Source organism: Rhodococcus sp. NPDC056960, assembly GCF_042674125.1.
Lineage (GTDB): Bacteria > Actinomycetota > Actinomycetes > Mycobacteriales > Mycobacteriaceae > Rhodococcus_F.
On record NZ_JBHURF010000024.1, the window covers coordinates 57,672 to 111,747 of the forward strand.

Below are 54,076 nucleotides of genomic sequence, written 5' to 3' on the forward strand. Positions count from 1 at the left end.
GATTCGGTCGAAGGGGGTCGGTGTCTTCTTCTGCACGCAGTTGCCGACGGACGTCCCGAACGCGGTGCTGTCGCAACTCGGCGCCCGAATCCAGCACGCGCTGAGAGCATTCACGCCGGACGATCAGAAAGCGCTGACCAAAACGGTGCGAACGTACCCGAAAACCGGCAACTACGACCTCGAGAGCGCGCTCACCTCACTGGGCACCGGTGAGGCGATCGTGACCGTGCTGTCCGAGCGCGGTGCGCCGACGCCGGTCGCCTGGACGAGGATTCGACCACCGCGCTCGCTGATGGACACCATCGGCAACGACGCCATCAGGACCGCGGCGTCGTCGAGTGCGCTGTCGGCGAAATACGGGCAGACCGTCGACCGGGAATCGGCGTACGAGAAGCTCACGGCGAAGGTGGCCGGCGCGCCGGCCGCGGATCAGGGCCTCGACCTGCCGTCCCTGCCCGACCTGCCGCCACCGCCCGCGCAACCGGAGGGCCCCACGATGGCCGAGCAGATTCTCGGGAACTCCGCGGTGAAGAGTTTTCTCCGCTCGGCCGCGTCGGCCGCCGGCCGCGAGATCTCCCGCAGCATCTTCGGGACGGGCACACGCCGCAGGCGGTGAACGCGGGGTCTAACTGCCCAGCTTCTTGTAGAACGTCCCGACGATCGGTGCGACCACCGCCCGCGGGCTGTACTGCCCGGCAACGGACATCGCCTTGCTGATGATTCCGGGCACGACGCGCATCTTGTTGTCCGCCAGACCGTCGAGTGACACCTTGGCGGTGTATTCGCTGGAGATCCACAGGAAGTCGGGTACCAGCCTGTCCACGATCGACGCGTCCGCCGGATCGGGCTCCTCGGTGCGGACGGGCCCGGGTGCGAGCAGCGTGACGTTCACCCCCGTCCCCTTGAGTTCGCCGCGCAGCGACTCGGAAAACGTGTTGACGAACGCCTTGCTGGCCGCGTAGGTGGCGTTGTGGGGGATGGGCATGTTGCCTGCCGCGGAGCCGACCATGAGGATGGCACCGGACTTGCGGTCGATCATTCCGGGCAACACCGCGAGCGTGAGGTCGTGCACCGCAACGGCGTTGAGTTCCACCTGCGCCCGTTCGTACGCGGGGTCGAGTCCGGCGACCGGACCGAACGTGGCGATGCCGGCGTTGTTGCACAGGATGCTGATCTCACGGCCGGCCAGTTCGGTGACGAGGGCGGCCCGCGCGTCGCGATCCGACAGATCGCACGCACGCACGTCGACCTCGACGCCGTATTTGTCACGCAGGGTTGCGGCGAGTGACTCCATCACCTCGCCGCGGCGCGCGACGAGGACGAGGGAGTGGCCCCGGGAGGCGAGATCGGTGGCCAGCGCCTCGCCGATTCCGGACGAGGCACCGGTCACGACGGCGCGGGCACTGGGAGTGGGGTTCGGCAAGCTCACGGTCAGCAGCGTAATGCGTCAGATGCGGGCCGCGAGCCGGGTGCCCTGCTCGATGGCACGTTTGGCGTCGAGTTCGGCCGCGACGTCGGCGCCGCCGATGACGTGGGTGGTGACGCCGGCGACGGTCAGTTCGTCGACCAGATCACGCACCGATTCCTGACCCGCGCAGATCACGACGTTGTCGACGGCGAGGGTGCGGGCCTTCTCGCGCTTGGCGCCGAACGTGATGTGCAGGCCGTCGTCGTCGATGCGTTCGTAGTTGACCCCGGACAGTTCCTGCACGCCCTTGTTCTTCAGCGCGGCCCGGTGCACCCAGCCGGTGGTTTTCGCGAGCCCGGCACCGATGCGGCCGCTCTTGCGCTGCAGCAGGTACACCTCGCGCGCCGACGGCTCCGGAACAGGGGCGGTGAGCGCACCGGCCGCGGCCTCGGGTTCGGTGACACCCCACTCCTGCTTCCACTCCTTCAGGTCGAGGGTCGGGGAGTGCTCGTGGGTGAGGAATTCGCTGACGTCGACGCCGATCCCGCCGGCGCCGATCACCGCGACCGACCGACCGACGGGGGCGCCGCCCCGCACGACCTCCGGATAGGTGAGCACCTTCGGGTGGTCGATCCCGGGAATGGACGGAACTCGCGGCGTCACGCCGGTCGCGACGATCACCTCGTCGTACTCGCCGATGAGGTCGGTCGCGGTGACCCGGGTGTCGAGCCGGACGTCGACGCCGGCCAGCGGGAGTTGCCGGTTGTAGTACCGGATCGTCTCCGCGAACTCCTCCTTGCCGGGGATCTTGCGGGCGATGCCGAATTGGCCGCCGATCTCCGAGTCGGCCTCGAACAGTGTCACCGCGTGGCCGCGCTGCGCCAGGCCGAGCGCCGCGGACAGTCCCGCGGGGCCGGCGCCGACGACGGCGACGCGCTTGGTCGTCCGGGTGGGGGCGAGCGTCAGTTCCGTCTCCCGGCCGGCACGTGGGTTCAGCAGACACGACACGTGCTTGCGCACGAACGCGTGGTCGAGGCAGGCCTGGTTGCAGGCGATGCACGTGTTGATCTCGTCGGGGGTGCCTGCCTCGGCCTTCCGGACCCAGTCGGGGTCGGCGAGCATCGGGCGGGCCATCGAGATCAGCTGCGCGTCACCGCGGGTCAGGATCTCCTCGGCGACCTCCGGCATGTTGATCCGGTTGGACGCGGCGACGGGGATGCTCACGTGCTTCTCGAGCTTGCCGGTGATGTCGGCGAATGCGGCCCGCGGCACCGACGTCACGATCGTGGGAACACGGGATTCGTGCCAGCCGATGTCGGTGTTGATGACGGTCGCGCCCGCGGCTTCCACTTCCCGTGCCAGCGAAACGATTTCGTCCCACGTCTGACCGCCCTCGACGAGGTCGGCCATGGACAGACGGAAGATGATGATGAAGTCCGGGCCCACCGCCTCGCGGGTGCGGCGGACGATCTCGACGGCCATCCGACGGCGGTTCTCGGGGGTGCCGCCCCACTCGTCGGTGCGTTTGTTGGTGCGCTCGCACAGGAACTGGTTGATGAAGTAGCCCTCGCCGCCCATGATCTCGACGCCGTCGTAATTCGCCTGCTGCGCGAGCCGCGCGCAGCGCACGAAGTTGCGGATCTGCCAGCGCACTCCGCGGCCGGTGAGTGCGCGGGGCCGGAACGGGTTGATCGGCGCCTTGATCGACGAGGCGGAGACGCTCAGCGGCTGATAGCTGTACCGGCCGGCGTGCAGGATCTGCAGGGCGATCTTGCCGCCCTCGTCGTGCACCGCCTTCGTGATCGCGCGGTGCCTGCGGGCCTCGACCCGGTTGGTGAGCTTGGCGCCGAACGGCAGCAGCCAGCCCGTCCGGTTGGGCGCGTATCCGCCGGTGACGATCAGCGCGACACCTCCGCGTGCCCGCTCGGCGAAATATTCGGCCAGCCGGGGAACGTCCTTGGCGCGATCTTCGAGCCCGGTGTGGATGGACCCCATGATCACCCGGTTCTTCAGCGTCGTGAAACCGAGGTCGAGGGGGGCGAGGAGCTGTGGGAACTGTGTCATGGGCGGCGTGTCCTTACTGTGCGAGCGCGTCGAGTACTTCTTGGCACCAGTCGGCGAAACCCTCTTCGACGCGGATTCCGCCGCGCAGGACGAGGTACTGGTGCAGGGCCGCCCCGGAGAGCTGGTCCGGTGCGGGAAAGTCGCGTTTTTCGATCATGCGGTAGACCTCGAGCCGGGCGGCGTGGCCGTCGCGGTGGCGGGCTACCTCGGCGGTGAGTGCGGCGATGTCGCCGTGCCGAGCGGCGCGGATCTTCACTGCCAGCTCGTTGCGCAGGTGATTGGGCTCGGTCGGCTCGGCGATCCAGCGTTCGAGTTCCGCGCGCCCGTCGGCACTGACCCGGTACACCTTCTTGTCGGGTCTGCCGTCCTGCGCCACGACCTCGGCGTCGACCCAGCCGGACTCGTCCATGCGTTTGAGGACGCGGTAGATCTGCTGGTGGGTGGCGCTCTGGAAGAAGCCGATGGACTTGTCGAACCGGCGCGCCAATTCGTAGCCCGAGCCGGAGTGCTCGGTCAGGGAGACGAGGAGCGCATGTTCGAGTGCCATGAACAGCAGTATGTATGCAACGAGGTGAGTATGCAACTGAGTGCATACTTAACTTGCCGGCTGAACGGTCCGTTCGTCGCGTCAGACCGCACGAATGTGCCGTTCGCTCGCATAGGCTCGCGGGCATGAGCACCGACGTTCGTCCGCCGGCCGGGATCGGCGAGGCCGCGACGCGCAGACAGGTTGTCGCGTGGGGGTTGTGGGACTGGGGTTCGGCGGCCTTCAACGCCGTCATCCTCACGTTCGTCTTCTCCGTGTACCTGACGGACGCAGTGGGGGACGACCTGCCGGGATCGATCTCCGCGAGCACGTGGCTGGGATGGTCGCTCGGCATTGCCGGATTCCTCATCGCGGTACTCGCACCCGTCACCGGCCAGCGATTCGACGCCGCGGGCCGCCGCAAATGGGCGCTCGGCGTCCTCACCTTCGCGACCGTCGGCTGTATGGCGGCGATGTTCTTCGTCCGCGACTCGTACCAGTACCTCTGGCTCGGGCTGGTGCTGCTGGCCGCGGGTTCGGTGATCTTCGAGTTGGCCGGCGTCCCCTACAACGCGATGCTGAGGCAGGTGTCGACGCCGTCGAACATCGGCCGGGTGTCGGGGTTCGGGTGGGCGATGGGCTACTTCGGCGGGATCGTGCTCCTGCTGCTGTGCTACTTCGGGTTCATCGCCGGTGACGGCGACACCCGGGGGTTTCTCGGGCTCACCACCGACGGCGGACTGAACATCCGGATGGTGGCCGTGCTGGCGGCGGTGTGGTTCGCGGTATTCGCGATTCCGGTGCTGCAGAAGGTGCCGGAACTGCCCCGCACGAACGCCGATCCGGGGGCCGACAGGGCCGGTTTCGCCGAGTCGTACCGGGTGCTGTGGCGCGACCTGCGCGACCTCTGGTCCGCCGACCGGCGCACCGTGTACTTCCTGGTTGCGAGCGCGTTGTTCCGGGACGGGCTCGCCGGCGTCTTCACCTTCGGCGCCGTCCTGGCCGTCAACGTCTACGGCATCGGCGCGGGGGACGTGCTGCTGTTCGGAGTCGCGGCCAATGTCGTCTCCGCGCTGGGTGCGCTCACCGCGGGCCGGTTCGACGATCGGATCGGACCGAAGACCGTGATCGTGACCTCCCTGTCCGCGATGATCGTCGTCGGTGTCGTCCTGATGGCGGTCTCGGGCCCGGCCATGTTCTGGCTGTTCGGACTCCTGCTGTGCCTGTTCGTCGGTCCCGCGCAGTCCTCGGCGCGCACCTTCCTAGCCCGGATCACCCCGCCCGGCCGGGAAGGGCAGATGTTCGGCCTGTATGCGACCACGGGTCGCGCCGTGTCGTTCCTGGCGCCGACCCTGTTCGGGTTGTTCGCCTGGTGGTTCGCGGCAGACCGCGCCGGGATCCTCGGTCTGGTGATCGTCCTGGCGATCGGACTCGCCGCGCTGGCGGTGGTGAAGGCGCCCGAACGCGACTAACGCTTCGCGCGACGATCGTCGTCGATCCGAAGTTTCTCCGGGAACAGCCTCCGCTGGGTGAGCCAGCCCGCTGCCGCGACGACGACCCAGATCACCGAGGCGAAGAATTGCTGGGCGCCCTCGTTCGGATCCTCGAGGAACCGCAGGGGGCTGATGGCCAGGCCGAGTCCGGTCAGCATCATGCTGGCGCCGCCGAGGGCGGTGAGCCACAGCAACGCCCGCGCGCGGTACCGGTCGGCGATGAAACCGCAGGCGACCGCGAGCGCGACGATCACGATTGCGCTGAGGAGCCAATTGGCGTCGTCGGGTTGCAGCACACGACTGAGCTTCGCCCCGATCACGGCGCCGGCGATGATGCCGAGAAAGAATGCGGCGAACTTGAAGATCAGGGTGGTGGCCACCCACGCCACGACCGCACCGATCGCCGCGATCAGGAACGTGGTCCCGAGCGACAGCGACAGCAGATCGGCGAGGAGCCAGCCGAGGCCGAAACCCGAGGCGAGCACGGCGACGTGGAGTGAACCGACACCGGCGAAGCACAGAACCGCGCCGACCAGAAGGATTGCGATGCCACTCATGGTGCCCTCCCAGGGTGCACGGGACGCGTAGTGCCATCAAACCAGAACGATTGCCCGGTCGAGGGGAACAGCAGATTTCAGTCCGGTGCCGTTCCGGTGCGGGTCAGGATCGCCTCCGCGAGGGCGTCGGGCCGCTGCTCCGGGATCCAGTGCGTTGCGCCGTCGAGGACGACGAACTCGTAGGGCGCATCGACGAACTCGCCGCACCGCTCGGCGCCTGCACGCCCGAGCGCCGTGTCGCCGGTGCTCCAGACGTAGGTCGTGGGAACGGTGACGGCGGGGGTCGCCGCGAAATCGCTCGTCATCGCGCGGTACCAGTTCAGCGCGGCGTTCAGCGCTCCCGGTTGCCCGAGCAGCGCGACGTGCTCGTCGACGAGTGCCGGCGCGACGACGCCCCCGAACATCGCGCGTAGTGCCAGCGCGTCGTCGCGGAGCAGCACGTGCTCGGCCTTGCCTTCCATTCGCAGAAGGCGGATGTACGAGGAGCGTTCCTTCTGGTCGGCGTCCTCGCGCAGCGCCCAGCCGAACGCGGCGGGGTGGGGCACCGAGACGGTGGTGAGCGTCCGAATCCGGTCGGAGTGCCGTGCGGCCACGATCCATGCCACGGCAGCGCCCCAGTCGTGGCCGACCAGATGCGCGGTGTCGAGGCCGAGTGCGTCGAGGAGCCCGATGACGTCCGCGACGAGGTGGTCGATCCGGTACGAGTCCACACCGTCGGGCCGCGCACCGGGCGAATATCCGCGCTGGTTCGGCGCGTACGTCCGCAGACCGGACTCGTTCAGCAGGGCGCTGACCGGCAGCCAGGACGCGGCGCTCTCCGGAAACCCGTGCAGCAGAACGACGGGAGCGCCGTCGGCGGGACCGCTGATCGTGACGTCGAACGTGAGGTCGCCGAGAGCGATGTGCGTGTGGTCGGAGGGTGACGGCATGCCCCCACCGTACGGCGACGGTCCTAGTTCGTTGCGGAGTTCCACTCGCTCATGCCGAGCATGATCAGGCGCAGTTGCTTTTCCGCGCGGGCCACCACCTCGGCCTCGCTTCGGCTTCCGGGACGATCGGCCTCGAGCAGGTCGACGACGACGGCGAACATGGTGGACACGATCAGGTCGGCGGCCGTCTCCAGGTCGTCGTGGTCCCAGGACTGCAGGCCGTCGATGCGCGACAGGTCGACCGTGAGTTCGCTGACGAACAGCGTCATCTCGGTCGCGATCGCCCGACGGATCTCGGGGACGCCGCCGTAGCGTTCGCGGCTGAGGAATCGGAACTGCGCCTCGTGGGTGCGAACCTGCCGCACGAGGATGTCGAGGGAAGCGCCGGCGCTCTTGGTGCTCGGGGTGCGCCGGGCGTCGCGCAGCATCTGCCGCAGTATCCGCATGCCCTCCTCGACGAGCACCACCCCGAGTTCCTCGATGGACGCGAAGTGGCGGTAGAACGCGGTGGGGACGATCCCCGCGGTGCGGGCGATCTCGCGCAGGCTGACGCCGGCGAAACTGCGGTCTGCCATGAGTTCGAGCGTGCCGTCGAGAAGTGCCTTTCTCGTGCGCTCCTTGCGGGCTGCCCTGCTCTCGGGTCCGGCGCCGGTCGACTGACTCACGGCAGTGAGTGTAGGCGCGGTGACGGCCGCGTCCGTCGGGTCCGGGTACTCGTCGTCCGGCATGTGTATCCGATCCCTGCCTCGGGTGTGCGCGCTGTCACATTTCGATTGACAACTACCTGTCTCCCTCTGTCACACTATTGTCAGTGTACAACCGTGCACTCAAATGGAGGAGGCTGACGTGTCAGTTGCCCACACCAGTCGTCCGGCGGAGGGACGCAGGTTCTCGCTGCTGTCGTTGTTCGAGGCGATGGCCACTCCGCACCAACTCGACCGCTACCTCGAACTCGTCACGCCCATGGTCACCGTGCGCGATCTCCGCGCCGAGGTGGTCGCGGTCCGGCGGTCCACCGCCGACACCGTCACCCTCACGCTGCGTCCCACCCGCCAGTGGCGCGGATTCCGCGCCGGACAGTTCGTGCAGGTGGGCGTCGTGATCGACGGGGTGCGACACACCCGCTGCTACTCGCCCGCCAATGCGCAGGCGTCCACCGACGGGCACGTCGAGCTGACGGTCAAGGCGCATCCCGAGGGGATGGTCTCGCAGTACCTGCACGCCCACGCGAGCCCCGGCCTCGTGCTCGACCTGTCTCAGGCGGCGGGCGAATTCACCCTGCCGTCTCCTCGCCCGCGTCGCCTCCTGCTGGTCAGTGGAGGCAGCGGAATCACGCCGGTTCTGTCGATGCTGCGCACGCTCGTCGACGAGCAGCACTCCGGCAACATCACTTTTCTGCACTACGCGTACACCGAAAACGATGTCGCCTACCTCGACGAGTTGCGTGAGCTCGCCGACGCGAACGCCAACGTCTCACTGGTGCTCGCGTACACCGATCAGGACGCCGGCGGACACCTCCACGGCTTCTTCGGTCAGGAGCATCTCGACGCCGTCGCGCCCTGGTACGCCGACGCCGAGACCTACCTCTGCGGCCCGCCCGGACTGATGCGCGGTGTCCGCGAGGTGTACCGCGAACTCGGCATCGAGGACCGGCTGCACACCGAGGAGTTCGCGCCCGCCGCAGCCCCGGCGGACGGCGAGGCCGGCGGCGAGGTGACGTTCGCGGCCAGCGGTGTCACCGCCGGCAACACCGGAGCGACGCTGCTCGAACAGGCGGAGGCCGCCGGCCTCCATCCCGAATACGGGTGCCGGATGGGGATCTGCTTCTCCTGCACCACGACGAAGAAATCGGGATGCACCAAGAACGTCCGCACCGGCGACACCGACACCGATCCGGACAAGGCGATTCAGCTGTGCGTCTCGGTTCCGGTGGGCGACGTCGCCCTCGACATCTGACTTTCACTCGACATCAAGTCTGGAGACCGAACATGTTTGGACTCTCACTCTCGTTCCTCCCGTTCGTCGACGGTTCCGACGGCTCCCGCGCCGACGCCCCGGTGGTGCTCAGCCACGACCAGGTCGAAGAGATCGGCAGGCAACTGGACGCCCTCCGCGACCGGACGGTCGCGGATCTCGGCGCCGAGGACCGCGAATACATCTACAAGATCATCAAGGCGCAGAGGGGATTCGAGGTCGCCGGCCGCGGTTTGATGTACCTCGGGTTCTTCCCGCCGGCGTGGATCGCGGGCGTCGGGGCCCTCGGTGTGTCGAAAATCCTCGACAACATGGAGATCGGCCACAACGTCATGCACGGCCAGTACGACTGGATGCGGGAACCGGGCCTCAACTCCCGGGTGTTCGAATGGGACACCGTCTGCCCGGCCGATCAGTGGAAGCACTCGCACAACTACATGCACCACACGTACACCAACATTCTCGGCCGGGACCGGGACATCGGCTACGGCATCCTGCGGATCGACGAGGCGCAGAAGTGGAATCCCTACTACCTGGGGAACCCGGTCTACGCCTTCCTGCTGATGATGCTGTTCGAGTGGGGCGTCATGATGCACGACCTGGAGGCGGAGAACGTGATCCAGGGCAAGCGGAAGTGGCGCGACGTCAAACCGCTGCTGAAGGGCTGGTGGCGCAAGGCGGGTCGGCAGGTGCTCAAGGACTACGCGATCTTCCCCGCACTCACCGGGCCGCTGTTCGTGTCCACGCTGCTCGGCAACGTGACCGCCAACCTGATCCGCAACGTGTGGGCGTACTCCATCATCTTCTGCGGCCATTTCCCCACCGGCGTGCAGAGTTTCACCGAGGACGAGACCGCGGAGGAAACCCGCGGCGAGTGGTACGTCCGGCAGATGCTCGGCAGCGCGAACATCGAGGGCAGCCCGCTGTTCCACATCATGTCGGGCAACCTGTCGCACCAGATCGAGCACCACCTCTTCCCGGACCTGCCCGCCCATCGGTACCCGGAGATGGCACCCGTCGTGAAGGCGCTGTGTGAAAAGCACGGCCTGCCCTACAACACGGGTGGCTTCTTCAAGCAGATCGGCTCCGTATGGGCGAAGATCTTCAGGTTCGCATTGCCGCCCGGTCTCGTCTCGTCCGACACCCCTCCTGGTGTTATCGTCGAGCGGCAGAAGACTGCAGCCTGAGAGGCGAAACACATGGTGGGGAAGTTCGAGCGGCGCAAGGACACCGTGCAGGAACTGACGGAGTCCGCAGCCACACACGTCGGCCAGATCGCGACGATCATCGCCGGCGCCGTCCGGGACGTCACCCGGGAGATCGGCGACTGGGTGTCCGACGGCATCGAGATGCGTGAGGCCGCGAAGAAGGCCCGCGAAGATGCGGGCGAGGACGAACCCGTCGACTGAGGAACCTCGCCGAGGTGGGCCACGACCGTCACCGGTCGTGGCCCACCTTTCGTTCCGCTAGATGACGCCGAGCGAGATCATGGCGTCGGCGACCTTCACGAAACCGGCGATGTTCGCGCCGTGCACGTAGTCGCCGGGCATGCCGTATTCGGCGGCCGTGGCCACGGTGCGTTCGTGGATCCCGCGCATGATCGCGGCCAGGCGTTCGTCGGTGTAGCCGAATCCCCACGAGTCGCGGGATGCGTTCTGCTGCATCTCGAGTGCCGACGTGGCCACCCCACCGGCGTTGGCCGCCTTGCCCGGGGCGAACGCCACCGAGGCATCGCGGAACACCTGGACGCCCTGCGGGGTGGTGGGCATGTTCGCGCCCTCGGCCACCGCCTGCACCCCGTTCGAGACGAGGGACTTGGCAGCGGCGTCGTCGAGTTCGTTCTGGGTGGCGCAGGGGAGTGCCACGTCGCACGGCACGTCCCAGATGGAACCGTCCGGGACGAACCGGGCGTGCGGCACCGCGTCGACGTACTCGGTGATCCGTCCGCGGCGCACTTCCTTGATCTCCTTCAGGAGTTCGAGGTCGATGCCCTTCTCGTCGACGATGTATCCCGACGAATCGGAGCACGCAATCGCGATTCCGCCGAGTTGGTGCACCTTCTCGATCGCGTAGATCGCGACGTTGCCCGACCCGGAGACCACGACGGTCTTGCCGTCGAGCGAACTGTTCGCGGCCTTCAGCATTTCGGCGACGAAGTAGGCGACGCCGTACCCGGTGGCCTCGCGGCGTACCTGCGATCCGCCCCAGGTGAGGCCCTTGCCGGTGAGGACACCGGACTCGTAGGAGTTGGTGAGACGCTTGTATTGACCGAACAGGTAGCCGATCTCGCGGCCGCCGACGCCGATGTCGCCGGCCGGGACGTCGGTGTACTCACCGATGTGGCGGTGCAGTTCGGTCATGAACGACTGGCAGAACCGCATGACCTCCGCCTCCGAACGGCCCTTCGGGTCGAAGTCGGAGCCACCCTTGCCGCCGCCGATCGGGAGTCCGGTGAGCGCGTTCTTGAAGATCTGCTCGAAGCCGAGGAACTTCACGATTCCCAGATTCACGCTGGGGTGAAACCGCAGGCCGCCCTTGTAGGGGCCGAGCACGCTGTTGTACTGCACGCGGAAGCCGCGGTTGACGCGCACGTTGCCGGCGTCGTCGACCCACGGCACCCGGAAGATGATCTGGCGCTCGGGCTCGCACAGTCGTTCGATCAAACCGGAGTCGGCGTAATGGGGGTGGTGGTCGAGCACGACCTGGAGCGACTCGAAGACCTCCGCGGCCGCCTGGTGGAACTCGGGTTCTCCGGCGTTCCGCAGGCGGACCTGCTCGTAGATCTCTGCTACCTGGTCGCGCGTTGACACAGACCCACCTGCCTGACGTGTGAGGAATTCGTTACCTGACGTTTACCTTGAAAACTATAGACCGGATGCCAGGTGTCCTGTATCGCGCCGTGCGTGCGGGTCAGGGCTTCCGTAGGGGTGCGCGGGAATGCATTGCGACAGCGGTGTTCTCGACGGCCTCGCCGCAATGCGCGCACCGCTGCTCCAGTTCCAGTGAGTGTCCGCACTCGTGGACGAGGACGGACGGGGCCTCGTCGACCGCCCACTTGCTGCCCCATTGGAACAGCGACAGGAGCAGTGGCCGCAGGTCCTCGCCCGCCGGGGTCAGGTGGTACTCGAATCGGGGAGGGTGCTCGGAGTACTGCCTGCGCTCGATGACGCCGACCTCCTCGAGTTTGCGCAGGCGCGCGGTGAGGATGTCGCGGGACACGCCGATGTACCCGGCGATCCGGTCGAACCGGTGCACCCCGTAACTCAGTTCGCGGATCACCAGCATGGACCAGCGGTCGCCGATGAGTTCCATCGTGGCGGCGATGGCGCAGGGTCTCGGTGCCAGTGGCATGCGGTCCATCACGATCTCGGGGGTCGCTGGCTCGGTGTCGCCGGTGTTCATGCACTCCATCATAGAGGGTTGTGTTTTCCAACTAATAGGGGTTAGTGTCGGAATCGCAGTTAGTTGGAAAATCAGACTTACTAATTCGAAGGGGTCGTCATGACCACGATTCAAGATCGAACGGTGCTGGTCACCGGGGCCAATCGCGGGCTCGGACGTGCCTTCGTCGCCGAGGCGCTGGCGCGAGGAGCGCGAACGGTCTACGCATCGGCACGGGACGTCTCGACGATCGACGGGCACCCGCGGGTCGTACCCGTGCACCTGGACGTCACCAACCCCGAGTCGGTGTACGCCGCGGCGGAGATCGTCGGCGATCTCGGTGTGCTGATCAACAACGCCGGCATCTTCATCGGCGAGTCGCCATTGACGGGTGATCTCGACGGGATGCGCCGTGAACTGGAAACCAACCTCTACGGGCCTCTCAACGTGACCCGCACGCTCGCGCCGGTCATCGCGTCCAACGGGGGTGGTGCGATTCTCAACGTGCACTCCGTGTTGTCGTGGTTGGCCGTCGGCGGCTCCTACAGCGTCTCGAAGGCCGCCCTCTGGAGTGCCACCAACGCCATGCGCGCCGAACTCGCGGCGCAACATATTCAGATGGTCGGGCTGCATCTCGGGTACATGGACACCGACATGACGAGCGGACTCGACGTCGAGAAGATCTCTGCGGCCGAGGTCGCGCGACTGGCGTTCGACGGCATCGAGTCGGGTGCGGACGAGGTCCTCGCCGACGACACCACCCGCGCTGTCAAGGCGGCACTTTCGGGCGACCTCGACGTTCTCTATCCGCAGTCCGCGGAACGGGGGGCCGCATAGTGGATGTGTTCGGAAGCGGTGACGTGTCGACGATCGAGGGCGTGGCGGACGCGGAGTGGGGAGAGGTGCGGTCGAAGATCGTCGAGTGGCACGACCCGACCGGGCCGGCACGCAGGGCCCGGGAACTCGACGGCCTCACCTACCTGCGCGCGATCCTCGACGGACGCGTTCCGGCGCCCCCGATCGCCAGCCTCATGAACCTGCGATTCCTGGAGGCCGAACCCGGGAGGGTGGTCTTCGCGCTCGACCCCGACGAGTCGCAGTACAACCCCATCGGCGCGATCCACGGCGGTGCCGTCTGCACGCTGCTCGATTCGGTGGCCGGATGTGCGGTGCACTCGACGCTGCCGGCGGGGTGGGGTTACACGTCGGTCGAGATCAAGGTCAACTACATCCGCGGAGCCACCCGCGATTCGGGTGCGTTGACGGCCACCGGCGTCGTGAAGAAGTCGGGTCGCCGCATCGCGTTCGCGGAGGGGGAGGTCACCGACTCGCAGGGCCGCCTCGTCGCCACCGCCACCAGCACGCTGCTGGTGTTCGAGGTTCCTCGGGAGGTCTGATACCGGCCGGGAAACCCGCCACTCGCGGAGGGGAGTGGCGGGTCCCGATGCACCGTTGCCCCGTCGGGTTGGGGCGATGCGTGAACGAGACTAATCGGTCGGTTTGCTACGCGCGAGTACGCGACCCGCGGGGTCGTCGAAGCCGCCCGGCGAGGGGCCGGCATTTGATGTACTGAAGTGCGTCCTCATCAGCGTCATCCCCGGAGCGGTCAAGGAAGGCACACCCATGGGCACGATCACCACGCAGGACGGCACGGAGATCTTCTTCAAGGACTGGGGAACCGGTCAACCCATCGTGTTCAGTCACGGCTGGCCGCTGTCGGCGGACGACTGGGACACCCAGATGCTGTTCTTCCTCCAGCACGGCTACCGCGTCATCGCCCACGACCGGCGCGGCCACGGACGCTCCACCCAGACCGGCGACGGCCACGACATGGACCACTACGCCGACGACCTCGCCGCGCTGACATCGCACCTCGACCTCCGAGACGCGATCCACGTCGGCCATTCGACCGGTGGCGGCGAGGTGGTGCACTATCTCGCGCGGCACGGAGAGAGCCGAGTGTCGAAGGCTGCGCTGATCAGTGCGGTGCCCCCGCTGATGGTGAAGACGGAGGCGAACCCGGGCGGCCTTCCGAAGGACGTCTTCGACGACCTGCAGGCGCAACTCGCGGCCAACCGTTCCGTCTTCTACCGCGACCTGCCGTCGGGGCCGTTCTACGGCTTCAACCGGCCGGGCGTGGAATCGTCGGAGGCCGTCATCGAGAACTGGTGGCGCCAGGGAATGATGGGCGGGGCCAAGGCGCACTACGACGGCATCGTCGCCTTCTCGCAGACCGACTTCACCGAGGACCTGAAGAAGATCACGGTGCCGGTGCTCGTGATGCACAGCGAAGACGATCAGATCGTGCCCTACGCCGACGCGGGACCCCTGTCCGCGAAGCTTCTCGCGAACGGGACACTGAAGACGTACAAGGACTTCCCCCACGGCATGCCCACCACGCAGGCGGAGACGATCAACGCCGACCTGCTGGAGTTCCTGAAGGGCTGACGCCGAGCCCGCCCGATCGCCATGAGACCCGCGTCGCGCCTTGTTCGGAGCACCGTGTTCGTCGCGGCGCTCGGGTGCGTGGTGGTGTCCGGGTGCGGCACCGCGACGAACGGACCCGCGACCGAGACGACGGCTCGGTCAGCAGCAGCGGGCAGGTTCGTTCCCGGTCCGGGTGACCGTTCCGGGCTGGTCGACATCGGCGGTGGCCGCGACATGTATCTCGAGTGCCGCGGTTCCGGTTCCCCGACGGTCGTGCTCGTCTCCGGGGCGGGGGTCGCCGCGGACAATTGGAGCTACGCGGGCAACCCCGCAGATCAGGCGAACCCGCCCCAGCGCAGCGATTCCGCCGTCTTCCCCGAGATCGCGAAGTTCACCAGAGTATGCGCCTACGACCGTCCCGGGACCGAGCAGATGGACGGCGAGGCGAGCCGATCAACAGGCGTACCGCAACCGACCACGGCGCAGGCCGACGTGGCGGATCTGCATGCCCTCGTGACGGAGGCCGAGCTTGCGGGGCCCCGGGTGCTGGTCGGACATTCGTGGGGCGGAGTGATCGCGTCCGCGTACGCCAGGACCTACCCGGACGAGGTCTCCGGGCTGGTCCTCGTCGATCCCGGATCGCAATACCTGCAGTCGACATTGCCGCCCGCGGTGTGGGACCAGTGGATGCGGGACATCGAGACGAACGGTGGGAAGCATCCCGGCGCGGAGACCCCAGACTATCCCGCCACCCTCGCGGCGCTCGACTCCACGCCTCCGCCGCCCGCGATCCCCGCCGTCGTCCTCACCTCGGATGTTCCCTTCGACTACCTTGGGATCGGTGATGCCGACGCGTACTGGCCCCAGTGGCTCGACGCCGCCGCGCTCCTCTCGGCGGCGCTCGACGCCACCCACGTCACGCAGACCGGCAGCGGTCACTTCATCGAGAACGAGAATCCCGCTCTCGTGGTCGAGCAGGTCTGTTCGGTTCTCGCGCCGGCTGTGAGTTGTCCCGCGGCGTGAGTCCCGCGCTCGTGTGGGCGGGCCCCTGGTTCCCGACTGCACAGGTTTTCGCCGGACCGTGCCTCGTCGTATGAGTGCCCCCGGCAGGATTCGAACCTGCGACCAAGAGAGTCGCAGGTTCAAATCACTGTTCCTGCAGGTAAATACGGGCGCTAGGACCCTGTCGAACCGTCCACTCTCCGCTTACTCTCCACTTTGACCGCGGCATCGAGGATCGCCGCGACCTCCGGGCGGACCTTCCCCCGCGACATGTACTTGTCCATCGTCATCGACGGACTCGCGTGCCCGAGCTGGTCCGCCGTGATCCGCGGGCCCATCTTCGACTCGTCCAGCAGCGACGCCACCGTTCGCCGGAACGTGTGCGCCGTGACCCAGTCCAACCTGAGCGCCGCCCGAACCCGCCGCCACTGCACATTCAGGGCGTCCGCGTCCCTGATCGTCCCCGTAGAGGATGGGAACAGCACCTGATGGGTGTTCGGTGGCATCGCCAGCTTGCGGGCCCGCAGCATCGTCACCGCGAAGTCCGGCAATGCCAGCGTCCGGTTCGTGTTCTTCGGGTCGTCGTCGCGGCTGACCAACGTCAGGCCGACGCCGGGCACCCGGGTCGCCTTCTCCGACAGCGTGATCGTCTTCGCCTGCAGATCCAGGCCCGGCCACGTCATGCCGATCAGCTCCGACATGCGGACGCCGGTCGCCGCGAACATCGTGATGACGTCGATCAGGTCCACGCTCGCGCAGTACTCGGCGACTGTCGGCACGCGGTACTTCGACGGCAGTGGAACGCCGCCCTTGCCGACCGCGGGGCACGGAATCTTCGACTCGCGGAGGTCGACCAACAGCTTCGCGAGCTGTTCCGGTTCCAGCGACCGGGCAGGCTTCGTCGTCGACGTCGCCGGCCGGGTGTCGCGCACCGGGTTCACCTTCACCACGCCCAGCCGGGTCGCCATCGAGAACATCCCCGACAGCACCGACCGCGTCGACTTCGCGTTGCCGGCACCGTTCACCTCGGCGACCGAGCGGAGGAACGTCTCGAGGCGCTGCGTCGACACCTCCTGCAGTCTCAGGCCGCCGAGCTGTGCCGAGATGAACTTCGCGACGTCGTCGTACCTCCTGAGCGTGCGCGGCGCCTTGCCGGTCTCCACGAGATCCACCCGGTACGTCGTCCAGAGCTCGTCGATCGTCGTCGTCCCGTCGAGATCGCCGGTCGACTCGCACGCCGACTTCATCGCCTCGATCAGGATTCGCTCGGCCGCAGCTCCTTCGCGGTCGAAGACGCCCTCGGGGGAGTAGCGGCGCATCCGCCGGGTCCGCCCGTTCTGCGCGCGGTACCGGCCGTCGGCGTACCACCGACCCTTGTCGACCTTCGTGCGTTTGATGTGCCCCCAGGTGCCGAGAGGCATTGGCGGGCGGGCCATCAGGCCGCCGCCGTGTGATCGTCGTTGGTCACGACTACACTCCTTGCTGAAACTGTTCGGGTTTCGCCTCGCCCCCGCGCTCACCACCTATGAGCGCGGGGGTTTCTCGTCACTACAGTTCGCCGCAGCGGTGAAAGATCTGCGTGTTGTTGCGCTCCGACTTCTTCAGTTGGAAGTACTGAGGCGCATGGCCTTTCGTCAGCTGATCCAGGATGAACGGAAGAGCATGCACCAGAGTAGACGCAGGGCCAGCGACAACGTGGTAGCCCGATGCGTGGACCTGATGCACGCCGATCCAGTGCAGCCCCGCATCACGGCAAGCCTGCCGCTCCGCTGGCCGTTTGAGTTGTGCGAGATCGCCGGTTACGAAGACATCGCAGCTCTCGTCTGCGACATGGCGGAAAAGGTCGACGTCCTCCATGCCTTTCGAGCAGAGTTCGCGGACTCCAACGAACTCGTGAGCGCGGAAGATGGACGTGAGATGCCCCATCATTCCCTGATTCATATTTTCGTCGAGGAAGAATTTCACGCGGTACGTCCACTGCCGGCGACCTGGCTGACTTGCTCGTCGAAACTGACGGCGTCGCCGACGTCGACTGGAGCGACAGTCGGGAAGTATTCACCGACCGCGTCGGCAGGGATATCCCCGCCTCGCACTAGGTTTGCCACGGTGTCGTACGGCACGCGAGTGCCGCGAATCGTGGGCCAGCCACCCATGCGTGTTTCCCGGACCTCCAGGCGGGGCCGTGGGTGCAAGAAATCAACGACACCTTCACCCTTCCAGTTGGTGAAGGGCTTGAAGACGTCATCCAGCGAGGCGATTACACGCTGCCCCGGGGCAACGACCAGGTCTGTTGCCTCGTTTCCTTCAACAAGGAAGACCGAAGAGCCGTCCGTGACCAGTGTGTATCGCGAGGGGTGATCGGTGAGATCCATCTTCTGAAGCGACTGGAATGCGCGACGGATCCGTTGCAGGGGAACCTCCGCGCGCAGCTTGACCAGAGTCCGAAGCGCCACCACATCGCGGAACGAGTAAAGAACTCGTGGTCTGAGCGCCACTTCAGGGGCAACTAGCGGGTTTGGTGGCTTCCGCCAGTCGGAAAGCTGTCGCATGGATGCGCCAGTAAGGATTGATGTCAGCTCGACCGGGAACGACATTCACAAACACCTCCTCTCGATCGAATCCAGCCGATGTAATTTAGTCTCTCAGGTCACACTCGTTTGCGTAAGGGTATGTGTTGCGGCAAACGAGGTGTGAATCAGTCACGCCCTTCGTTCGAGCTCTTGGTCGATGTACCGGCGCTCGCCGTCCGTGAGATCCCGGACTCGGTGCTGCAGCGTCGGCAGGTCGACCCACAATTCTTCCGCCAGCTCGTCGTCGACTCGCAGCCGATTCCACACCAGGGCGTCGATGAGCGTCCGAGGCTGATCAGCCTACGCGCCGTGATGCATTCGACGACGCGTTCCTCCTTCACGGCGAGGTGTGGGTCGTTGGGGACCGGGCCGCGTTCGATGTGCACGATCTCGTGGGTGAGGGTGCAGCGACGTTCACGCTGGTTCGAGGTGCCGTCGATCTCGATGCCACCGGCGGTCCATTCACCCAGGCATCCGAACCGCAGGCAGTTCGGGAAGGTGACTTCGAGGTGCGGGTAGCACCGCTGAAGATGCCGCCATGGATGCCATCGGTGAACCATGCGCCCCGTCCAAACGTGTCGGTGTCCTGTGGTAGGTCCACAATCTACTCGAACAGACGTTCGAAAAGCGAGTTACTGGTCGGTAACTGTCGGGACGCAAGTCACCGCAAGGTTTCGTGAAAAGTGTTCCTACGCGCCGGTCTCCGGCCCCTCCGGATCGGCGTGATTCCACGGCTCGCCCTCAATGCGTCGCCGCCGACGCTCCTCGGTCTCACCCTCGCGGCGCGCCAACGCGTAATCGGACTGCTGTCCGGTGTCGTCCTCGACATCGGACTCTTTCGGCCTGGCGGAACCGGAATCAGCGGGCTCGTAACCCTCCCGGGCCGCGAGGTAGTCAGGCCTCAGGCGTTGATTGTTCGTAATCGAGTACTCATCCTGGACGTCGGTGACGTTCATGGGGGCTCCTGAGCTTTCCTTGCTGCCGCCTGCGCCGAGCTGCTTCGTGCTGCTCTCTTCCGTCCGCGGTTCCTGCTCTTTGTCATCTTCGCCCTTCTTGGCTCTGAGTAGTTCTCTCAATCCCTCTGCGCCCCGGCCGCCCTGGCGCACTGGCTGTTGTTCGCGCCACCAGCTCTCGCGCCAGGGCTCCTCGCCTTCGCCGTATTTGGAGGCTTGCCAGGGTGGCGTCCATGGACGCCCGTCCTTCATCTGGCCGGACATGTGCATCGCCTCGCGTAGCTCTTCGTCGGCGGTTGCTCCGTCGATACCGCGCATTCGCGCGTATTCGAAGGTCAGCAACATCGCCTTGCCCATGTGCTGCTGCCACTCCACGAAGACTTCCTCAAAGGTCCTCCTCGCCGGAGCCTGACTGCCGGCGATCATGAACGCTGTTTCTTCAGGCACGCCGGCGAGGTAGGCGATTGCCCGAATCGTGTTCTCGGTTGGTCGGCTTGAGTACTTGCCTTGCCGGATCCGGTTGAGCGTTGCGTGGGATACGTCGTGTCCGTCTGCGATCGCTATCTCTGCAAGGCGCCTCCCTGATGCCCCGTTGTGGCGGGCAGATGCGACCTTCAGAAGATCTGCCAGCGTTTCGACTTTGCTCATGGCCAGAAGACTTCCCTATTCGTCGTCGCTCGTGTCAGTTGCGCGAACAAATTCTCTGACAAGTGGAACATGCGTCACGCGACTTCAGCGTAGCTATTTTCCACTTGTCGTCTTGACGAGTAAATGCCTCATGCCTCATGATTCACTTGTCACCGTGAAGATTGGAGAGCAAGATGGCTACTCGTACGAAGAAGAACCGTCCACCGACCCGACGTAAGGAGGTCTGGATGCGAGTTAAAGACGGCGGGCAGATCCGCCGGTGGCGCAAGCAAAAGCACTTCAGTCAGCGCGAGTTGGCGTATCTGGTGCGTCGCACGCAGAGCACGATCTATCTCATCGAGACCGGGAAGTTGACATCGATCACCGAGGACCTCGGTGTCGCGATCGCAGCTCGACTGGATGTTCCCTGGGAGGACCTCTTCGATGCTCACGAAATCGAAGTCGTACCTCGAGTGGCACATGCCTCACGTTCCAGTAGTCACCCCATCAGCGCATAGAAAAAGCCCCCGCCTGCGGACACAGGACGAGGGCTACGACACAGATTGGAGAACCAATGTCTGACATGCACCCTACCGCGTCAGTCGAACTGTTCCGGTACGAGACTTCGGAGTTGCGATCGGTTGTGATCGACGGCGAGCCATGGTTTGTCGCTGTCGACGTCGCTCGCATCCTCGAGTACAGCGCTACCTCGGCGATGACGAGGCGCCTCGACGACGAGGACAAGGGTGTGCGAGATCTGCACACCCTTGGTGGAAACCAGAAGTTGATCGTCATCTCGGAGGCGGGGTTCTACGCCGCGATCCTCGGTAGCCAGTCAGCCAAGTCGAGAGTGATCAAGCGGTGGCTGACCCACGACGTGCTGCCGACGATCCGTAAGACAGGGCAGTACTCCACTGCGCCGACGCTCACCGGTCCCGAACTCATGGCGACGGCGCTACTCGAGGCGGCCGCGACCTTGAAGGCGAAGGACCAGCAGATCGCGGAGTTGGAGGCGCCGGCGCGGGCGTGGAACAACCTCGCCGACGCGAAGGGGAACTACAGCGTCGCCGAGGCCGCGAAGATCCTGTCGCAGGATTCGAACATCAGCATTGGCCGTGATCGACTGTTCGACTTCATGCACAGCAAGCGTTGGATCTTCCGCTCGCGGAATCCGCGTGGCGGCTGGGAGGCCAGGCAGGAGCAGGTCGACACCGGCCGACTGTATGAGCGACCAGCACGCCCATTCCTGAACTCCAAGTCCGGCGAGTACGAGCTGCCGGCGCCGACGCTCCGCGTCACAGTGAAGGGGATCGCGAAGTTGCACGAGCTCCTCGGCGGATCAGGTCAGCTGTCGCTGAGTGAGGCCGCATGAGTGACCGGTCCCTCAACATCCACAGCGAATCATCAGTCCAGGTCACCAAGCGTGCCGAGGGAGTGCTTCGGCTCGTGGACATGCTGCTGACCGAGTGCGGATTTCCACACCACCCGTTCGGTGAAAGTGTGGATGTGGGCGTTCAACGACGCCGCATGGTCGATTCCGTATGGGTCGGGAGTCCGCATACGGGCGCGGCGCTCACGGATCTCGCGGCGGAGTTCCTGGGCCGCTCGCGGCAGTTCGAACAGGAGTTGGCCTCCCCTCCCGGGTACAGAGTTTGCCCGAGACTCTGCCTGCTCCCCGTCTACAGTCACGACGGCACGTACATCGAACGCTTCATCGTCACCCATGTTCGTCAGGGCGTAGCGCCCAGGTGCTACCCAGTCGCCTTCCCAGTGGACATCGTGTCGTTCGGTCTCTCGAAGCTCGCCCCGCTTGGAGATCGTGTTCGCTTCTTCAGCGAGTTGACGCGCATCTACAGCGATGCTGTTCGACTCTCGGGCGAGGCCATTGGCCTCCGTGCCGAGTTGCTCGCCGCGCTGTGCGATATCGCGGGCATCCTCGGCGAGCTTGTTCGACGCCTTCGACTGTTTGAGCGCCAAGATCCCGAAGGTCAACCCCGCGCCGCCACCGAGAACCCCTCCGACCGCGCCGAGCCATGCCAGGACATCGTCCACGATTCTTCTCCTTCTGTTGTTGGTTGTGGCGATCACAGCGTAGGAGACGGCCAGGTCGCGGAGGGTGTTGACGCACCCTCCTCGACCGAGCATGGCGGTCCCTCATGAGCAAACCGTCCCTTAACATCCACCAGGTCTCCGACGTCACCGGTCATTCGCCGCAGACGATCCGGAAGATGCGCACTCAAAGCTGGATGGCCCAGCACGGCCCGCATCCCCTGTACTCCAAGGGTTTCAAGCCGGGGGAGGGCATCACCTCCGCGCTGCGCTGGCGGGCGTCCGACGTCGACGAGTTCATGAACACGGTGATGGCCGATGCTGCGAGGTGGTCCGCGTGAAGTTGTATGAGTGCAAAGACTGCGACTTCAGTATCGCGGGTAGCGAACCGAGCAACGCTGACGACGAGTTCGAGTTGCGCCAGGACATCGAGGCGCACGAGGAGTTCCACCGCGACAACGACGGAGTGGGTGAAAGTACTCCTGCCGCCGCCGTCGAGGCACTGAGATTGCTGGCGGAGCTAGGCATGGTCGTGCTGCCCGTCGAGGCGAAACCCCTCACGCGCGACGACGTGCGCGCCATAGTGCGTGAGGAGATCCGACGAATCCGATTACCAGACTCTTCCGCTCCGATCGTCGGCGTCGTCAGCGGATCCGTCACCGTCCTCGAGAACTTTGATTCGGTCCTCGGCCTCCGCGATCCGACTCTCAAGACGGATGACTGCCAGCATCAGCGGGGCAACCAGGCCCGCTGCGCTGAATGTCTCGCCTCCCGCCTGCTCGATGTTCTCGATGAATTCGTCCCTGATGGCCGACGAAACGGGGAACTCGTCCGGGATCGACAGAGCCTTCAGATGGGCGATGGTGCTCAAGAAGATTCTCCTTCTGTTGGTGGTAGTAGGCCCACAGTAGGAGACCGGCTGGTCTCTGACGTATCTACGGCATCGTCCGCGGATGCTGAGGACTCCGGGTCAGACCTCAAGATGCTCGCCCGAGGCGAGTCGCTCCTCAAGTTCATCGAGCCCCTTTGTCATAGCGTCGATCATCTCGGCGGCAGTGGCGGGTCGCGAGTTGTTCGACGCGAGGGTATGGAAGGCCTGGTAGATCGACTTCACCCCGGTGAGCGTTTCAGGGATCGCATCGATTCTGCGAGAGAGGTCGTCGAGTCGTGTGTCGGCAGCCATCCCGTTTTCCCTCCGAGTGTTGATTCTGGCGTCACCACCGTAGGCGATGACGGCAATCGCGGTGCCGACGCGTCCTCCGCGACCGTGCCATCGGTCGGCGGTGAGTCGTGATGACGACGCTGCGCGTGACGACAGTGCGCACGGCCACGCACATCGAGAAGGTTGCGCCGGCCCACGTGGGTTCCGGTGCTGCGTCGGCTGGGGTCGCGAACGCGTTGCGCAGTGGCGGCGGGATGTGGCGGGTGACGTTCCGCGACGGGACTACTGACGTGGTCTACGGCGACGAGATCATGGTGCGCTGGTGAGCGATCTCGATTCCACCCTCGCGAACGTCCCCCACACCGAGCGCGCCCGGGTCCTGGTCGACGCGCACTCCCGTGTCGCCGAGCGGTTCGTCGCGGAGTTCGAGGCAGGCCTCCTGACGCATGCCGAAGTCCGCGAACCGCGTAGCGCCCCGGCTGGTTCCGGCGCTGCGCCTGCGGAGCCGAGCACTACTAACACCATCCATCCACAGCTTGTGAATGAAACGAGACTGCGATGACAGCAACTTTCGACGCCCGCATTGACGGCGACGACCTGCATGACCAGTTCATGACCACACCGATCCACGACCAGGTCAAGAGGGACCTGCGTTCCGTGTGGATCCAGCAGCCGACCGTGACGGATGTCGAGTTCGACCGCGCCGTCTACGCCGCGATGAACCTCGCGAAGCCGCACCCGGCGACGCCCGACCTGTTCGACGACCTCGCCATCGCGATCGATGAGGCACCTGAGCCAAGCGGCTGGGACAAGCTCGAGGGTTGGCTGACATTTGAGTGGCGGTCCTGGATGGGCTGGGCTCTCTGCCTGATCCTCGGCGGCGTGTTCGGCCTCATCGGCTACGGATTGTTGGTGACCGCATGACCATCCGCGAGGAACTCACCAAACTTCTGAAGAACGCCGGGGACAACAAGTCGCTGTTCGTCCAGTTCAACGAGAAGTACTGGGGGCCGATCGCTGACGCCGTGCTCACCCGGTACGCAGTGGTGGAGCTCCCCGAGGAGCACTTCGCCGGCGACTACGCGGTCGCCCACATCGAGGCGGATGAGATCCAGATCGACGTCGTCTGGGTCGACAGCCCCGACGACGCGCGCAAGGTGGCCGCGGCGCTGCTCCGCGCAGCAGACCAGCTCGAGAAGCAGCTCGCAGAGGAGCGCGGGCCGGACGACGACGAGCCCGACTGGGGCGCGCGGGCCGACGCCGCGTGACGCCCAGGTCGACCGAGAGAACGAGGTCCTGTGATGAGCGATCCCAGAAGGATGCTTGCCCGCTATGTCGAGAACCATGAGATGACGGTGCTGAAGGACGACGGGCTGTACCGGCATATCCGGTTCCAATCTCCGGATACGTCGATCTTCTGGTTCGACCTGATCACGTGGCCGCACAACCTCGTGATCACCGGCGACGTGCACTCGTACCAGTTCGCCCGCATTGATGACATGTTCGAGTTCTTTTCGGTCCACACGGGTCTGCAGGGTGGCATCAACCCGGGCTACTGGGCAGAGAAGATCCGCGGCGACAACCCCGCCATCTCCTTCTCGGAGGAGAAGTTCAAACAGCAGGTCGTCCAGTACTTCATGGACAACCGCCACGCCTACACCGACAAGGTCGGGCTGTGGAAGTCGATCCGTGAAGACGTCCTCGACAGCGCGTACGCCTACAGCCTGGCTGACGCCCGGTACATCCTCAATGACTTCCGTTACCGGAACTACTTCCCCGACGAGGAGTTCGAGTTCGCCGACGTCTGGGAGTGGGACCTCACGGACTATGACCACCACTACCTGATGGCTTGCCATGCGATCGTGTGGGGCATCGCGAAGTACCGGGCGGAGGTGACCGCTCGTGCCGCATGACGATGAGCAGGCCGCGATCCTCGACGTTGCGGACCCTGACAGCGACGTTGCGCGGGCCATTGCGCAACGCGCCCGGCTCACCGTGTGCAACGCCGCAACGGACGTCGACGACGCCCGCAATCTGCTGGCGATGCTCGGGCTGATCGACGTCGACACCGAGGTCGCGCAGCGTTGCGCCGTCTGCAACCACCAGATGGTCACCCGCAGCGGGTCCGATCTCCGGCCCCGGCCGCCCGGTGTGAAAACCACTGGCGCGAAGGGGATGTGCAACACCTGCTACCAGATCACGTTGCGACCAGACCACCAAACGAAAGGCGGTGTTGCGTGAGTGATCTGCTCGCACCTGACCAGATCGGCGTCTACGCCGACATTCCCGACTACGTCTACCACGGCGACAAGACGTCGCTGTCGTCGTCCGGCGCCCGGGCCCTCCTGCCGCCGTCGACACCGGCCCAGTTCCGCTACGCGCAGGACAATCCGCGTGAATCGACGAAGGCATTCGACCTCGGTCACGCCGCACACACCCTCGTCCTCGGTGTCGGGGAAGAGATCGTAGAGGTCAAGGCCGACAACTGGACGACCAAGGCCGCGAAGGCGGAACGCGACGCGATATACGCCGAGGGCAAAACACCACTGCTCACCAAGGAAGTCGTGCAGGTCCACGCCATGGCCGCCGCGATCCGCCGCAACCGGCACGCCGCAGCACTCCTCGAGTCCGGCACCCCCGAGCTGTCGATGTACTGGGACGACCCAGCCACCGGTGCCCGCCTGAGGTGCCGGCCGGACTGGCTCCCGAACCTCACCATCGATGGCCGCGTCGTCATCGTCGACTACAAGTCGAGCACCTCCGCGAACCCCGACAAGTTCTCGAAGTCGGCCGCGGACTTCGGTTACGCCCAGCAGGATCCCTGGTACCGAGATGGTCTCATCGCACTCGGCATCGCCGACGACCCCGTGTTCCTGTTCGTAGTCCAAGACAAGAATCCGCCCTACCTCGTCTCGGTCATCGAGCTGCACTCCGACGACATCGAGGTCGGACGCCAGCTCAACCGCAAGGCCATCGACCTCTTCGCTGCCTGCATGGAGACCGGTCTGTGGCCGGACTACAGCGACGACGTCCACCTCGTCAGCCTCCCCGCATGGTGGCGGCGCCAGCACGAGAACTCACTCCCGTGGTAACCGCACCCCCATCTGAACGGAGTCACACATGACGAATAGCCCTGCCCGCTACCAGCCCGCGTTCCAGCCAGCCGGTGCACGAACACAGGTCAGCCAGGCCACCGCGATCGAGCAGTCCCGCGCCATCGCCGAGGTCCAGGCCGCCGTCCTCGTCGCCCAGCAGAACCGGCGCAGCAAGCCCATCGCCGTCGAAGAGATGCGCGACAGCACCGCACAGAAGTCCGTCGCCGATCGCGCGTTCTTCTCGTTCCCGCGCGGTGGTGAGACCGTGTCCGGCCCGTCGATCCACCTCGCCCGCGAGCTTGCCCGCTGCTGGGGCAACATCCAGTACGGCGTCGCCGAGCTCCGGCGCGACGACGACAAAGGCGAGTCGGAAATGCAGGCGTTCGCCTGGGATCTCGAAACAAATGCGCGCAACGCGATCACCTTCATCGTCCCGCACAAGCGCGACACCCGGCAGGGGACCCGCCAGCTCGCCGACATGCGGGACATCTACGAGAACAACGCCAACGCCGGCGCCCGCCGCGTCCGCGAGGCGATCTTCGCCGTCCTCCCGGCCTGGTTCGTCGAAGAAGCCTCCGACCGGTGCCACGCAACCCTGCAGGACGGCGGCGGAATCCCGCTCGCCACGCGCATCGCGAACAGCATCGGTCACTTCGACGGAATCGGAGTTTCCCGCAAGCAGCTCGAGTCCAAGATCGGTCGACCATCCGACGAATGGACCGAGCAGGACCTCGGAGAACTCGGCATCACCTTCAACTCGATCAAGAATCGGGAGATCTCGCGCGAGGAAGCGTTCCCGCCGAGCCGCGTCACCGCCGCTGACATCGAGAGTGGCCGACCAACCGAGGCTCCGCCGAAGGATGCGCCAGACGAGCGACCAGCCAAGGACCAGCCGAAGGACACGGAACGAGACGGGTCGCAGCCCGCGTCAGCCGAGGAACTGAAGGGCCTCACCGCTGCGCTCACCAAGGCCGGCATCAAGAACGCCGAGGAACGGAAGGCGTTCCTGTCCGCCCGCGAAGGTCGCGACATCACCGCCGTCAAGGATCTGACGTCAGCTGAGGTTGCCTCCACGATCCGCTTCCTCGAGAACGGCGAAGAGCAGGCCGGTGAACCCGCATGAGCGACACAACCAATGCGCCCATAGTCGGGCTGGCGTCGTACTTCCCCGACGCGCTGCCGGAATTCCGCGAGAAGTACGAGGGAACGCACATGGCCGTCGAGGTCATGGTCCCGATCGGGTGGGCTCCGGTGCTCACGCTCTCGTCAACGCTCGACGTCGTCACTCCCGACGGCATCCAGCTCGCACTCGGTGACCCCGCGTGACCCGCACCCTCGCGTCCCTCGCCCTCGCCGTCGCCCTCACGGCGGCGGGGGCGGGGATGGGCGCAGTCATCGCATTCGGCTGGCTCGCAAACGGATTCGACAAGAGACGGTTGGCGGTGGTGCAGCTGTGATTACAGTTCTCCGTTGCCGGGGTATCGGCGAACCAATGGGTGACGGCAACATGCTGGCCAATGTCACGAAGAGCCTCGACACCCAGCGGTTCCGAGTGGTCGAGCTGCCGTGGTCGGCTCAGTACGGGCCGGTGCCGGCGCCGCTCGGGTCGTCGTTCGACAACTCGCTCACCTCGGGTCGCACGATGCTGCTCGACTATATCCGGCGCGACCCCAACCCGGTCGTGCTCACCGGCTACTCGGGTGGGGGAGCGCTCGCGGGCAACGTCGCCGCCGAGATCGCACGCGGCGAGCACTCCGAACTGGACGTGCGCGGCGTCGGTCTCATCTCCGACCCGCTCCGTCCGGCGGATCCGTGGGGGTCGGAGGAGCCCTGGGGAATCGCAGGCTCACGGCCCATCGCCCGGGTCTGGTTCCCGGTCTGGCACTGCGCCGACCCTGCCGACGTCATCACGTGCTGTCCGCCCGACAGCCCGCTGCGCACGATCGCGGATCAGTCGTCGGCGTTCGCGCTCGGCGACCTCCGTTCGTGGGGCTGGGACCTCGTCAACCGCCTGCGAACCGGGCGCTGGCAGGCAACGATCCGCGACTGGCGCAACGGGCCTGCGGTGTGGAACGCCTACTCGCAGGCGATCGTCGGCGCCCGCGGCTACCTCACCGGTGACCACACCAGCTACAACCTCCGCTGCTACCCCGGCTGCTACCCCGGCAGCACTCGCACCTACACCGAGTGGCTTGCCGACCGAATCAACGAAATCGAGGCATGACCATGACGTTCGATGTGAAGGGATTCTGCCCGATGGGCTGCGGCGCAACGCTGTTCGCAGGCTACGGCGGATACATCGCCTGCAGCAACGCCTCCTGCCCTAATCCCACGGCCGTCGCTGACATCCTTGACGTCCGCGAGACCGAGCACATCGTCACGCTCAGGGCCGATGAGTTCACCGTGCGGCATCCGCTCCGTGAGCGCGTCGAGAACGAGCTTGAGGAGTGCCGGTTCCATCGCCTGCTTGCGGCGCTCGACGGCCCGCCTGAGCCACCAGGCACTTACCGCGTCACGGTCTGCCGCGACAACGTGTGGACCTGGGAACCGGTGAGGCGATGACCATCCAGCAACTCACCAACGGTCAGCGCCAGCTCCTCGCCGAGTTGGCCCCGTGGCAGCTCCTCGCCCTGGCCGACGCACCGGCGTATTGGTGCAAGCACATCCGCGACAGCCAGGGCGGCGGCACCGCACGCAATGGGGAGTGGCGGGCGGTCGGCGTCTGGCGACAGACGTACTCCTGGGGCCTCGCGATGACGGCGCTCGGTGACTACATGCACCAGCGGAAGCGCGACGACCCCGCGCACACCGTGACGCTCACGTGGGTAGAGGTCACGCGGTGGTTCGAATCGCTGCCCGCCGAACTGCGCGCCGACGCCCGGCGCAGTCGCAAAGCCGATCGCGACGCCGAGCAGCCGCGAGTCGTCGACCAGATCCTGGCGCACGGCATCACCGAGCCGGAGCCAACGCTGTGGTGACACCACACAACGCGGAAGGGAGGCTCTGATGCCACGCGAATACGGCAAGGCCTGGTTCTCCATGTTCACCGACGACCACTTCACTGCGCAGCCGAACATCGACAAGTTCCTGTACATGACGCTGCTCGGGCAGCCGTCGCTGAACTACGCCGGCGTGACGCCGATCAACTTCAAGCGGTGGCGGAAGGCGATCCGCGAGGGTGACCGCACGCCGTCGGAGTTGGAGGCGAAAGCGGCGTTGATCCGCCTGGAGCGCAACGAGTACGTGTTCACCGATGATGACACCGGGGAGGTGCTTGTTCGGTCGTTCATGCGCCGCGACGAGGTTCACAAGATGCCGAACGTGATGCTGTCCGCGCTGCGGGCGGCGGCTCAGGTTGAGTCACCGAAGTTGGCGCGTGTCCTCGCGGCGGAGCTGGCCCGGATTGAGGTGCCGGTGATCAACGGCGTCAGTGACGGGACGAAGCGTTTGCGACTGAATCTCGAACGTGCGCACCGGGATGCCGTGGCACACCTGGGAACGCTGTCCGAGTCGGCGGTTGAACCCTACCTCGAACCCTTCTCGGAAGACTTCCCCGAAGGGTTACCTGAACCCTTCTCGGAAGGGTACAGGGAAGGGTTCTCGCGACCTGGGGAAACAGAACCCCTCACCGAAGGGTTCCCGGAAGGGTTCGGGGAAGGGTCTGTTGTGGTTGAGGTTGAGGTTGAATCTCTGGGTACTGCAGATAGAAAGTTGGGAGGTCGCGCGGGCGCACACTCGCGTACGCGCGAGGCGGGCACTCAACCGCCCTCCCCGAACTGCCCTCAGCACCCCGAAGGAACCACCGACCCGTGCGGGGCCTGCGGGCAAGCCCGCAAGGCGCACACCGCATGGGAGACCGAGCAACGCCGGCAGGCCGCCCGGGCCGCCTCCACCGAGGCCCACCGCCAAGCCGAGATCCGCGCCCAGGACATCTACGCCTGCAGCATGTGCGACGACGAGGGCTACCTCGACGGCCGACCATGCGGGCACGACCCAACCCAGGCTGAGGTCAACGCACGCGGCATTGAACGGGCTCGCGCAGCCCTCGCCAAGGCGAGCGGCGAGTGACCGTCTACACGATCGTCCTGAACGGCACGAAGCCGCCGCTCTCGATGAACCAGCGCCTCCACCATCAGGTCAAGGCACGGATCACCCGACAGCTCCGCGACGAAGTCCACATCGAAGCGAAACGGCAGCGACTCCCACGCGGCGTCCCGCACGTCACCGTCACCCTCCACTACCGGCCCGCCCGCAACGGGGTCCGCGACACCGACAACCTCGTCGCCACCCTCAAACCGTGCTGCGACGCCCTCGCCAAAGGCACACCGAAATGCCCCGGCTACGGACTCGTCGAAGACGACACCCCGCAGTGGATGACCAAACCCATGCCCGTGATCCACCCCGCCCAGAAAGGGCAACCCGGATCGCTGTGGCTCGAAATCGAACTCCAGGAGCAATCGTGACCGTCACCGTCTACAGTTCACCGGCCTGCATGCCCTGCCGCGCCACCAAGCGGAAGCTCGACGACCTCGGAGTCGAGTACGCCAGCGTCGACCTCGCCGACGACCCTGACGCCGCCACCGACCTCAAGAAGCTCGGCCACCTCGAAACCCCGGTCGTCATCGTCCGCCTGGACTCCGGCGTGCAGCACTGGTCCGGGCACAGGCCCGACCGCCTCACAAAAGTCGCCGGCGACCTCGCCGCCATCGCCTACCTCGCCGAGAACGGAGACCCAGCGTGAGCGACGATCACCTGTACATCCCACGACACACCCTCAAGCTGCTCGCCACCACACTCCGCGAGATCCCCGAGCTCTGCATCGACCTCGAGGTCGCGCTCACCAAACAGGACCGGCTCAGCATGCGTGGCGGCAACCGCAAACCGAAGCGACCCTCGGAGCAGCCACTCCCATACAGCGAAGACGCATCCGAAGCGGGGGAGACCATACACCGAGTCCTCAGCACCTGGGTGCGCCTCGTCTGCGAGCACCGCGGTGTGGAATACGCACCCATCGGATACGAACCAGGCAGCGGCAAGTCCCTTCCACCCGGCTACAACGCCGACAACACACCAGGGCTCGCGAAATGGCTCAACAGGCACCTCATCTCGCTCGCCATGACCGAAGGGTCCGAGTCCGCAGTCGACGAGATCCTCGACGCCGTCGAAGTCATCCGCCGGATCATCTGGCCCAGATTCCGCGAACCTGACAACGCCTCACGCACCGATGCTGCCCGCGCAACCGTCCTCAACCAAGCCGGAATCGCCTCAGTTGCAAAGGAACTCGGAGACGAATACCGGCACCTCGGCGCCCGCCGTGTCAAGTACCTCTGCGAACAGGGCTACGCGCGCCCCGCCCCCGGGCCATGGCGACCAGACTGGCCCACCATGTACGTTGTCGGCGACGTCATGGACGCCCACCTCGCACACCCCATCCGACCGCGACACACCAAGGAGAGCGCGTGAACGACATCGTTGAGTTCCTGAGGGCGCGCTTCGACGAGGACGAGGTCGCGGCGCATGCGGCGAAGGACTCGCCGATCATCACCTCGATCGCCCGTCAGAATGGAAAGCGCGCGGCTGCTGAGCACATTGCTCGCCACAATCCAGCCCGTGTGCGGCAAGACGTGAACGCGAAGCGCACGGTCCTCAACGTCCTGGAGCACTGGCCCAGCTGGACCGGACCCGACGGAGACCTACCCGCCCGCATCGCCCTTCGCCACATGGCCGCCGTCTATGCCGACCACCCCGACTACGACCCGACCTGGACTTAGGATTCGGCACTCGAGTTTCGGCCTGCCCATTTGCTACGCTTGCGCTGGCGCGAGGTCTATGAGATCTGGCGCCATCGCCGTCTCATCGGAAACCCTGTTCAGCGCAGCGGGTGAGTCGGCCACAATCCTCGCCCGGTCAACGTCACCGGCTCGTCCCGGATTCAGGCGGGAACCGGAATCGAAGGCTCACCCCCACGGGAAGCGCGCGCCTCTATTCGTGCGTCGGTGAGCCTGCCGGGCGACACATCCCAGAGGAGGTCGCATGCCTGACACGAACCCCCTCGACCAACGCACCGGCCACGGACAGTGGACCGCCGTCATGCGCCCCGCTATCGGAATCCTCTGGGTCTCCGACAGCGGGGCCATCGGCTTCCAGCCGACCACCAACGTCGACCCCACGCCCGTCACCACGCTCATCGAGACCTACCAGGCCGCCGGCAAAGACGCCGCCGACACCTTCACCGACCTCGCCGCAGCCATCGGGTCCCGCATCGAAACCGGGCGCCTCGACGACTGGCGTGCCGAGCGTGGACGATTCAGGAGCAGGGCATGACCGCCACCGACCAGATCGGTCGCACCCTCTCGTTCATCATGAAGGTCGCCGCCGCACGGCAAGACGCCACACCCGACCAACTCCTGCAGCTCCGAGACCGCCTCGTCCCCAGGCTCCGCGAGTTCCAGGCCACCGGCGACACCACACTCTGCGAAGCCATCCTCCGCGAGATCATGGGCGCCGACTGGAAACCCACCGGACAGTTCGCCCTCGGCCCCGGCGCAGCACTCGGCCACTTCACCGACGAAATGCGCGCCCGCGGACACGATCCCAACACCATCCTCGGAGCCGGACGATGAAGGTCATCGAGTTCTTCCGCATCGCCTGGTCCATCCTCCGGACGTACGTGCTGTGATCCTCGACCGCATCTTCGACACCATCCACCGCGTACTCGTCTGGGTGGCCACGCGATGAACTGGGCACTGATCCGCTGGTGCCTCACCGGCATACGCCGCATGTACCTCGGGAGGTAGCGATGCCCAGCCTCGAAGACCGGATCTACGACTACGAGGTCAAGCTCGCCGAAGCGCGACGCGCAGGCACCGAAGCCGAGCGCGTCCAGCTCACCAGCCTCCTCAACCAGGAACTGCGCGCCCAGAACCACACGCCGAGGTAGCCCATGCTCTACGTCGTCACGGGCCCACCCGCGGCAGGCAAGAGCACCTACTGCCGGCAGCACGCCCAACCCACGGACGTGATCATCGACTTCGACCTCCTCGCCAACGCCCTCACACCACCACGTGAGGGCGTCAGCGCCCACGACCACAGCGACGCAGTCAAGGCCGTGGCCAAGGCGGCGCGGCAAGCAGCCATCGACAAGGCCCTGTCGCTCACGGGCTGCGACGTCTACCTCATCCACTCCACCCCATCAGCCGCGCTGCTCGACCGATACCGCCGCGCCGGCGCCCACATCGTCACCGTCGACCCCGGCCGCGACATCGTCATGAGCCGCTGCAAAGCCGAGCGACCCAGACGCATGCTCGCCGTCGCAGCCCAGTGGTACGACAACCAAGCCCAGGGCGACGACGACCACGCGCCGCGGCCAGCCAGGACCACCACCGAGAAGGGCCTCGGCTGGCAACACCAGAAGCAACGCGACCGACTCCTCCGCGCCCACACCGACGGCACCGCCTGCTGGTGGTGCGACCAACCCATGTACCGCGACAAGACCCGCAACCACGACGGCGAAGCCCTCGCCGCCGACCACACCCACGCCCGAGCCAACGGCGGCACCACAGCCGACCGGCTGCTCCACGGCCGGTGCAACAAGGAGCGAGGCAAAGGCGACCGCGACCACCTCCGGCCAGCCCTGGCCGCGCAACGAGGTGGTTGGGCCGGAAACAGCATGACCTGGTGACAGTTGCAACGCCCTGACCTGCAGTTATGCCGATTTTGGCGCAAAACCGCAGGTCAAAGCGTTGCGTCCGCACTGACAGCACCGATCCCCCGCGCAACGCTCTGACCAGGGCAAACGCGCCCAATCTGGCGTTTCCGCAGGTCAGAGCCTTGCAACTCGCGTTGCGGCAAGGCCCTCGCGGCTGTCAACCGCCGGCCAGTCCCGCCTCATCCCACCGCTCAGAATTCTTGAGGGGTGGGGGGCTCCTGACTCGGCGGCGGGGCAGTCAGGACATTTTTTTGCACGGCCTCTGAACCTACGTGCAGCCGAGCCGGGGCTGAGCGCCCCACTGCGGCATCAGAAGCCGTCTGACCAGCATCCGAGGTGCGGGAAGGGGTGACAATGGCCCTCGTCGACGAGGCCGATGATCTCGGCACCGCCGGGCGCCGGCTGTTCGATTCCCTCCACGACGACGCCGACCCGTACTCGCTGACGGTGATGGTCGTCGAGGCCTGCCGGATCAAGGACCGGCTCGACCAGCTCGACAGAATCCTGTCCGGCGAGGAGGAGCTCTGGCTCCGCCTGGTGGCATCCCGCGGCGACGCGGAGGTCCTCGAGATCCGCTGCGACTCGGCGCTGCAGGAGTCCCGGCAGTTGGCGACGGTGCTGCGGCAGCTCCTCGCGGAGATCCGGCGACTGAAGGACGCCAGCGACAGCGGCGAGTATGACCCTCTCGACGATCTGTGAGGAAGACGTCGATGCTCGGTTCGCCGAGATCATCGCGTCGGAGTGGCCGAAGCTCGAAGGCCGGCAGACCCCGAACTTCCTGGCGTTCACTCCTGGCAACACCGAGCTAGGAGGCAAGGCCGCCGAACTGGGCCTCCGGTCGGCGTCCAGGATTCGCGCGATCCCGTGGCAGTCATGGTCGCTTGAGCGGATCATGTCGAAGGCGCCGGACGGGACATGGACGCACTCCGAGTGCTGCCTGATCGTCCCGCGGCAGAACGGCAAGTCGCTGATCCTCTCGCTGAGGGTGCTGTACGGGCTGTTCAAGCTCGGCGAGAAGATCGTGTTCTCGGCCCAGCAGTGGGAGACGGCGAAGGCGCTGTGGAAGCGCACCTGGGCGATCGTGAAGACGACGCCGTGGATGCTCAAGCGCGTCGAGTCGCACACGTGCTCGCAGGGCCGCGGCACGATCGTGTTGGCTAGCGGCGCCGAGGTGGTGTTCACGACCAGGTCGGCGAACGCCGGCCGGGGTCTCGACCGCGTCGACCTCGAGATCTACGACGAGGCATACGACCTCACCGAGGCTGACATGGCGGCGCTTTCGCCGACGAAGATGAACTCGGACGATCCGCAGACGATCTACACCTCGTCGGCGGTGAACCAGGACCAGCACCCCAATGGCCAGGTTCTGGCTGCCGTCCGTCAGCGCGGCCTCGTCGGCGAAGACGGGTTGTTCTTCGCCGAGTGGATGGCGCCCGACTCCCTCGACCGCACCGACCCGCAGACGTGGCGTTGGGCGAACCCGTCGTTCGGTGTCATCCAGACCGACAAGAAGCTGGCGCCCGAGCTGCGGAAGTTCTCGACCGAGGCTGGCATGAAGAGCTTCGACGTCGAGTATCTCGGCCGCGGCGACTGGCCCTCGGAGAAGGCCGAGGTTCATGAGCCGGTGATCACGGCGGAGGCGTGGGGTGACATGGAGGGTAGATCGGAGTTGGTCGGTCCGGTCGCGATCGCGGTGGACCGGCACCTGGACTGGTACGCGATCGCGATGGCCCAGCGCACGACGTCGGGCAAGATCCACATCGAGATCGGCTACCTCGATCGTCCGTCCACCGGCGTTGTGGAAACCATCGGCGACATCGTCGAGTCGGTCGACCCGTGTGTGGTGATGATGAACCGGACGTCGCCGGCGGGCAGCCTGCTACCGGCGTTGAAGGTCAAGCGGATTGAGCCTGTCATGACGTCGGCGCAGGAGATGGGGCAGGCCTGCGTCGGGTTCCTCGACGACGCGCTCGCTGGGCAGCTTGAGCACGCCAACGATCCGCGCCTGACCAACTCGATCGCCGGGGTCAAGAAGAAGCCGATGTCGGGTGGTGCATTCGGCTGGGACTACGACACCGCGGTGATCCTGTCGCCAATCGTCACGGCGACCTTGGCCCGGCTCGGGTTGCTGACCTACGGCGTCGACGAACCGAAGCCCGAGGCGCTTCCGCCGTCGTACGTCGCGGCAACCGGGCCCGCCGAGTTCGATGCTCTGTCCGCTGGATTCTGAGAGGGGTGATGTGATGTGACTGCCGCACTTGCGCCGTCGTACGCCGTGACGACGTCACCGGCCCCCACGTACGAGGTCGGGTACGTCAACGGCGAGACCATGGGCTGGCAGCAGTGGCTCGACGAGGAGAAGGTTCCCGATCTGCAGTGGCCACAGGCGAACCTGATCTACGCCCGGATGGGTCGGGAGGACGGCCGAGTGTCGTCCGTGCTCAACGCGATCGGGCTGCCGATCCGGCGCACGGCATGGCGCATCGACAAGAACGGTGCGAGCGACGAGGTCACCGAATTCGTTGCCCGCAACCTCGGACTCCCGATCGTCGGCGACTCGTCGGACGACAAATCCCTGCCGCGAACCAAGGGCCGCTTCTCCTGGGTTGAACACGTCCGCGTCGCGCTGCTGAGTCTGCAGTTCGGGCACAGCTACTTCGAGCAGGTCTACAGGATCGACGGCGACCGGCTGAACCTCCACAAGCTGGCGCCCCGCCCGCAGCGCACGATCATCAAGATGAACGTCGCCCGGGACGGCGGCCTCGATTCGATCGTGCAGGCCCAACCGGCCGACTCGAACTTCGACGTCTCGAACATCCTCGACGGCGGAATCCGGATCCCGATCGACCGCCTCGTCGCCTATGTCCGCGACATGGACCCCGGCCGGTGGATGGGCAACTCGCTGCTCCGGCCCGCGTACAAGCATTGGATCCTCAAGGACGAGCTGATGCGTATCGAGGCCGCAGTCGCTCGCCGGAACGGCATGGGTGTCCCGGTGGCCACCGCGCCGGAGGGCGCAGACCAGGCGACGGTCGACGCCTACCGGGGGATGGCGACCGAGTACCGCGGCGGCGAGCGGTCCGGCGTCGGCCTGCCAGCTGGCGCAGATTTCAAGCTGCTCGGCGTGAGCGGCAACCTGCCCGACATCCGCCAGGCAATCGAGTACCACGACAAGCAGATCGCCCTCGCCGGGCTCGCGCACTTCCTGAACCTCGACCGCGGCGGCTCCTACGCGCTGGCGTCCGTCCAGTCGGACTCGTTCACCCAGTCGACGCAGACGATCGCTGAATCTCTTCGCGACACCGCGCAGGCTCATGTCGTCGAGGACCTGGTCGACCTGAACTTCGGTGAGGACGAACCGGCGCCGCGACTGGTGTTCGACGAGATCGGCTCCCGGCAGGACCTCACAGCGCAGGCGCTGAAGACGCTGATCGATGCCGGCCTGATCCGACTCGACCGGTCGCTCGAGGAGTACACCCGCCAGCAGTACGGCCTCCCGTCCAAGGACACCCCGCCTCCGGGCGAGGGGCAGGTCACCGTGTCGAAGCCGAGCGCCGAGGACATCGCCGCCATGGTCACCGCTGCGGGCACGCTGATCCGGTCCGGCTTCGACCCGCAGGATGCGTTGAAGGCTGTCGGCCTCGACCCGATCGAACACCTGGGTCTGCTCCCGGTCACGGTGCAGAAGCCGGTCGATCCAGAGGGCGCCGACGACGAGCTCGTCGAAGACCTCATGGAGGACTCCGAAAACGCAAACGACGGTGACGCCGCCAATGGCTGACGTCACGGTTCCCGACCGGCCGATCCTGGTGACTATCCCGAACGTCGAGCTGATCAAGGCCGGGTCGTGGGAGATCTCGACGGGGACATGGAACCCCACCTCCGAAGACCTGTATGCGGCGGTCGCGGCATTGGAGTCGCCCGCGGTCCGGCGGCCGGTGCTCAAGTTGGGGCACACGGATCCGCGCTTCGACGGCGAGCCGACGATCGGGTACGTCGACAACCTCCGTGTCGAGGACAACGGCACCACTCTCGTCGGCGACTACTGCGGGATACCCGCATGGCTCGGCGACGTCATGGCATCGGCCTACCCCGACCGATCCATCGAAGGCCGGCACAGCTTCACAGACCAGACCGGCCGCGTCCACCCATTCGTGCTCGAAGCTGTTGCACTGCTTGGTGTCACAGCCCCGGGCGTGGGAACACTCGCCAGCCTCCAGGACGTCGCGGCGCTGTACGGCGTCGCCGCATCCGGCGGCGGAAAGGAAGAATTCACCATGCCCGTCGACAGCAAGGGCGCACCGCATGCATCCACTCTGAAGGTAGCCGCGTCGATCACCGTCGCGGAGGTTCAATCCTCCTTCTACAGCGGCCCCGCCGCCGAGAACTGGTGGTGGATCGAGGACATGTTCCTCGACCCCACCGAGGTTGTCGTCATCGACGACGAGAGCGGGTCGCTGTTCAGGATCCCATTCACCATCGAGGCAGACGAGATCGCCTGGGGTGAACCGCAAGAGGTCAAGCGAGAATACGTCGCCGCCTCGACATCTGTCCGCAAACCACTCGCCTCCTGGGCGAGCAAGGAAGAGTCCCGGCCCGCGGCCGCGACTACCGCGACTGAAACCTCGGCCGCGGAAACCACCACCGAAGAAGGAGGCTCGGACGTGGCATTCACGGATGAGCAGGTTGGCGAACTCCGTGAGGCACTGAGCCTCCCCGAGGACGCCGACGACCAGGCAGTGTTCGACGCGGTCCTCGAGAAGTTGACCGCTCCGGAGCCCGAGGAGAAGCCCGCCGACGAGAACGTCTCGGCATCCAAGGTTCGCGAGTACGCGAACTCGAACGGCATGCTCCTCGTCGAGGCGAGCAGCTTCAAGGAGACCACGCAGATGGCGGAGCGCGGTGCGCAGGCACTCGCCCGGCTTGAGGCCAAGGACCGCGAGGACGTGGTGTCCGCCGCAATCCGCGACGGACAGATCGCTCCCGCCCGCAAGCAGCACTGGATCAAGCAGCTCGAGGCGGACCCCGGCGCCGCTGAGGTCCTCGCGAGCCTGGACAAGGGCGTCGTCCCCGTGCAGGAGATCGGCCACGGAGTCGACGCCTCCGCCGGTAGCGACCTCGGAACCTACACCTGGCCGGGCGAACCGGCGTCTACGAAGGAGGCCTGATCATGGCGAACGAGAACATCGGTGTGTACGAGCCCGGACGGGACCTCACCGGCCGCGCTTCCGCAGCGGTCACCGGCAAGAGGTTCCTGAAGATCTCCGGCAACCGGTCCAGCGGCAACATCGCCGTCGCCCACGCCGACGCTGCAGGCCGGGTGTGCGGCGTGTCGAAGTACGACGCCGCGTCCGGCGACATCGTGGGCGTCGCCCGCGGAAACTCGCGCGTGACGTTCGTGACCGCGTCGGCCAATATCGCCGCCTTCGCCGAGGTGGAGGTCGCCGCCAACGGCCAGGCCGTCACCAAGTCTTCGGGTGTGGCCGTCGGCTACGCCGTCACCGCAGCCACGTCCGGCGGCGACGCCGAGATCAGCCTCTACTGAGAAAGGGCAGACATGCCTACTCCCTCTCCGGTGACTTACCCGCTCGGCGGGCCCGTCATCACCAACAACCAGATCACCGTCGACCTGGCGCTCAATCAGCCCGCGCTGATCACCCGCCGGATCTCCGACATCACCCTGCAGAAGTTCATCGCCCCGCTGATCTTCTCGAGCTCGGGCCAGCCCGTCACCGGTGGTGCGGTGCGTTACCAGCAGGCGACCGCGAACGAGCTGTACACCAACCGCGACATCGAGCAGCGCGGGCCGACCGACGAGTACCCGACCGTCGGCGCGGATCGGCTGGACGAGAAGCTCGCGAAGGTCGAGGACTGGGGCGGTAAGTTCGCGATCTCCGACGAGGCGAAGAAGCGCAACGACGTCGCTGAGCTCAACCGCAACACCACAGCGCTGTCGAACACGATCGTGCGGAAGGTGAACACCCGCACGATCGCCGCTCTCGACGCAGCGATCTCCGCCCTCGGTGGCGCCGGAACGTTCGTCGGAAAGAACTGGTCGACCGCCGTCACCAACGGTGTCAGCCCCACCGCGAACAACGCGCTCCCGCAGTCCGACTTCGCGAAGGCACAGCTCCTCGCCGACCAGGACGAGCTCGGTGTCACGTACAACCTGTGGATCATCAACCCGCAGGAGGCGGCGAACCTCGCCACCACGTACGGGCCCGCGCTGCAGCAGCTGCTCGACTACTACAAGATCGAGCTGTTCCCCTCCAACCGTGTCGCCGCCGGCAGCGCGTACGTGGCGGAGAAGGGCGCGGTCGGGTTCCTCGACTACGAGGAGGGCCTCACCACGGAGACGTGGCGCGAGCCCGGCAAGAAGACGTCGTGGGTGCAGTCGTACGTGCTGCCGGTGTTCGGGGTGACGAACCCGTACAGCGTCCGCAAGGTCACCGGTCTGGCGGGCTGATCACCATGGCCGAACGCACCATCTGGCACGCCATCTTCGAGTGGTTCGAGGATGGCGTGCGGCATTACGCCTACCGCGGCGAGGTCGTCGACATCCCCCAGGACGTCATCGAGCAGTACGAGAAGTTCGGTGTCTTCGACGCTCCCGCGCCGGAACCCGCGTCGGGCGCGCAGTCCGCTCCGGAACCGGCGCCTGAGGGGGTCGAGGAGCCCGCTGCCGGCGAGTCCGACGACGGTGACGCTTCGGCCGACGCCGGGGCGCCGGTGCGCCCGAAGCGTGCGGCGCTGTCGAAGGACTGGGAGAACTACGTCGTCGCTCTCCACGAGTTCACCGGCGGCACGGACGGTCTCACCCGGGACGAGGCCGAGGCCGCGACCCGGGAATCGCTGATTGCCCGGTTCGGCAAGTGATCGGATGGGGGCGGCGGTGAGCGTCTTTGCGGATCTGACGGAACTGACGAACTACCTCCGCCCCACCCCGATCGCGAATGAAACTCGGGCGACGCTGTTGCTCGAGATGGCGGCGAACCTCATCCGCCGCCGGGTCTCGGACGTCGACACGAACACGACGTACGGGAACACCGCGAAGTTCGTTCAGCTCGAGATGGTCGCGGACGCGCTGTCGCCGGGCGAGTTTCGGGGACGGACGTCGTACTCGGTGAGCCTCGACGACGCTGTCGAGTCCGCCACGCTGGCGAACCCGACCGCGACGCTGGTGCTCACGCGGGCGCATCTGAAGCTGTTCGGTCTGTCCGAGGACGCACTGCCGTCGTGGCACTTCGGCGACGGGCCGTGCCCGTGATCGAGCGGTTCTTCGTCTGGCAGATCACCGTCGAGCGGTACCTGGGCGGCAACGCTCGGGTCAAGTCGTACGCGCAACCGGATAAGTCGCTCCGCGCGAAGGTCACCATGGGTCGTGAGCTGGTCACGGACGCTGACGGTCGTGAGGTCGTCACCGTCGCGAAGGTGCACCTGCCAGTGGGCACGCCCACGATCCCCGCCGAATCGCTCGTGACCCTTCCCGAGCGATTCGGCGGCGCCAAGGTTCGCGTCGTCGCGGAGGCCGTCCGAGACAGCGGGCTTCCGGCACTCCCGAAGTTCTACCGGCTCGATCTCTCGTAGGAGGTTCGATGGCAGCGCAACTGCGATGGCAACCCAATGTGGTCGGCGCCAACGAGGAGGACCTCCGCCAATGTGGTGACGCCCTGCTCGACGACGCGAAGGCAATGGCCCCCGATCTGTCGGGGGACCTGAAGCGCAGCGGATTCGTCCGCGTCGAGGGAGACACCGTCGTCATCGGGTTCGCCGCCGAGTACGCGGTGAAGCAGCACTACCGCAGGGACTTCCAGCACCCGCGCGGCGGTGAGGCGTTCTTCCTGAAGAAGGCGATCGACAACTCCGGTCCGGTCCTGGAGCAGATCCTGGCCGAACAGGTCCGGCGGAGGCTCGGCGGATGACGACGTTCTCGACCACCAGCAACGAGTTGCTGGCCGCGCTCGGCTTGTATCTCGCCGGGCTGGACCTGGTCCAGTACAGCGACGCCGATGATGTCGTCTATGACGAGGACCCGGAGCGGCCGGCGTACGCGTGGCGCGAGCTTCCCGCCGATCCGAACACCGCGGTGTCGGCGACCGTCACCAACGACGCCCGGGACCGCGACCACTGGAACCCGGACTACTACGTGCGGCTCCGGGTTCGCAGCGCCGAGAACGCGGCCGCCGACGCGGACGATCTCGCCGACCGGTTCTTCAACCACCTGCACGTCCCGGACCACTACTACCAACCACAGACGTGGCCTGGCGGTGTCCGGGTCATTGATGTCCGCAGGGTCGTGCGGGCGCAGTCCGCACCGGACTCGAACAACCGCTTGATGCGGGCCGACTCCTATCGGATAACTCTCAACCCACCAGGAGAAATCTCATGACTGCACCTCAGCCTTTGCTGCCCCCGGACACCTCGAACCTCGACGCGACCCTCGCCCGCAACTGGGCGGTGCGCGTCAAGATCGGCGGTGCCTGGACGTGGATCAAGGGCATCAACAGTTTCGACGCTCCGATCTCCGACTCCCTGCAGGAGGCCGGGGACTACCACTCCGGCGCCTGGGGTGCACAGATCTCGACGGAGAAGGCGTGGGTCGCCACGATCGGCGTCGGCCGCAAGCTTGATCCCACCAAGGCGCCCGACCCGGGCGTCGAGTACCTGCGCGGACTGGGCGTCGAGGTCGGTTCTGACGGCATCGCCGAGATCCAGTGGTGGCGCACCGACGGCCTGCCCGACGCCTACCAGGGTCGTGGCACCGTCAACTTCGCGTCCGCCGGCGGCGACAAGACCGGCCTGCAGGGCGGCACCATCACGATCACCGGGTACGGCAAGCTCAACAAGATCGAGAAGCCGACCGCCGTCGCCGTCAACGAGGTCCAGCGACTCGACATCCTGAGCGCGCCGACCAGCTTCAAGCTGAAGGTCCTCGCCGCCGAGACGTCGGCGCTGACTGTGTCCTCGCTCGACGCGGCGACGCTGCAGACCGCGGTCACGGGTCTGGCGCCCATCGGGTCGGGCAACTGCACGGTCACTGGCAGCAACGCGGCCGGGTACGTCTTCACCTTCGCCGGCGCGCTGGCTGGTGTCGATGTGCCCACGCTGCAGGTCACCACGATCGTCGGCGGCACCGACCCCGTGGTCACCGTCACTGTGGTCACCCAGGGTCACCCCGCCGGATAGTCGGTGTCCCTCGACGACGTCGACGAGTACCTCGACCCGGGCTTCCGCATCACCATCGGTGGGCGGGAGTACCGGGTCGAGGCCCCCTCGGCGGACACCGCGCTTCGGCTGCACCGCAAGCTGGTCACGAAACCGTCGTGGTCGTTGCCTGTCGAACTCGACGAGATCCGCAAACTTCTCGGATCGGCGTGGGACGAACTCGTCTCCGCTGACGTCGCCGAGCTGAAGATCCTGCACGTCGGCCGCGCCGTCATCGCGAAGCACGCACTCGACGCGGATGCCGCAATCGAGTACTGGACCACCGGCACCGTCGGTGCGAAGCCAGTGGAAACCGAATCGCCCAAGCCGAAGGATGATTCGGCGCCCGGACGGTACGGCCCATTCGACCCTGGCGGCGGACCGTACCGGGAAGAGTTCGGCGACCGCGAGTGGTACAACCCTCCGCACATGGCGCCCGCCTTCAACAAGCAAGCGCAGGCGAAGAAGCGGAACATCACCTGGGCCGATCTCCTCGAATCGTGGACCGACCTCGAACTCGACTTCCAGTCAGTTGGCATCGACCTCGGTTCCGACATCCTCACCCGACGCCCGTGGCGCTGGTTCGAAATCCGTGTCGCCCATTTCGTGCGCACGCCGACTTCCCAGCTACGGCAGGCGATCGATCAGCGAAAGGATCACGATGGCAACGGTCCTCACTGACCTCAACGAGATCTACGACCCCGATCTGTACCTGCCGATCCGCGGCATGGTGTACCGGATCCCGGCGCCGACGGTCGCGGAGGCGGACCGGCTGCGGTCTCTGGTGTGGGAATCGGAGCTTACCCCGCAGGATCTGCACGACGAGATCGTGAAGATCCTCGGGCCCGCGCATCAGCAGATGACTGATGACGAGATCCCGGCCCCGTATCGCGATCACGCGGGCTGCACGGCGATCGTGCACTTCGGTGCATCGACGCAGCTGGGCCGCGAGTACTGGATGTTCTCCTTCCTCGGCGAGTCGATTGACATCGATGCGCTGATCGACCGGTTGCTCGACCGCAACGAGGGCCTCGTCCCGGCGGCCGGCGGGGTGGCTGATGGCGACTAGAGTCGCCGAGCTGTATGCGGAGCTGACGCTGCGCGACAACGGCCTGAATGATGGTCTCGAGGGTGCCCGCGACAACCTGAATCAACTCGGTCAGGCGTCGGATCAGGCGGCCACGCAGGCGCAGCGTGCCGCCGCGCGGCAGGCCACGGCCTATCGGGAGCTGCAGCGCGAGACCGAGCGTGCGTTCAACACGGCCCGCACCCAGGCGTCGCGCGCAGTGACAGCCACCGAGCGTGTTGAGGTCGTGCAGCGCCGTCTCGCCGAAGCCGTCCGTGAGCACGGGCAGGAATCCGAGCAGGCGCAGCGGATCGAACGCCAGCTCACCCAGGCCCGCGGCGATGCTGAACGCATCACTCGCAACGCCGAACGAGCGAACGACAACTACCGAATCTCGTTGCAGCGCAGCGAGCAATCTCAGCGCGACGCGACCCGGGCTGCTGAACGTGCGGGAACGAGCCTGCGTGATCTGATGCAGACCAGTGAACGTGCCGGCCGCAGCATGCGCGAAGCCATTCCCGACGAGGGTCAGGTGAGCCGCTTTTCCAGCGCTCTCACCCGGGCGGGCGAGGGCATGACGTCGATGGGCGGGAACCTCGGTGGGGGCATAGGTGGCGAATTCGCATCGGGGTTCGCGTCCCGCGTCGAAGGCCTCGGCGGCAAGGGCGGCCCGATCGCGGCCGCCCTTGCTGGTGTGGCGGTCATTGGCGTGGCCGCCGGCGCCGTTCTGGCATCCGCGATCGCCGACGGGATGGAGCAGGAGAAGGGGCTCGACCTCATCCAGGCGAAGCTCGGCACCAATGAGGACACCGCCCGCCGAATCGGCGAAGCCGCTGGTATGTCCTACACGAGCGGCTGGGGCGAGTCTGTCGCCGGGAACATGGACGGCATCCGGGCCGCCATTCAGGCCGGGCTCCTCACCGGCGAAGAAGACACGTCGATGTTCAAAGAGACCATCGACCAGCTGAACATTGTCGCCGATCTGATGGGCGAGGATGTTCCCGCAGTTGCGCGCGCTGCCGGTCAGGCCGTGAAGAACGGTATCGCCAAGGACGGCACCGAGGCGTTCGACCTGCTCACCCGGTCGGCGCAGGGCAGCCTGAACGTATCCGAGGACCTCCTCGAATCGCAGGTGGAGTACTCCACCCAGTTGCGGGCGCTCGGGCTGGAAGGCGCTGAGGGTTGGGCGCTCGTGTCGCAGGGCGTCAAGGGCGGTGCCCGCGACACCGATGTGGTCATCGACGCACTGAAGGAATTCAAGCTGCGGGCCAGCGATGGGACTGCGGCCGCAGCGGTCGGGTTCGACAAGCTCGGTGTCTCGGCGGGGGATTTCCAGTCAGCGATGGTCCAGGGTGGGACCGCGTCCCGCGACATGATGGCCACGATGCTGCGGAACCTGCACGAGATCAAGGATCCGCAGGACCGGTACAACGCTGCGCTCGCGCTGTTCGGCACCAAGTTCGAGGACATCCAGGGTGCCGTCGACGACATGAACCTCGACACCGCGGTCCAGCAGTTCGGTGAGATCGAAGGTGCTGCGTGGGAAGCCGGAAACACGATGGGGGACAACACTGCATCGCAGTTCGTCTCCGCGCAGCGCACCATCGAGACCGCGGCGAACTCCATCAAGCTGGCGCTGGCGGAGGCGTTCGGCCCCGGCATGACGCAGGCCGCCCAGTGGGTCCAGACACACAAGCCGGAGATCATCGGCTTCTTCACGGAACTCGCAACCGGCGCACTGACGACGCTGGACGGGATGATGGCGTTCTCGTCCGGCGCGTTGCGGGCGTGGGCGTTCTTCGCGGATGGCGTCGGCGACACGGTCGGCAAGATCGTGCAGCAGATGGCCGGCCTCGTCAATGCGCAGGCCAGTGTGCTCGATCTGATCCCCGGGATGGGAGGCCAGGCCGACGACTTCCGTGACATCGCGAACGGAATGAACGGGTTCGCTGAGGCAGTTGGCACCGCTGGCGAGAAGGCCCGAGGAATGGCCGACGTCATCGACTCCGCCCGTCCCACCATTCAGGGGATGCGGGACGACGTCGCTGAGGCTGGGCGGGCCGCACAGAACTCGGAACTGATGATGCGCGCCCTCGGCGAGGGTGTGAATGCAGTCCCGAACGACAAGAACATCGTCATCACCGACACCACCCCCGAGATCATTGCGAACCTCGAGGGACTGAACTTGAAGACCCGCACCCTGGAGGACGGCACCGTCGAGGTGTTCGCCGATACCGCAGAAGGTCAGCGGATCATCGATGACTGGATTCATCAGCCGCGCAACACGAACGTGACGCTGACCCCGGTCATCGATCAGCAGGCGTGGGCGGATGCGCAGCGCACGTTCAACCAGTCCGGGCAGCAAGGTCCGGTGGCCCCGGTATTCAGGGCCGACGGTGCGGTGGTCCCGAAGAATAGTGACCCGCATATCCAGCGCACTCAGGTCACGACGTACGGCGAGCCCGAGACTCAGGGCGAGGCGTACATCCCGTTCGCGCAGTCCAAGCGTGGGCGGTCCGTCAATCTCCTCCGGCAGGTCGCCGACATCTTCGGTCTCGACGTGGTGAAGATGGCCGACGGCGGAATCGTCGACAGCCTTATCGGGATCCAACAGTCGAAATTCCCCGGCTTGCAGGTGACGGACTCCTACCGCCCGGGTGCCGCGGACTATCACGGCGCCGGCCAGGCGGTGGACTTCTCCAACGGATCAGGCAACACCGACGAGCAACTGGCGTTGGCGAACTACCTCGCCGACAACTACCAGGACGACCTTGCCGAGCTGATCTACATCGACCCACGGTTCGGCCGGTGCATCAAGGACGGCAAGTTCGTTCCGGACTCCTTCTACGCCGGGGCGGGAGATCACACGAACCACGTCCACGCTGCAGCGAAGAAGGCGCTGGGCGATCCGTCCTCCAAGTCGTCGACGGCGCCGGACAACCGTACGGAGCGCGAGAAGATCGTCGACACGATCGTCGCCGAAGGGCGGCGCCGGGGCATCTCGGAGAAGGGCATCAAGGCGGCGCTCGCGGCTGGGCTCGCCGAGACCGATCTGCAGAACCTCGACTACGGCATGGATGGCGACAACGCGGGCATCCTGCAGCAGCGGGACAACGGGGCGTGGGGGACTCTCGAGGACCGGAAGGACCCAGCTCGCGCGGTCGGGATGTTCTACGACAAGCTCGACGATTTCGACTACGACAGCATGGACCCGGCGGATGCGGCGCAGAAGGTGCAGCAGTCGGGCACCGCGGACGGGTCGAACTATCGGGCGGAGCTCGGTGAGGCCGATCAGCTGTACGCCGACTCGGTCGCCCGCGGCGCCAGCTCGGCGCCGACGTCCAATGGTTCTTCCCCGTCGTCGTCCTCGTCCACGTCCTCGTCGATGACGGGTGGCGTGCAGGACGTCCGAGTGACGAACTTCGGTGACCTCGTCGACGCCCTCAAGACCGGCGCGGAGGCTGACGGCAAGGAAGAGCGGCAGCCGAAGCTGACCGGGAATCTGCGCATGTACGCCAATGGCGGGATCGAGGACCACTCCCCGCAGATCGTCCGTCCGGGCGACTACCGGGTGTTCGGCGAGCCCGAGACTCAGGGCGAGGCGTACATCCCGTTCGCGCTGTCGAAGCGTGCCCGGGCGTTGGCGATCTGGCGTGAGACCGGGCGCCGTCTCGGTGTCGCCGAATTCGCGGGTGGCGGCTTCGGCGGCTACTCCGGGCCGGACACCGAGGACGTGATGAAGCCACGAAACCTGTACGACGCCGCGGCACTGGCCACGGGCATCGGATTCACCGCAGTGTCCGGCGGCGCGAATCTCCTCGAGATGGCGCAGTCCGGGCAGTGGGACCTGTCGAAGCTGGTGCCCTCGTTCGACACCAGCAACAACGACATCCCCGGCCTGAGTAAGGCGTTCGAGGGGATGACGCAGCAACTCGAGGAGATCACCGAGACGCTGCAGAAGGGCGGGATGATTCAGGTGGATATCGACGTCGACTCGAACGGTGTGCCGACCGTGTCATTCACGAAGGCCGGGCTCGCGTGAGGCCTGAGCAGTTCACGATCGTCGGCGTCGACGACGTGCAGTGGCCCATTGGGGAGATCGACGAGCCCGGCACGCTGATCCGGGTCAAGGACATCATCGGGCTCGGCGGCGCAGGGTTCACCCACGACGACGACCAGAACGCCGACCAGGCGGGCGTGTCGTGGCGTGACACGATGTACGACCCGAACGTCATCGGGATGACGATCCGGTCGCAGCTGATGCCGGGCGATCAGGCCGTGTCCGTGGAGAAGGCGCTGCGTCGTTCGCTCGGGTTCCAGGCTGGCCGGCGGCTGGGGGAGTTCCTCGTCGACTCCTTGCAGGACGGTGAGCCGCACCGCCGGTTCCAGGCGTGGCGGCTCGCGTCGACGCTGCCCAGCCCGACGTACAGCGTCACCCAGCGGCTGGGGTACTTCGAGATCAAGGACGTTGCGTTGCGGTCGGACGAGTCGTGGTGGCGCACCGACCCCTACGAGCGGACCCTGTTCGCGGCGGACTTCGCCGGGGCGACCGTGGACAACGTCTCCGACGAGGACGTGTGGCCGCACTACGCGCTGACCGGGCCGATCACCTCGCCGACGCTGGGTCTGAACGGTGAGGCGGTGTCTCTTCCGACGATCGGTGCCGGCCAGACGTGGACGATCGAGACTGACCCGAACTGGTTCGAGATCCACGATCACACCGGCGCCGACCGCACTTGGCAGGGCCGCCGTTGGTACAAGAAGGCGCCGGCCGACACGACCGGCATTCCGCTCACGATCACCGGCACCGGCACCACGGGTGCGACGAAACTCGTCGTGACCTTGCCTCAGCTGTACGGGACGGCCGCGTGATCAACGCACCCGGGTATGCGCGCCCGACCGCCGCGCCGGTCGACGGCTTCGACATCGAACTCGGCAAGCGCAACGGCAAGGTCATCGAGTGGACGCCGCTCGGCTCGTACAAGGGTGCCGAGTTCGGTTGGCACTTCTTCGATCCCGCAAACTTTCAGATTGATCTCAAGCCCGACCACCGCCTGATTCCGGAGCTGACCGGGCTTCGGCGCAAGGCCATCCACGTCCGCACGTTCCGGAACGGGATCCCGTACACCGGGCGGCTGATGCAACGACGGCTGACCGGCAAGCCCGGCAAGGAATCGGTGTCCCTGACCGGGTTCGACTACAAGTTCCAGAAGCAGCGAACCCTCGCCTGGGTCCAACCGTTGTTCCCGCCGGAGGTCCAGGTCGGTCTCACCGGCAAGCAGGACATCATGGCGGGTGATCCGGACTTCCTGTGCAAGTACTTCGGCGCGAAGAACTGGACCCGCCTCGACAAGCCGATCTACGCCTCGCTGCCACTGCATCAGGTGGGAGAGGACCTCCCGGATCTCGACGACATCGCAACCCTCGACGATCTCCTCGACCTGGTGAACACCGCGGTCGGCAACGTCGCAGTGGTGTCGGCCCGGTTCACCCCGCTCGATGAGCTGTTCAAGCTGACCCGCAACCGGTTCGAGTTCGGCTACAAGATGGACCTGTGGGACGGCACCGGCACCCCGCCCCACGTGTTCTGCACCGCCAACCTCGCACAGCTCCAGTCGGTGATCGACTCGACCAGCGACAACTTCCTGAACTTCCTCAACCCGGACAACATCCTCGGACTCCTCGACCCGGACTCGTGGGGGAAGATGGACCGCGCCGGGTACGTGTTCGACACCCGCAAGAAGCGGGATATGCGGAAGCTGGAGTGGCGCACGGACGGCGGGCAGATCCTCAACGTCGACATGAGCGAGGACCATGCCGACGCCACCCGCGCGATCGTCGGCGGCAAGGCCCCCGAGATCCTCAACCAGGTCATCGAGTGGGGTGCGAACTTCGCGATCCAGCTCCTGCTCAACGCTCTCGCCCCCGGTCTCGGTCTCGGCCTGGTCGTCGGCGACCTGTTCGACAACATCTTCTTCGCGTACCAGCAGTTCTACGACGAGGACCTCGAGGACGACATCGGCAAGGACGACGCGTTCGGTGAGGTGTTCGCCGACAACACCGCGGCCTGGTCGGCCGAGTCATATGCCGTCGGGCAGGGCTCGCTGAACGATCACTCCGGCGGCGAGACGATCGCGCTCACCGTCGCCTCCGGCGGGCCGGACGGTCGCGGCAACAGCTTCGGCGTCGACGACAACAGCGGCCGCCGGTACGACGTCGGCGACATCCACACGTTCTACGACCGCGGCACCACCGTCGAGCAGTACATCTCCTCGGTCACCGTGAAGGACTCCCGCGACGGCCGGATGGTCGAAACCCCGGTGCTCGGCGAGGACAAACGCGTTCGCGGTGCGTGGAGCAACTTCCTCGCCAACATGCAGGGCTTCGCGCAGACCACGCGCGGAATCGCCAACAGCACATAGGAGAACCCATGGCACCGAGATTCTTCCCGGTCGGCCGTGACTTCTACATCACCAGCGGATTCGGCTATCGCACCTTCGACAACGCAATGCACTGGGGCACCGACTTCGGTCGCAACGGCGGGTCCGGCGGGCAGCCGATCTACGCAGCGCAGGGCGGCACCGTCACCGCTGCGGGCCCGGCGACCGGCTTCGGGCAGTGGATCAACGTCGACCACCCGACCGAGGACGGCAGTGGGCTCACGGTCTACGGCCACGTGATCCCCGTGGTGAGCGTCGGCCAACGCGTCGCGGCCGGCCAGCGCATCGGCCGGATCAACCCCGACAGCAACACCAACGGCGGCGTTGCCCCGCACCTGCATTTCGAGGTGCACCGCTACGTGTGGTCCCCGCCCGGCCCGAACCGGCTCGACCCCGGGCCATGGCTGTCGGGTGCCACCTACCCCGGAACCGCACCCCAACCTGCACCAGGAGGTAACACTGTGGGACAGCTACAGGCTGACGTCACCATGCTCTCGCCTAACGACTCGGGACCGCGTAACCCGGCGAGTTGCTCGCTGGCGATCGTCCACACGGACGAGGGCGACCCCAATGGGGAGATCGAGGATCTCCTCGGCTGGCTCGTGCAGCCGCGGGCGCAGGCGTCGTACACCATCGTCGTCGGTCGCGACGGTCGTATCGGCCGATCCAACGACGACAACTACATTCCTTGGGCGGCAGGCTCTCCCGCCAATGAGCGTGGCCTGCACCTGTGCTTCAAGGGCCGCGCTTCGCAGTCCCGCGCCGAGTGGCTCGCGCAGGATCGTCAGCTCGACGCCGGCGCGCGCGTGCTGCGCGACTGGCGCGATCGCTACGGCATCCCGCTCGTGAAGCTCACCGGCGCCCAGATGCGCGTCGGGCAGAAAGGTGTGGGCGGCCACGCCGACACCGTCGATGCCTGGCACTCCACCGACCACACCGACCCCGGCCCCGGATTCCCGTGGGACGTCTTGCTCGCCAAGGCAGCCGGAACCACCACTCCCGAGGAGGGATTTCTCATGGCACTGTCCAACGAGCAGCAGCAGCGCATCTTCACCGAACTGACGCAGAAGCTGCCGTCGCGGTCAAAGTACCGCACCAATGACGCACCCGTCGACACACTCGCCGGAATGGTCCTCAACATCGACGCCCGGATCCACGAGGAGTCGACCGAGCGTGACGCGCTCAACGGCGTGAAGGCTGCGATCGACCTCGTCCGCCGCGAGGCGAACAGGGGAGACGCTGGCGCGAAGGCAGTTCTCGCTCGCATCGAAGGCGGTAAGTGATCATGGCTGAGTTTCCGAGGAATATCCCTGTCAACGTGGAGGCGACCGTCGAACTCCGCAGCCTGGACTCGCGGGCATTCTGGTTGGACGCGCTCGACCGGGCGGGCAGGTCCTTCCTGCAGAACTTGCTCGTGTTCTTCGGCGCCGGCGTCACGATCGTTTCGGTGTCGTGGACCACGCTGCTCGGCGCCGCGGCCCTCGCCGCGCTGGTGTCGCTGATCCTTGCGGTTTCGACGGCGACCGCGGTCACGTCGGGCAACTTCCTCGTCGACCTCGCTGACCGGGCCGTGCGCACCGGCGCCGGATCCCTGGCCGCAGCGATCCCCGTCACCGGCAGCATCACCGACATCGACTGGCCCAGCTCGCTCACGATCGCCGGCACCACGGTCCTGCTGTCTGTCGTGACGTCCCTGCTCACCGAGAACCGCGGCCCAGCCAAGGGCCTGCCGACACTGGCGCCCGTAGACGGCGAAATCATCGAGGTCACTGACACCGAACTCGACGGCTGATGTCGATACTCACGCCCGCCGCGTGGGAGGGAGTCAGCACGGTGACCGTGGTCATCGTGCTGTTCCTCCTCCTGGGCGTGTCCCTGGTGCGCGGGTGGATCGTCTTCGGCCCGGCGCACCGCGAGATTGTGCGGGCGAAGGACGAAACGATCGCCGACCTCCGCGGCGGCCGCGCCGAGGACAAGTCGGTAATGGCAACGCTGGCCGCGACGAACGCCGAGCTGGCTGTCACCGGTGAACTGTCCGCGCACGTTGTCCAGGCGATCCGTGAGGCGACCGGGCAACGGGCAGAAGCCGCGGGGAACGCGGGGCCGACATGAGGTGGCCGTGGTCGAGGGACGTCGCCGCCGCCCAGGCCGAGGCGCGGGCCGCCGTCGAAGAGCACGCCTACGCCATGAAGCGCCGCATCGAGACCGAGCGCAAGAGCACGACCGAATCACGAGTAGCGAAGGTGGTGCGAGCAGAGTTGGAACGCAACGGATACACCGATCTGCTGCAGCAGGCGATGGGCGGCGGCCGGTGACGAACGCCGCGGATTGGGCGCTGCTGATTCTGGCCGTGCTGGTCACCTGTTTCAGCCTCACCTACACGTTCCGGTCACCGTGGTGGCGGAACCGGATCGGGAAGATCTACCTCGTCAAGTCCGCGATCCTCGCCCTGGTCCTGTTGCAGAACTCGCTGTCGGTGTGGGTGTCGACGGAATACACCGGGCGACAACTATTCCGGGTCCTCGTCTACACACTCGGGATCGTCTCGTACGTCGTCATGGAGTGGGCGCTGATCCGGGAGCAGAACGAGGACCGCCGCCGTAAGCGCGCCGAGCTTGAGAAGGCCGCGGCCGAAGCTGAGGCCGAGCCCGACCCTGAGGCAGTCGGAGGGGAGTAGCTGTGGAACACCTGCCCCGCCGTGTCCCCGCCGGGAATGTCGACCTCCTCGACTATCTGGTTCCGATCCTGCAGGAGTTCGTCGGCGACGTGCCGATCCTCGGCGATCTGATCGAGATACTGTCCGGTGTCGAGGACGGCACCGTCGACGACGTCGGCTCTTGGGTGAACAACCTGGTCGCGAACCTCACCGGTCTGGGGAAGAACACCAACCGGATCTTGATGGAGCTGCAGGCCAAGCTCGCCGACGGTGCCAAGTTTACCGACACCTTCGACCGGGCCGACAACACGAGCGTCCTCGGCAACGGGTGGGTGCAGGGCGGCGCCGGCGAGGCACTGGGCATCATCGGCAATGCCGCTCGCATCGACAACAGCAACCCGCTGTTCGCGACGGCGGGCCGCCGCTACGCGATCTGCCCACAGGCAGCGGACAGCGACAACATGACCGTCGCCGCGGGGGTGAACAACGCCGGCGTCGCGGTCGGGGCGATGACATCCCTGTTCATCCGCGCCAACGCCTCGCTCACCGAGTTCGTGTACGCGAACGTGTACGGCAAGTCGGTGTATCTGGGGCGCGGCACCCGATCCGGGACGACGTGGACATTCACCGACTGGACGTCGAAGACAACCGGGGTCACCATCCCCGAGGGCGCGCTGCTCGAGCTGCAGGCCAATGGGAGCAACTACCTCCTCACCTGCAACGGTCAGACGTTGCTCAGCCACCCCGACTCATCTGGGTACCCCGTTGACGCCTCCCACCGAACC

Annotated in this window: 71 protein-coding genes and 1 tRNA gene (2 of these 72 only partly in view); 57 read left to right on the forward strand and 15 right to left on the reverse strand. The window is 66.2% G+C overall.

Going from position 1 to position 54,076, the window contains the following annotated elements:
• Positions 1–616: the 3' portion of a helicase HerA-like domain-containing protein gene (locus ACFTWF_RS32300; RefSeq protein WP_378465162.1), read on the forward strand. Its footprint begins 1,118 nt before the window's first position; only the last 616 of its 1,734 coding nucleotides appear in the window; its start codon lies off the left edge, out of view; the stop codon is at positions 614–616.
• 9 nt (positions 617–625) lie between these two features.
• Here ACFTWF_RS32300 and cmrA read toward each other — a convergent pair whose 3' ends face one another.
• Genes cmrA through ACFTWF_RS32315 form a run of 3 tightly spaced genes read right to left on the reverse strand, consistent with a single transcriptional unit; the run spans position 626 to position 4,019 of the window.
• A complete protein-coding gene (cmrA, locus tag ACFTWF_RS32305) occupies positions 626–1,429 on the reverse strand; it encodes a mycolate reductase (RefSeq protein ID WP_378465163.1) in 804 nt (267 codons plus the stop codon).
• A gap of 18 nt (positions 1,430–1,447) precedes the next feature.
• Positions 1,448–3,472, reverse strand: coding sequence for an FAD-dependent oxidoreductase (locus ACFTWF_RS32310; protein ID WP_378465164.1), 2,025 nt, complete (start codon positions 3,470–3,472; stop codon positions 1,448–1,450).
• Between the two features lie 13 nt (positions 3,473–3,485).
• Positions 3,486–4,019, reverse strand: a complete 534-nt coding sequence (locus tag ACFTWF_RS32315) for a PadR family transcriptional regulator (RefSeq protein WP_378465165.1) — start codon at positions 4,017–4,019, stop codon at positions 3,486–3,488.
• Between the two features lie 125 nt (positions 4,020–4,144).
• On the opposite strand from ACFTWF_RS32315, the gene ACFTWF_RS32320 reads away from it, so the two are divergent.
• Entirely contained in the window at positions 4,145–5,470 is a 1,326-nt protein-coding gene (locus ACFTWF_RS32320; protein WP_378465166.1) for an MFS transporter, read from the forward strand.
• Here the strand turns inward: ACFTWF_RS32320 and ACFTWF_RS32325 are convergent.
• From ACFTWF_RS32325 to ACFTWF_RS32335, 3 genes are all read right to left on the reverse strand, one after another.
• A complete protein-coding gene (locus ACFTWF_RS32325) occupies positions 5,467–6,048 on the reverse strand; it encodes a DUF4203 domain-containing protein (protein WP_378465167.1) in 582 nt (193 codons plus the stop codon). The two genes, ACFTWF_RS32320 and ACFTWF_RS32325, sit on opposite strands and share 4 nt — an antisense overlap.
• A gap of 77 nt (positions 6,049–6,125) precedes the next feature.
• A complete protein-coding gene (locus ACFTWF_RS32330) occupies positions 6,126–6,977 on the reverse strand; it encodes an alpha/beta fold hydrolase (RefSeq protein WP_378465168.1) in 852 nt (283 codons plus the stop codon).
• Positions 6,978–7,000: 23 nt separating this feature from the next.
• On the reverse strand, positions 7,001–7,705 hold the full coding sequence (locus ACFTWF_RS32335; RefSeq protein WP_378465169.1) for a TetR family transcriptional regulator: 705 nt from the start codon (positions 7,703–7,705) through the stop codon (positions 7,001–7,003).
• A gap of 118 nt (positions 7,706–7,823) precedes the next feature.
• Between ACFTWF_RS32335 and ACFTWF_RS32340 the strand changes: the two genes are divergently transcribed.
• The 3 genes from ACFTWF_RS32340 to ACFTWF_RS32350 are packed head-to-tail and all read left to right on the forward strand — an operon-like array spanning position 7,824 to position 10,360.
• Entirely contained in the window at positions 7,824–8,933 is a 1,110-nt protein-coding gene (locus ACFTWF_RS32340; RefSeq protein WP_378465170.1) for a ferredoxin reductase, read from the forward strand.
• A 32-nt stretch (positions 8,934–8,965) separates the two neighbouring features.
• On the forward strand, positions 8,966–10,138 hold the full coding sequence (locus ACFTWF_RS32345; RefSeq protein ID WP_378465171.1) for a fatty acid desaturase family protein: 1,173 nt from the start codon (positions 8,966–8,968) through the stop codon (positions 10,136–10,138).
• Between the two features lie 12 nt (positions 10,139–10,150).
• The gene (locus tag ACFTWF_RS32350; RefSeq protein ID WP_378465172.1) at positions 10,151–10,360 is read left to right on the forward strand and encodes a hypothetical protein; all 210 of its coding nucleotides are present in this window, start codon (positions 10,151–10,153) and stop codon (positions 10,358–10,360) included.
• Between the two features lie 57 nt (positions 10,361–10,417).
• On the opposite strand, the gene gdhA is transcribed toward ACFTWF_RS32350, so the two are convergent.
• Together gdhA and ACFTWF_RS32360 are read right to left on the reverse strand one after the other, a co-directional pair.
• Positions 10,418–11,761 carry an NADP-specific glutamate dehydrogenase gene (gdhA, locus tag ACFTWF_RS32355; RefSeq protein WP_378465173.1) on the reverse strand — a complete coding sequence of 448 codons (1,344 nt, stop codon included), beginning with the start codon at positions 11,759–11,761 and terminating at the stop codon, positions 10,418–10,420.
• Positions 11,762–11,861: 100 nt separating this feature from the next.
• A complete protein-coding gene (locus ACFTWF_RS32360; protein WP_378465174.1) occupies positions 11,862–12,365 on the reverse strand; it encodes a winged helix-turn-helix transcriptional regulator in 504 nt (167 codons plus the stop codon).
• 87 nt (positions 12,366–12,452) lie between these two features.
• Here ACFTWF_RS32360 and ACFTWF_RS32365 point away from each other — a divergent pair, with 87 nt between their 5' ends.
• From ACFTWF_RS32365 to ACFTWF_RS32380, 4 genes are all read left to right on the forward strand, one after another.
• Entirely contained in the window at positions 12,453–13,169 is a 717-nt protein-coding gene (locus ACFTWF_RS32365) for an SDR family oxidoreductase (RefSeq protein WP_378465175.1), read from the forward strand.
• Positions 13,170–13,192: 23 nt separating this feature from the next.
• Complete coding sequence (locus ACFTWF_RS32370) at positions 13,193–13,729, forward strand: PaaI family thioesterase (protein WP_378465176.1); 537 nt, start codon at positions 13,193–13,195, stop codon at positions 13,727–13,729.
• A gap of 226 nt (positions 13,730–13,955) precedes the next feature.
• Positions 13,956–14,780, forward strand: a complete 825-nt coding sequence (locus ACFTWF_RS32375; protein WP_378465177.1) for an alpha/beta fold hydrolase — start codon at positions 13,956–13,958, stop codon at positions 14,778–14,780.
• 54 nt (positions 14,781–14,834) lie between these two features.
• The gene (locus ACFTWF_RS32380; RefSeq protein ID WP_378465178.1) at positions 14,835–15,782 is read left to right on the forward strand and encodes an alpha/beta fold hydrolase; all 948 of its coding nucleotides are present in this window, start codon (positions 14,835–14,837) and stop codon (positions 15,780–15,782) included.
• A gap of 75 nt (positions 15,783–15,857) precedes the next feature.
• On the opposite strand, the gene ACFTWF_RS32385 is transcribed toward ACFTWF_RS32380, so the two are convergent.
• From ACFTWF_RS32385 to ACFTWF_RS32405, 5 genes are all read right to left on the reverse strand, one after another.
• Positions 15,858–15,935 (reverse strand) — tRNA-OTHER (locus ACFTWF_RS32385).
• Positions 15,935–17,182 carry a tyrosine-type recombinase/integrase gene (locus ACFTWF_RS32390; RefSeq protein WP_378465179.1) on the reverse strand — a complete coding sequence of 416 codons (1,248 nt, stop codon included), beginning with the start codon at positions 17,180–17,182 and terminating at the stop codon, positions 15,935–15,937. Before ACFTWF_RS32390 ends, ACFTWF_RS32385 begins: the two co-directional genes overlap by 1 nt.
• A 127-nt stretch (positions 17,183–17,309) precedes the next feature.
• Positions 17,310–17,726 carry a hypothetical protein gene (locus tag ACFTWF_RS32395; RefSeq protein WP_378465180.1) on the reverse strand — a complete coding sequence of 139 codons (417 nt, stop codon included), beginning with the start codon at positions 17,724–17,726 and terminating at the stop codon, positions 17,310–17,312.
• Complete coding sequence (locus tag ACFTWF_RS32400; protein WP_378465181.1) at positions 17,723–18,355, reverse strand: DUF433 domain-containing protein; 633 nt, start codon at positions 18,353–18,355, stop codon at positions 17,723–17,725. Before ACFTWF_RS32400 ends, ACFTWF_RS32395 begins: the two co-directional genes overlap by 4 nt.
• 665 nt (positions 18,356–19,020) lie before the next feature.
• Positions 19,021–19,932, reverse strand: a complete 912-nt coding sequence (locus tag ACFTWF_RS32405) for a hypothetical protein (protein WP_378465182.1) — start codon at positions 19,930–19,932, stop codon at positions 19,021–19,023.
• Between the two features lie 173 nt (positions 19,933–20,105).
• On the opposite strand from ACFTWF_RS32405, the gene ACFTWF_RS32410 reads away from it, so the two are divergent.
• Positions 20,106–20,429, forward strand: a complete 324-nt coding sequence (locus ACFTWF_RS32410; protein WP_378465183.1) for a helix-turn-helix transcriptional regulator — start codon at positions 20,106–20,108, stop codon at positions 20,427–20,429.
• Between the two features lie 56 nt (positions 20,430–20,485).
• Entirely contained in the window at positions 20,486–21,283 is a 798-nt protein-coding gene (locus ACFTWF_RS32415) for a phage antirepressor (RefSeq protein ID WP_378465184.1), read from the forward strand.
• Positions 21,284–21,315: 32 nt separating this feature from the next.
• Here ACFTWF_RS32415 and ACFTWF_RS32420 read toward each other — a convergent pair whose 3' ends face one another.
• A complete protein-coding gene (locus ACFTWF_RS32420) occupies positions 21,316–21,963 on the reverse strand; it encodes a hypothetical protein (protein ID WP_378465185.1) in 648 nt (215 codons plus the stop codon).
• Positions 21,964–22,067: 104 nt separating this feature from the next.
• Here ACFTWF_RS32420 and ACFTWF_RS32425 point away from each other — a divergent pair, with 104 nt between their 5' ends.
• From ACFTWF_RS32425 to ACFTWF_RS32435, 3 genes are read left to right on the forward strand one after another with little or no spacing between them, the layout of a single operon-like run.
• Positions 22,068–22,301 carry a helix-turn-helix transcriptional regulator gene (locus tag ACFTWF_RS32425; protein WP_378465186.1) on the forward strand — a complete coding sequence of 78 codons (234 nt, stop codon included), beginning with the start codon at positions 22,068–22,070 and terminating at the stop codon, positions 22,299–22,301.
• Positions 22,298–23,254, forward strand: a complete 957-nt coding sequence (locus ACFTWF_RS32430) for a hypothetical protein (protein WP_378465187.1) — start codon at positions 22,298–22,300, stop codon at positions 23,252–23,254. Before ACFTWF_RS32425 ends, ACFTWF_RS32430 begins: the two co-directional genes overlap by 4 nt.
• Positions 23,254–23,448: a hypothetical protein gene (locus ACFTWF_RS32435; RefSeq protein WP_378465188.1), complete on the forward strand. Its 195-nt coding sequence runs from the start codon at positions 23,254–23,256 to the stop codon at positions 23,446–23,448. The genes ACFTWF_RS32430 and ACFTWF_RS32435 overlap by 1 nt, the downstream gene beginning before the upstream one ends.
• Here ACFTWF_RS32435 and ACFTWF_RS32440 read toward each other — a convergent pair.
• Positions 23,418–23,651 carry a hypothetical protein gene (locus tag ACFTWF_RS32440; protein WP_378465189.1) on the reverse strand — a complete coding sequence of 78 codons (234 nt, stop codon included), beginning with the start codon at positions 23,649–23,651 and terminating at the stop codon, positions 23,418–23,420. The two genes, ACFTWF_RS32435 and ACFTWF_RS32440, sit on opposite strands and share 31 nt — an antisense overlap.
• 29 nt (positions 23,652–23,680) lie before the next feature.
• On the opposite strand from ACFTWF_RS32440, the gene ACFTWF_RS32445 reads away from it, so the two are divergent.
• From ACFTWF_RS32445 to ACFTWF_RS32655, 43 genes are all read left to right on the forward strand, one after another.
• Positions 23,681–24,046: a hypothetical protein gene (locus ACFTWF_RS32445; RefSeq protein WP_378465190.1), complete on the forward strand. Its 366-nt coding sequence runs from the start codon at positions 23,681–23,683 to the stop codon at positions 24,044–24,046.
• Positions 24,043–24,390 carry a hypothetical protein gene (locus tag ACFTWF_RS32450; RefSeq protein WP_378465191.1) on the forward strand — a complete coding sequence of 116 codons (348 nt, stop codon included), beginning with the start codon at positions 24,043–24,045 and terminating at the stop codon, positions 24,388–24,390. The genes ACFTWF_RS32445 and ACFTWF_RS32450 overlap by 4 nt, the downstream gene beginning before the upstream one ends.
• A 33-nt stretch (positions 24,391–24,423) precedes the next feature.
• Positions 24,424–25,035, forward strand: coding sequence for a hypothetical protein (locus ACFTWF_RS32455; protein ID WP_378465192.1), 612 nt, complete (start codon positions 24,424–24,426; stop codon positions 25,033–25,035).
• On the forward strand, positions 25,025–25,363 hold the full coding sequence (locus tag ACFTWF_RS32460) for a hypothetical protein (protein ID WP_378465193.1): 339 nt from the start codon (positions 25,025–25,027) through the stop codon (positions 25,361–25,363). The genes ACFTWF_RS32455 and ACFTWF_RS32460 overlap by 11 nt, the downstream gene beginning before the upstream one ends.
• The gene (locus tag ACFTWF_RS32465) at positions 25,360–26,214 is read left to right on the forward strand and encodes a PD-(D/E)XK nuclease-like domain-containing protein (RefSeq protein WP_378465194.1); all 855 of its coding nucleotides are present in this window, start codon (positions 25,360–25,362) and stop codon (positions 26,212–26,214) included. Before ACFTWF_RS32460 ends, ACFTWF_RS32465 begins: the two co-directional genes overlap by 4 nt.
• 28 nt (positions 26,215–26,242) lie before the next feature.
• A complete protein-coding gene (locus ACFTWF_RS32470; RefSeq protein ID WP_378465195.1) occupies positions 26,243–27,340 on the forward strand; it encodes a hypothetical protein in 1,098 nt (365 codons plus the stop codon).
• On the forward strand, positions 27,337–27,543 hold the full coding sequence (locus tag ACFTWF_RS32475; protein ID WP_378465196.1) for a hypothetical protein: 207 nt from the start codon (positions 27,337–27,339) through the stop codon (positions 27,541–27,543). Before ACFTWF_RS32470 ends, ACFTWF_RS32475 begins: the two co-directional genes overlap by 4 nt.
• Positions 27,540–27,674 (forward strand): hypothetical protein, encoded by a 135-nt coding sequence (locus tag ACFTWF_RS32480; protein ID WP_378465197.1) that lies wholly within the window; start codon positions 27,540–27,542, stop codon positions 27,672–27,674. The genes ACFTWF_RS32475 and ACFTWF_RS32480 overlap by 4 nt, the downstream gene beginning before the upstream one ends.
• A complete protein-coding gene (locus tag ACFTWF_RS32485; protein ID WP_378465198.1) occupies positions 27,671–28,441 on the forward strand; it encodes a hypothetical protein in 771 nt (256 codons plus the stop codon). Before ACFTWF_RS32480 ends, ACFTWF_RS32485 begins: the two co-directional genes overlap by 4 nt.
• Positions 28,438–28,779: a DUF6085 family protein gene (locus ACFTWF_RS32490; protein ID WP_378465199.1), complete on the forward strand. Its 342-nt coding sequence runs from the start codon at positions 28,438–28,440 to the stop codon at positions 28,777–28,779. The genes ACFTWF_RS32485 and ACFTWF_RS32490 overlap by 4 nt, the downstream gene beginning before the upstream one ends.
• On the forward strand, positions 28,776–29,195 hold the full coding sequence (locus ACFTWF_RS32495; RefSeq protein ID WP_378465200.1) for a hypothetical protein: 420 nt from the start codon (positions 28,776–28,778) through the stop codon (positions 29,193–29,195). The genes ACFTWF_RS32490 and ACFTWF_RS32495 overlap by 4 nt, the downstream gene beginning before the upstream one ends.
• 28 nt (positions 29,196–29,223) lie before the next feature.
• The gene (locus ACFTWF_RS32500) at positions 29,224–30,285 is read left to right on the forward strand and encodes a hypothetical protein (RefSeq protein WP_378465201.1); all 1,062 of its coding nucleotides are present in this window, start codon (positions 29,224–29,226) and stop codon (positions 30,283–30,285) included.
• A complete protein-coding gene (locus ACFTWF_RS32505) occupies positions 30,282–30,680 on the forward strand; it encodes a hypothetical protein (RefSeq protein ID WP_378465202.1) in 399 nt (132 codons plus the stop codon). Before ACFTWF_RS32500 ends, ACFTWF_RS32505 begins: the two co-directional genes overlap by 4 nt.
• The gene (locus ACFTWF_RS32510; protein ID WP_378465203.1) at positions 30,677–30,958 is read left to right on the forward strand and encodes a glutaredoxin domain-containing protein; all 282 of its coding nucleotides are present in this window, start codon (positions 30,677–30,679) and stop codon (positions 30,956–30,958) included. The genes ACFTWF_RS32505 and ACFTWF_RS32510 overlap by 4 nt, the downstream gene beginning before the upstream one ends.
• Complete coding sequence (locus ACFTWF_RS32515) at positions 30,955–31,680, forward strand: hypothetical protein (protein WP_378465204.1); 726 nt, start codon at positions 30,955–30,957, stop codon at positions 31,678–31,680. The genes ACFTWF_RS32510 and ACFTWF_RS32515 overlap by 4 nt, the downstream gene beginning before the upstream one ends.
• Positions 31,677–31,988 carry a DUF6221 family protein gene (locus ACFTWF_RS32520; RefSeq protein WP_378465205.1) on the forward strand — a complete coding sequence of 104 codons (312 nt, stop codon included), beginning with the start codon at positions 31,677–31,679 and terminating at the stop codon, positions 31,986–31,988. The genes ACFTWF_RS32515 and ACFTWF_RS32520 overlap by 4 nt, the downstream gene beginning before the upstream one ends.
• A gap of 262 nt (positions 31,989–32,250) precedes the next feature.
• Positions 32,251–32,541 (forward strand): hypothetical protein, encoded by a 291-nt coding sequence (locus ACFTWF_RS32525; protein WP_378465206.1) that lies wholly within the window; start codon positions 32,251–32,253, stop codon positions 32,539–32,541.
• Positions 32,538–32,840 (forward strand): hypothetical protein, encoded by a 303-nt coding sequence (locus tag ACFTWF_RS32530; protein ID WP_378465207.1) that lies wholly within the window; start codon positions 32,538–32,540, stop codon positions 32,838–32,840. Before ACFTWF_RS32525 ends, ACFTWF_RS32530 begins: the two co-directional genes overlap by 4 nt.
• A gap of 176 nt (positions 32,841–33,016) precedes the next feature.
• Positions 33,017–33,157, forward strand: a complete 141-nt coding sequence (locus ACFTWF_RS32535; RefSeq protein ID WP_378465208.1) for a hypothetical protein — start codon at positions 33,017–33,019, stop codon at positions 33,155–33,157.
• A 3-nt stretch (positions 33,158–33,160) separates the two neighbouring features.
• Positions 33,161–33,898 (forward strand): hypothetical protein, encoded by a 738-nt coding sequence (locus tag ACFTWF_RS32540; RefSeq protein ID WP_378465209.1) that lies wholly within the window; start codon positions 33,161–33,163, stop codon positions 33,896–33,898.
• A 381-nt stretch (positions 33,899–34,279) separates the two neighbouring features.
• Positions 34,280–34,624, forward strand: a complete 345-nt coding sequence (locus tag ACFTWF_RS32545; protein ID WP_378465210.1) for a hypothetical protein — start codon at positions 34,280–34,282, stop codon at positions 34,622–34,624.
• Positions 34,602–36,155, forward strand: a complete 1,554-nt coding sequence (locus ACFTWF_RS32550; protein ID WP_378465211.1) for a hypothetical protein — start codon at positions 34,602–34,604, stop codon at positions 36,153–36,155. The genes ACFTWF_RS32545 and ACFTWF_RS32550 overlap by 23 nt, the downstream gene beginning before the upstream one ends.
• A 15-nt stretch (positions 36,156–36,170) precedes the next feature.
• Positions 36,171–37,706 carry a hypothetical protein gene (locus tag ACFTWF_RS32555; RefSeq protein WP_378465212.1) on the forward strand — a complete coding sequence of 512 codons (1,536 nt, stop codon included), beginning with the start codon at positions 36,171–36,173 and terminating at the stop codon, positions 37,704–37,706.
• Entirely contained in the window at positions 37,699–39,093 is a 1,395-nt protein-coding gene (locus ACFTWF_RS32560) for a phage protease (protein ID WP_378465213.1), read from the forward strand. The genes ACFTWF_RS32555 and ACFTWF_RS32560 overlap by 8 nt, the downstream gene beginning before the upstream one ends.
• Positions 39,094–39,095: 2 nt before the next feature.
• The gene (locus tag ACFTWF_RS32565; RefSeq protein ID WP_378465214.1) at positions 39,096–39,470 is read left to right on the forward strand and encodes a capsid cement protein; all 375 of its coding nucleotides are present in this window, start codon (positions 39,096–39,098) and stop codon (positions 39,468–39,470) included.
• Positions 39,471–39,482: 12 nt separating this feature from the next.
• Positions 39,483–40,391 carry a major capsid protein gene (locus tag ACFTWF_RS32570; RefSeq protein WP_378465215.1) on the forward strand — a complete coding sequence of 303 codons (909 nt, stop codon included), beginning with the start codon at positions 39,483–39,485 and terminating at the stop codon, positions 40,389–40,391.
• Positions 40,392–40,396: 5 nt separating this feature from the next.
• Positions 40,397–40,801 (forward strand): hypothetical protein, encoded by a 405-nt coding sequence (locus tag ACFTWF_RS32575; protein WP_378465216.1) that lies wholly within the window; start codon positions 40,397–40,399, stop codon positions 40,799–40,801.
• A 16-nt stretch (positions 40,802–40,817) separates the two neighbouring features.
• Positions 40,818–41,192, forward strand: coding sequence for a hypothetical protein (locus ACFTWF_RS32580; protein WP_378465217.1), 375 nt, complete (start codon positions 40,818–40,820; stop codon positions 41,190–41,192).
• On the forward strand, positions 41,162–41,512 hold the full coding sequence (locus tag ACFTWF_RS32585; protein ID WP_378465218.1) for a hypothetical protein: 351 nt from the start codon (positions 41,162–41,164) through the stop codon (positions 41,510–41,512). The genes ACFTWF_RS32580 and ACFTWF_RS32585 overlap by 31 nt, the downstream gene beginning before the upstream one ends.
• An 8-nt stretch (positions 41,513–41,520) precedes the next feature.
• The gene (locus tag ACFTWF_RS32590; protein ID WP_378465219.1) at positions 41,521–41,847 is read left to right on the forward strand and encodes a hypothetical protein; all 327 of its coding nucleotides are present in this window, start codon (positions 41,521–41,523) and stop codon (positions 41,845–41,847) included.
• Positions 41,844–42,314 carry a minor capsid protein gene (locus ACFTWF_RS32595; protein ID WP_378465220.1) on the forward strand — a complete coding sequence of 157 codons (471 nt, stop codon included), beginning with the start codon at positions 41,844–41,846 and terminating at the stop codon, positions 42,312–42,314. The genes ACFTWF_RS32590 and ACFTWF_RS32595 overlap by 4 nt, the downstream gene beginning before the upstream one ends.
• Entirely contained in the window at positions 42,311–43,111 is an 801-nt protein-coding gene (locus ACFTWF_RS32600) for a phage tail tube protein (RefSeq protein ID WP_378465221.1), read from the forward strand. The genes ACFTWF_RS32595 and ACFTWF_RS32600 overlap by 4 nt, the downstream gene beginning before the upstream one ends.
• A 3-nt stretch (positions 43,112–43,114) precedes the next feature.
• Positions 43,115–43,810 carry a hypothetical protein gene (locus ACFTWF_RS32605; protein ID WP_378465222.1) on the forward strand — a complete coding sequence of 232 codons (696 nt, stop codon included), beginning with the start codon at positions 43,115–43,117 and terminating at the stop codon, positions 43,808–43,810.
• Complete coding sequence (locus tag ACFTWF_RS32610; RefSeq protein WP_378465223.1) at positions 43,791–44,198, forward strand: hypothetical protein; 408 nt, start codon at positions 43,791–43,793, stop codon at positions 44,196–44,198. Before ACFTWF_RS32605 ends, ACFTWF_RS32610 begins: the two co-directional genes overlap by 20 nt.
• On the forward strand, positions 44,188–48,237 hold the full coding sequence (locus ACFTWF_RS32615) for a phage tail tape measure protein (protein ID WP_378465224.1): 4,050 nt from the start codon (positions 44,188–44,190) through the stop codon (positions 48,235–48,237). The genes ACFTWF_RS32610 and ACFTWF_RS32615 overlap by 11 nt, the downstream gene beginning before the upstream one ends.
• Entirely contained in the window at positions 48,234–49,067 is an 834-nt protein-coding gene (locus ACFTWF_RS32620; RefSeq protein WP_378465225.1) for a hypothetical protein, read from the forward strand. The genes ACFTWF_RS32615 and ACFTWF_RS32620 overlap by 4 nt, the downstream gene beginning before the upstream one ends.
• Positions 49,064–50,617: a hypothetical protein gene (locus ACFTWF_RS32625; RefSeq protein WP_378465226.1), complete on the forward strand. Its 1,554-nt coding sequence runs from the start codon at positions 49,064–49,066 to the stop codon at positions 50,615–50,617. The genes ACFTWF_RS32620 and ACFTWF_RS32625 overlap by 4 nt, the downstream gene beginning before the upstream one ends.
• A gap of 8 nt (positions 50,618–50,625) precedes the next feature.
• On the forward strand, positions 50,626–51,918 hold the full coding sequence (locus ACFTWF_RS32630) for a peptidoglycan DD-metalloendopeptidase family protein (RefSeq protein WP_378465227.1): 1,293 nt from the start codon (positions 50,626–50,628) through the stop codon (positions 51,916–51,918).
• Between the two features lie 2 nt (positions 51,919–51,920).
• Complete coding sequence (locus ACFTWF_RS32635; protein ID WP_378465228.1) at positions 51,921–52,427, forward strand: holin; 507 nt, start codon at positions 51,921–51,923, stop codon at positions 52,425–52,427.
• Positions 52,428–52,468: 41 nt separating this feature from the next.
• Complete coding sequence (locus tag ACFTWF_RS32640; RefSeq protein WP_378465229.1) at positions 52,469–52,747, forward strand: hypothetical protein; 279 nt, start codon at positions 52,469–52,471, stop codon at positions 52,745–52,747.
• The gene (locus ACFTWF_RS32645; RefSeq protein WP_378465230.1) at positions 52,744–52,950 is read left to right on the forward strand and encodes a hypothetical protein; all 207 of its coding nucleotides are present in this window, start codon (positions 52,744–52,746) and stop codon (positions 52,948–52,950) included. Before ACFTWF_RS32640 ends, ACFTWF_RS32645 begins: the two co-directional genes overlap by 4 nt.
• On the forward strand, positions 52,947–53,312 hold the full coding sequence (locus tag ACFTWF_RS32650) for a hypothetical protein (RefSeq protein ID WP_378465231.1): 366 nt from the start codon (positions 52,947–52,949) through the stop codon (positions 53,310–53,312). Before ACFTWF_RS32645 ends, ACFTWF_RS32650 begins: the two co-directional genes overlap by 4 nt.
• Positions 53,313–53,314: 2 nt before the next feature.
• On the forward strand, positions 53,315–54,076 hold the start of the coding sequence (locus ACFTWF_RS32655; RefSeq protein WP_378465232.1) for a hypothetical protein. The gene runs 1,623 nt beyond the window's last position; 762 of the gene's 2,385 nt are visible here — the first part of the coding sequence; its start codon is at positions 53,315–53,317; its stop codon lies off the right edge, out of view.

Bases quoted from the DNA above. Each gene is read 5' to 3' on its own strand.
- ACFTWF_RS32325 (WP_378465167.1), bottom strand. From the start codon at position 6,048: ATGAGTGGCATCGCAATCCTTCTGGTCGGCGCGGTTCTGTGCTTCGCC.
- ACFTWF_RS32600 (WP_378465221.1), top strand. From the start codon at position 42,311: ATGACTGCACCTCAGCCTTTGCTGCCCCCGGACACCTCGAACCTCGAC.
- ACFTWF_RS32565 (WP_378465214.1), top strand. From the start codon at position 39,096: ATGGCGAACGAGAACATCGGTGTGTACGAGCCCGGACGGGACCTCACC.
- ACFTWF_RS32530 (WP_378465207.1), top strand. From the start codon at position 32,538: ATGACCGCCACCGACCAGATCGGTCGCACCCTCTCGTTCATCATGAAG.
- ACFTWF_RS32410 (WP_378465183.1), top strand. From the start codon at position 20,106: ATGGCTACTCGTACGAAGAAGAACCGTCCACCGACCCGACGTAAGGAG.
- ACFTWF_RS32345 (WP_378465171.1), top strand. From the start codon at position 8,966: ATGTTTGGACTCTCACTCTCGTTCCTCCCGTTCGTCGACGGTTCCGAC.
- ACFTWF_RS32575 (WP_378465216.1), top strand. From the start codon at position 40,397: ATGGCCGAACGCACCATCTGGCACGCCATCTTCGAGTGGTTCGAGGAT.
- ACFTWF_RS32545 (WP_378465210.1), top strand. From the start codon at position 34,280: ATGGCCCTCGTCGACGAGGCCGATGATCTCGGCACCGCCGGGCGCCGG.
- ACFTWF_RS32320 (WP_378465166.1), top strand. From the start codon at position 4,145: ATGAGCACCGACGTTCGTCCGCCGGCCGGGATCGGCGAGGCCGCGACG.
- ACFTWF_RS32560 (WP_378465213.1), top strand. From the start codon at position 37,699: ATGGCTGACGTCACGGTTCCCGACCGGCCGATCCTGGTGACTATCCCG.
- ACFTWF_RS32400 (WP_378465181.1), bottom strand. From the start codon at position 18,355: ATGTCGTTCCCGGTCGAGCTGACATCAATCCTTACTGGCGCATCCATG.
- ACFTWF_RS32330 (WP_378465168.1), bottom strand. From the start codon at position 6,977: ATGCCGTCACCCTCCGACCACACGCACATCGCTCTCGGCGACCTCACG.
- ACFTWF_RS32450 (WP_378465191.1), top strand. From the start codon at position 24,043: ATGACCATCCGCGAGGAACTCACCAAACTTCTGAAGAACGCCGGGGAC.
- ACFTWF_RS32405 (WP_378465182.1), bottom strand. From the start codon at position 19,932: ATGAGCAAAGTCGAAACGCTGGCAGATCTTCTGAAGGTCGCATCTGCC.
- ACFTWF_RS32435 (WP_378465188.1), top strand. From the start codon at position 23,254: ATGACGACGCTGCGCGTGACGACAGTGCGCACGGCCACGCACATCGAG.
- ACFTWF_RS32315 (WP_378465165.1), bottom strand. From the start codon at position 4,019: ATGGCACTCGAACATGCGCTCCTCGTCTCCCTGACCGAGCACTCCGGC.
- ACFTWF_RS32350 (WP_378465172.1), top strand. From the start codon at position 10,151: ATGGTGGGGAAGTTCGAGCGGCGCAAGGACACCGTGCAGGAACTGACG.
- ACFTWF_RS32635 (WP_378465228.1), top strand. From the start codon at position 51,921: ATGGCTGAGTTTCCGAGGAATATCCCTGTCAACGTGGAGGCGACCGTC.
- ACFTWF_RS32645 (WP_378465230.1), top strand. From the start codon at position 52,744: ATGAGGTGGCCGTGGTCGAGGGACGTCGCCGCCGCCCAGGCCGAGGCG.
- ACFTWF_RS32550 (WP_378465211.1), top strand. From the start codon at position 34,602: ATGACCCTCTCGACGATCTGTGAGGAAGACGTCGATGCTCGGTTCGCC.
- ACFTWF_RS32390 (WP_378465179.1), bottom strand. From the start codon at position 17,182: ATGCCTCTCGGCACCTGGGGGCACATCAAACGCACGAAGGTCGACAAG.
- ACFTWF_RS32490 (WP_378465199.1), top strand. From the start codon at position 28,438: ATGACCATGACGTTCGATGTGAAGGGATTCTGCCCGATGGGCTGCGGC.
- ACFTWF_RS32615 (WP_378465224.1), top strand. From the start codon at position 44,188: ATGGCGACTAGAGTCGCCGAGCTGTATGCGGAGCTGACGCTGCGCGAC.
- ACFTWF_RS32440 (WP_378465189.1), bottom strand. From the start codon at position 23,651: ATGGATGGTGTTAGTAGTGCTCGGCTCCGCAGGCGCAGCGCCGGAACC.
- ACFTWF_RS32610 (WP_378465223.1), top strand. From the start codon at position 43,791: ATGGCAACGGTCCTCACTGACCTCAACGAGATCTACGACCCCGATCTG.
- ACFTWF_RS32365 (WP_378465175.1), top strand. From the start codon at position 12,453: ATGACCACGATTCAAGATCGAACGGTGCTGGTCACCGGGGCCAATCGC.
- ACFTWF_RS32425 (WP_378465186.1), top strand. From the start codon at position 22,068: ATGAGCAAACCGTCCCTTAACATCCACCAGGTCTCCGACGTCACCGGT.
- ACFTWF_RS32310 (WP_378465164.1), bottom strand. From the start codon at position 3,472: ATGACACAGTTCCCACAGCTCCTCGCCCCCCTCGACCTCGGTTTCACG.
- ACFTWF_RS32335 (WP_378465169.1), bottom strand. From the start codon at position 7,705: ATGCCGGACGACGAGTACCCGGACCCGACGGACGCGGCCGTCACCGCG.
- ACFTWF_RS32535 (WP_378465208.1), top strand. From the start codon at position 33,017: ATGCCCAGCCTCGAAGACCGGATCTACGACTACGAGGTCAAGCTCGCC.
- ACFTWF_RS32500 (WP_378465201.1), top strand. From the start codon at position 29,224: ATGCCACGCGAATACGGCAAGGCCTGGTTCTCCATGTTCACCGACGAC.
- ACFTWF_RS32630 (WP_378465227.1), top strand. From the start codon at position 50,626: ATGGCACCGAGATTCTTCCCGGTCGGCCGTGACTTCTACATCACCAGC.
- ACFTWF_RS32475 (WP_378465196.1), top strand. From the start codon at position 27,337: ATGAGCGACACAACCAATGCGCCCATAGTCGGGCTGGCGTCGTACTTC.
- ACFTWF_RS32590 (WP_378465219.1), top strand. From the start codon at position 41,521: ATGGCAGCGCAACTGCGATGGCAACCCAATGTGGTCGGCGCCAACGAG.
- ACFTWF_RS32495 (WP_378465200.1), top strand. From the start codon at position 28,776: ATGACCATCCAGCAACTCACCAACGGTCAGCGCCAGCTCCTCGCCGAG.
- ACFTWF_RS32415 (WP_378465184.1), top strand. From the start codon at position 20,486: ATGTCTGACATGCACCCTACCGCGTCAGTCGAACTGTTCCGGTACGAG.
- ACFTWF_RS32455 (WP_378465192.1), top strand. From the start codon at position 24,424: ATGAGCGATCCCAGAAGGATGCTTGCCCGCTATGTCGAGAACCATGAG.
- ACFTWF_RS32595 (WP_378465220.1), top strand. From the start codon at position 41,844: ATGACGACGTTCTCGACCACCAGCAACGAGTTGCTGGCCGCGCTCGGC.
- ACFTWF_RS32470 (WP_378465195.1), top strand. From the start codon at position 26,243: ATGACGAATAGCCCTGCCCGCTACCAGCCCGCGTTCCAGCCAGCCGGT.
- ACFTWF_RS32445 (WP_378465190.1), top strand. From the start codon at position 23,681: ATGACAGCAACTTTCGACGCCCGCATTGACGGCGACGACCTGCATGAC.
- ACFTWF_RS32540 (WP_378465209.1), top strand. From the start codon at position 33,161: ATGCTCTACGTCGTCACGGGCCCACCCGCGGCAGGCAAGAGCACCTAC.
- ACFTWF_RS32360 (WP_378465174.1), bottom strand. From the start codon at position 12,365: ATGATGGAGTGCATGAACACCGGCGACACCGAGCCAGCGACCCCCGAG.
- ACFTWF_RS32525 (WP_378465206.1), top strand. From the start codon at position 32,251: ATGCCTGACACGAACCCCCTCGACCAACGCACCGGCCACGGACAGTGG.
- ACFTWF_RS32375 (WP_378465177.1), top strand. From the start codon at position 13,956: ATGGGCACGATCACCACGCAGGACGGCACGGAGATCTTCTTCAAGGAC.
- ACFTWF_RS32570 (WP_378465215.1), top strand. From the start codon at position 39,483: ATGCCTACTCCCTCTCCGGTGACTTACCCGCTCGGCGGGCCCGTCATC.